The following is a 57,671-nucleotide window of genomic DNA, read 5'->3' as shown; positions in this document are numbered from 1 at the left end:
GGAGGAGGGTGTGAGTTTCAGGCACAACTGGGCCCAAATTATGCATCGCCATTGAGCGGCGGCCCTCACTACCATGAGCGACCTTTGACGCTCAGGCGTCAAGGCCGGGCATTCAACAAGCGCCATTTCCATTGGCCCCTTTAAAAACTTTGAGAGACACCTGATGCAAACGCAAACACACTTGCCATTGAAAATCGCCAAACTCGTGGCCGGGCTGGGCCTGGCCGCCATGGCCTCGCTGGCGATGGCGCAAGCCGCCAAGCCGAATGTCGTGATTCTGGCCACCGGCGGCACCATTGCGGGCGCGGGCGCGTCAGCACTGAACAGCGCCACCTATGCCGCTGCCAAAGTCGGTGTGGACAAGCTGATTGCCGGTCTGCCCGAGCTGGCCACCGTGGCCAATGTGCGCGGCGAGCAGGTGTTCCAGGTCGCCTCGGAAAGCCTGACCAACGACAACCTGCTGACGCTGGCCAAGCGTGTTTCGGCACTGGCCAAGCAGTCTGATGTGGACGGCATCGTCATCACCCACGGCACCGACACGGTCGAAGAAACCGCCTACTTCTTGACGCTGGTAGAGCGCACCAGCAAGCCCATCGTGATGGTCGCCTCGATGCGCCCCGGTACGGCGTTGTCAGCTGACGGTGCGCTCAACCTGTTCGACGCCGTGGCCGTGGCCGGCAGCAAGGACGCCGTGGGCAAGGGCGTGTTGCTGACCATGAACGACACCATCGAAAGCGGTCGTGATGTGAGCAAAAACATCAACATCAAGACCAACGCGTTCTCCAGCCAGTGGGGCCCGCTGGGCATGATTGTGGAAGGCAAGAACTATTGGTTCCGCGCCCCCGTCAAGCGCCACACCATGAACTCCGAGTTCGACATCGACACCATCACCTCGCTGCCCAACGTGGGCATCGCCATGGGGTACGAAGGCGTCGAGCCTACTGCCATCGAAGCACTGGGCAAAAGCGGCGTGAAAGCGCTGGTTCATGCCGGCACCGGCAACGGCTCCGTGGCCAACCGCATCGTGCCTTACCTGCAAAAAGTGCGCGCCGATGGTGCCATCGTGATCCGCAGTGCGCGCGTGCCGGACGGTTTCGTGCTGCGCAATGCCGAGCAGCCTGATGACAAGTACGACTGGGTCGTTGCGCACGATCTGCGCCCGCAAAAGGCCCGCATTCTGGCGATGGTCGCCCTGACCAAGACCAGCGACACCAAGGAACTGCAGCGCATTTTCTGGGAATATTGAAACGCGCCTGCCTGCGCGCCGTCCGCGCGCAGGCAGGGCTGGGGTCGTCAACCGGCCCACTGAAAGTGCAAAAACCCCCGGTACGCCTTGTGCCGGGGGTTTTCTTTATGGGGGTGACGATAATAGGCGGCTACACGTTTTTTGCCACGGCCCATTCTTATGCTCACTTTCCAGCAAATTATTCTGAAACTGCAGACCTACTGGGCCGACCAGGGCTGCGCACTTTTGCAGCCCTACGACATGGAAGTCGGCGCGGGGACTTCGCATACTGCTACTTTTTTAAGAGCGCTTGGCCCCGAGCCCTGGAAAGCGGCCTACGTGCAGCCCAGCCGCCGCCCGAAAGATGGCCGTTACGGCGAAAACCCGAACCGCCTGCAGCACTATTACCAATACCAGGTGGTGCTCAAACCCGCACCGGCCAACATTCTGGAGCTGTACCTCGGCAGCCTTGAAGCGCTGGGGTTCGATCTGAAGAAAAACGACATCCGTTTTGTCGAAGACGACTGGGAAAACCCGACGCTGGGCGCCTGGGGCCTGGGCTGGGAAGTCTGGCTCAACGGCATGGAAGTGACCCAGTTCACCTATTTCCAGCAGGTTGGCGGCATTGACTGCAAACCGGCCACTGGCGAAATCACCTACGGCCTGGAGCGTCTGGCGATGTACCTGCAAGGCGTGGACAACGTCTACAACCTGCAGTGGACCGAAGGCCTGACGTATGGCGACGTGTACAAGCAAAACGAGGTCGAGCAATCGACCTACAACTTCGAGCACAGCGACACCGATTTCCTGTTCACCGCCTTCACCGCGCATGAAAAGCAAGCCAAATACCTGATCGAGCAGCAACTCGCCTTGCCGGCCTACGAGCAAGTGCTCAAGGCCGCGCACAGCTTCAATTTGCTGGACGCGCGCGGCGCGATCAGCGTGACCGAACGCGCCGCCTACATGGGCCGCATCCGCAATGTGTCGCGCCTGGTCGCGCAAAGCTATTACGAAAGCCGTGAGCGCCTGGGTTTCCCGCTGGCGCCGCGCGAATGGGTTGAACAGATGAGAAAAACCAGCAAACCAGCCAAGAAGGGTGCCTGAGAAATGACGACGAAAAACCTTCTGGTTGAACTGTTTGTAGAAGAGCTGCCCCCCAAGGCGCTGAAAAAACTCGGTGACGCGTTTGCCGGCGTGCTGGCCGAGCAGCTCAGGGCGCAGGGGCTGGCCACCGCTGAATCCGTGGTCACGGCCTATGCTTCGCCGCGCCGCCTGGCTGCGCACATCAGCCAGGTTGGGCTCAAGGCTGACGACAAGGCGGTGCAGCAAAAGCTCATGCCGGTGTCGGTCGGGCTGGATGCCTCGGGCCAGGCCAGCCCTGCGCTGATCAAGAAACTGCAGGCGCTGGGGGCCGATGTGTCTGACCCGGTGGCTGCTGTCGCCGCTTTGATGCGCGCGCCCGACGGCAAGGCCGAAGCGCTGTTCTATGACAGCCTGGTGACGGGTGCGACGCTCGATGTTGGCCTGCAAAAAGCGCTGGAAGAGGCGATTGCCAAGCTGCCGATTCCGAAGGTCATGAGCTACCAGCTGGAAACCGACTGCGAACTGCCCGGCTGGACCAGCGTGAACTTTGTGCGCCCGGCGCACGGTCTGGTTGCACTGCATGGCAGCACGGTCGTGCCGGTTAATGTGCTGGGCTTGACGTCCGGCAACTTCACGCATGGCCACCGTTTTGAAGCCGCCGTAGACCCGGTGGTGTTTGCAGATGCCGACAGCTACGCCGCCACGCTGGAAATTGACGGCGCGGTGATTGCCAGCTTTGCTGCCCGCAAAACCGAAATCGCCCGCCAACTGGCCGAAGCCGCCACGGAAGTCGGCGGCGGCGTGATGCCGATTGACGACGACGCGTTGCTGGACGAAGTCACGGCGCTGGTCGAGCGGCCGAATGTGCTGGTCTGCACGTTTGAAAAAGAGTTCCTCGACGTGCCGCAGGAATGCCTGATTTTGACCATGAAGGCGAACCAGAAATACTTTCCGTTGCTCGATGCCGAGGGCAAGCTGACAAACCAGTTTTTGGTCGTCAGCAACATCTCGCCTGACGACGCCAGCGCCGTGATTGGCGGCAACGAGCGCGTCGTGCGCCCGCGCCTGGCCGATGCCAAGTTCTTCTTTGACCAGGACCGCAAGAAGACGCTGGCGTCGCGCGTGGCGGGGCTGGACAAGGTGGTTTATCACAACAAGCTGGGCTCGCAAGGCGAGCGTGTTGAGCGCGTAAGGGCGATTGCCAAGGCGATTGGCCAGCAACTCGGCGGAGATGCGCTGGCAGAACAAGCCAGCCAGGCCGCACTGTTGGCCAAGACCGATCTGGTCACCGACATGGTCGGCGAATTCCCGGAATTGCAGGGCACGATGGGCCGTTATTACGCGCTCAATGACGGCCTGAGCCTTGACGTGGCCGACGCGATTGAAGACCACTACAAGCCACGTTTTGCCGGCGACACGTTGCCGCGCAACATGACCGGCGTGGTGGTGGCGCTGGCGGACAAGCTCGAAACGCTGGTCGGCATGTTCGGCATCGGTAATCTGCCAACGGGCGACAAAGACCCGTTTGCGCTGCGCCGCCATGCGCTGGGCGTGATCCGGATGCTGGTCGATAAAGACCTGCCGCTGGACTTGGGTGCGTTGGTACGCGATGCCGGTCAGGTTTTTGGTGACAAGATCACCGACACCTCCGTGGCGCTGACCGATTTCATCTACGACCGCCTCGCCGGCTCCCTGCGCGAGCAAGGCTTCAGCGCGCAGGAAGTCGATTCAGTCGTGTCCCAAAAACCGCAGCGCCTCGGCGATGTCGCCAAGCGCCTGGCCGCCGTTCGCACCTTTGCCGCATTGCCCGAAGCGCCGGCGCTGGCCGCTGCCAACAAGCGCATCAGCAACATCCTGAAAAAAGCCCAGGAAGTGGACGCGCATGTCAGCGAACTGTTGCTCAAGGAACCGGCTGAAATCGCCCTGTACGCCGCGATGAAAGACGTGGTTCCCCAGGCCAATGCCCAGTTTGACGCGGGCGACTACACCGCGTCGCTGCAAACCCTGGCGACGCTGCGCGCGCCGGTCGATGCGTTCTTCGACGGGGTGATGGTGAATGCCGAAGAACTGGACTTGCGCTTGAACCGCCAGGGCCTGCTCAAAAGCCTGCATGACGCCATGAACCGCGTGGCTGACCTGTCGCGTCTGGTGGCTTGAACTGTCGGTGCCGACGCCTGACCCCATGAACCGCGAATCAACCCGCGTGATGCCTGCAACGCCTGACACTGCCGCAACGGGCGTGCCCGCTGGCTGGACTTCACAGCGCACGGCCTGGCTGATCTTTGGGCCGCCCGCGTTCATGGTGGCGGTGCGCTGGCTGGTGCAACTGGCCGACGACCGCCAGAGCACGATTCCCGCATTGGCACTGGTTCCGGTCTCGACCACGACCGGCTTGGCGGACTTGCTCTGGCCGGTGGCCGTGGTGCTGGCTTTGCTCGTCGTGGCGGCTGTCGTCATCTACCGGCTGGGCTGGCAGCGGGTCATGCCGGCGATTGGTGCTGTCTGGCTGCTGCTGTGGCTGGCGGGCAGCGGCGCGATGCTGGAGCGGCACTTCAACCAGCAAGGACTGTTTTTGCAAGACGCGCGCACATCGGCCAGTCCGTCCGCCGCCCCGGTTAAGGCCCGCGTGGTGACCAGCAAGTTCAAACCCCCCAGCCTGCGCAGCCTGGGCGGCACCGAGCTGGTGCTGCAAGTAGCCAGCCTGGAAATCCCGCAGCGCCTGTTGATTGACGATGTGCGTGCCGCGCCCTTGAAACCCGGCGATACGCTGGCGCTGCAGTTCTCGCCCGGGCGCTTCAGCGGCCGGTTCGTGACCGCCTGGCAGGCGATTCCAACGACCCGTTCACCTTGATGGCTTCCTCCATGAAACTTGTCATTCTCGACCGCGACGGCACCATCAACAGCGACAGCGACGACTTCGTCAAGACGCCCGAGGAGTGGTTGCCGCTGCCCGGCGCGCTCGAAGCGATTGCGCGGCTCAGCCATGCCGGCTGGCATGTGGTCATTGCGTCCAACCAGTCCGGACTGGGACGCGGCCTGTTTGACGTGGGCACGCTCAACGCCATGCATGCCAAGATGCTCAAGATGCTGGCGCTGCAGGGTGGGCGCATGGATGCGGTGTTTTACTGCCCGCATACGGCAGAAGACAATTGCCAGTGCCGCAAGCCCAAGCCGGGGCTGTTCGAGCAGATCGGCCTGCGCTTTGGCGTGCCGCTCAAAGGCGTTCCCACCGTGGGCGACTCGCTGCGTGACGTGCAGGCGGGCGCGGCAGCCGGCTGCGAGCCGCATCTGGTGCTGACCGGAAAATCCGAAAAATACCGGGGCTTGCCACCGCCGCAAGACTTGCCGCCCGGAACGCTGGTGCATCAGGATTTATCCGCCTTTGCCGATTTCATCCTGGTCCGCGAAGCTGAGCTGGCGCTGTGATTGCTATAAAAAAAGTAGCTGCTTGCGCCCGCCCCGTATGCGCAAGAGGCCTGAAACACTGTAAATTTCACTTTTCAGGCAGGTTTGCAGCGCAATAGATCTGCTTCGCCCGTTCCCCTTCATCCAACCGCCGAAAATTTGCCATGCTCCTGATTCGCTCTGTTTTGCACATGTTGTGGCTGATCCTGACCGTCATCCCGTGGGCGTTGTTTGTCGTCATTGCTTCGCTGTTTGTCAACAGCACCACGATGTACTGGATGTGCGCGCGCTGGCTCAAGCTGGCCGTTGGCAGCGGCACGGCCATTTTGGGCATCCAGAACCGCATCACCGGCATGGAAAATCTGCCGACCGGCGAGAAAAGCGCCGCTGTGTTGCTGGTCAAGCACCAGTCGACCTGGGAGACGCTGACGATGCCGGCGATCATGCCGCACCCGCTGGCCTATGTGTTCAAGAAAGAATTGCTCTACATTCCGTTTTTTGGCTGGGCGATGGCGCGCATGGACATGATTCACATTGACCGCAGCCAGCGCACGCAGGCTTTCAGCAAGGTCGTGGCGCAGGGCAAACGGCTGATGGCGCAAGGCACGTGGGTCATCATGTTTCCCGAGGGCACGCGCATCAAGCGCGGCCAAAAAGGCGTGTACAAGTCGGGCGGCACCCGGCTGGCGATTGAGACCGGCGCACCGGTGATTCCGATTGCCGTGACCTCGGCCAAATGCTGGCCGCGCAAGGCCTTCATCAAGACGCCCGGCATTGTCGATATCTCGATTGGCAAGCCGATTCCCAGCGCGGGCCGCAAGCCCGACGAGCTGATGCGCGAAGTCGAAGCCTGGATCGAAGCCGAAATGCACCGGCTCGACCCCGAAGCCTATGCAGGCCAGAGTGAAAAGCCCGCCAGAGTGCGCGGCTGAATCGCGTTGGGTGACCGCCAACCCGTTGAAAACCGCCATGGCGAAACGCGTTTTGCAGTTTGTGCCTGATTTTTCGGCGTCCGGTGCTTTAGCGCCTGACACCCAACACCCCAGCGCGGGTAAAACGCAAGATTCAGTGCCAAAAGTGCCGCTTGTGCAGTCTGCACGTGCGCAAATAGCTATAGAAAACATAGCGCCTGTTGCACCGCTGGCGTCCACCGCTTTTCGCCACCCGCGCGCCACGCGTGAAGTGTTGCTTAACGGCCAAGCCGTGGCGTTTGAGGTCAAGCGCCGAAAACGCAACACCATCGGTTTTTCTGTAGGCGCTGAAGGGCTGTCGGTCAGCGCACCGCAATGGGTGCCGTTGCTTGAGATTGATTTGTCCGTGCAGGGAAAGTCCGGCTGGATACTGAAAAAACTGCAGGAAACGCGTGAACGTCGCAGCCGGCTTGATGCTGCGCGGATTGTCTGGAAAGGCGGCGCTGTCTTTGCTTATCTGGGCGAGCCGGTGCGGGTAGTGCTTGACAGCCGTCAGCCACACGGTGCTTTGCATGCCGCGCTGGCCGGGGCTGACGCTGCGCAGTCCCTGCACCTCAGCCTTTCCGATGACGCTTCGGCCACGCAGATCGAGCGCGCCGTTCAGGCTTGGTTGATGCAGCAAGCCAGCCCGCTGTTTACCCGCCGGCTGAATCATTTTGCGGTGCAACTGAATGTTCAATGGCACAAACTCAGCCTGTCCAGCGCCGCCACCCGCTGGGGCAGCGCCAGTGCCAGCGGGGCGATACGGCTGAACTGGCGACTGCTGCATTTCAGGCTGGAGGTGATCGACTATGTGGTGGTCCACGAGCTGAGCCACCTTCGGGTAATGGATCACAGCGCGCGATTTTGGGCCACCGTGCACAGCGTCATACCCGACTATGCTGCGCTGCGCAATCAGCTTAAGGACGAAGTGGTTGGGTGTAAATAGAGCACAAAAATGTAAATTAATCACTGAATCTGAAAATAAAAGCAATTTTTGAAATTATTCAGCAATAGTGCGGGCTTTAAAAATCCCTACAATTTGACTCTCACTTTGGGAAGAGATACATGTTAGACAAGCTGATTCTTGTAGTTGAAGACAACCCAGACCATTTGGAGCTGACGGTGTTGACTTTGGAAGAGTCGGGGACTCGTGCCGAAATTGCCGTGGCCCGGGACGGTGTGGAGGCGTTGGATTACCTGTTCGGGCAAGGCCAGCATGCGGGCCGCGACACACAAAGGCAGCCCTCGTTTATTCTGCTCGACATGAAGCTGCCCAAGCTTTCCGGGCTGGACGTGCTGCGCAGCGTCCGAAAAAATCCACTGACGGCGTTAGTGCCGGTCATCATGCTGACCTCTTCGAGCGAGCACTCCGACATGGCGGCCTGCTACCAGAGTGGGGCCAACAGCTTTGTCCGCAAACCAGTGGACTTCATCGATTTCACCGAAAAGGTCAATCGTTTGCAGGCTTACTGGCTGGATGTGAATCAATCTCTGGCGGCTGTTTGACGCTACGGCTAGCTAGCCGTTCGGTTGGCTCAGCCCTTTATCTGTTGCTGCCCGCTGGCTGTTTTTCCGTTTGAAGGCTCGATCCGATGAAGTTTGACATCACGCTACGCACTCGCCTGGTCATGCTGGTGCTGGCGGCCATCGTTCCCCTGTTTGGGCTGGCCGTTGTAGGTGCTGTACTGACATCCGGCAAAGCCGTCAGCCAGGCTACACAAAATCTGGAATTTTCCGCATCGCTGGTTGCAGCCAATCAGGAGCGAGTCGCCGAATCTGCGCGGCAGATACTGACCGCCATTGTCAATACGCCGGTCGTGCAGAAGGGGACAGATGCAGATTGCCAGCAGTACTTGCAGGTTCTGAACTCGCAGGCGCTGGGGTATGTCAATCTCGGCATTGTGGGTCTTGACGGGTATATGCGCTGTCACGCCATCGGGGGGCGTCCGGGCGAATTCGCGGGGGACCGCTCCTATTTTCAAGAAGTCATTGCGCGCCAGGGTTTTGTGGCGAGTGGTTTTTTGAAGGGGCGTGTCACGGGAAAACCGGTTGTTGTCTTTGCGCAGCCCGTCGTCAACCCGCAGGGAAACATCAGCGCCGTGGCTTTCGCTGCGATCAGCCTGACAGAAATGACAAAGTCCGTGGCTGCTGCGCCCTTGCCCAAGGGCATGCACGTTGTCATCACGGATCGCCAGGGGATTGTGCTGGCCGCCAGCCTTCAAAATCCGTCAACCGTTGGTCAAAAACTGCTTGATCCAGACCTTCAGGCGGCGGTTAAAGCGGGCGTTGCCAAGGCATTCGAGGGCACTGATGCGACGGGCATAGCGCAGATTTATGCATTTCAGCCCACCAGCACATCCGCAGACTCGCCTTTTTTTGTGGCGGTCAGCGTGGGCAAGAACGAGGTGCTCGCGCCGGCCCGCCAGCGGCTGACGCTGGTTTACATGGCGCTGGCGCTGGTCGCCGCTTTTGGCGGCTGGATCGTCTGGATGCTGGGTGGCCGCGTCATTGTGAAACCCGTTGCTGAAATTCTGGTGGCCATGCGTCAGTTTCAGGCGGGGCGGCTCGGTGTACGCATTGCGCTGAAGTCCGAAGATGCGCAGAACGAATTTACGCAGACAGCGATGAGTTTCAACGGCATGGCCGAAGCCATGCAGGCGAATCAATTGGCGCTTGAAGCTGAGCTGGCGCGCAGCACGGCCACACAGGAAAAATTACAGGATGCGCAACGCCTGGCGTGCATCGGTTACTGGCAGATGGACTTCGCCACAGAACTGATCGGGTTCTCTGATGATATGTACAAGATGTTTGGCATCAACCGCCTGCGCTTTGATGGCAGCTACAGGAGCTTTTTAAACGGCGTTTATTTGCCTGACCGTGACATCTTTGAACAAGCCCGCAAGGCGGCGATTCAATCCGGCAAACCGATTGAAATCGTGTTTCGCATTTTTAACCGGTCGGACGATGTGCGCTGGGTTCACATGATTGGCCGGATTCATTTTGGCCCGGACGCAAAAACGCCGCTCAGCTGCACCGGCCTGGTTCGGGACATCACGGAGCAAAAAAATGCCGAGCTGACCATCGCCCGAAGCACCGAGTTGCTCAACCGAACCGGCGCACTGGCCAAAGTTGGCGGCTGGGAGCTGGAGGTCGCCAGCATGACGCGGTATTGGTCTGAAGAAACCTTCCGTATCCATGAGCTTGACCCTTCGTTGGGCATCACGTTTACGGATGAGGTGGATTTTTATGACCTTGAGGCGCAACCGCTAATCAGGGCTGCCGTGACGGCCGCCCTGCAGGAGGCAACGCCCTGGGATATGGAGTTGCCGCTGGTCACGGCAAAAGGCCGACGCATCTGGGTTCGCACGCAAGGTCGCGCACTACTTGAAGATGGCAAGGTGGTGCGGCTGGTGGGCGTGCTGCAAGACATTACCGGACAGCACGATGCGCAGGAACACTTGCGCCTGCTTGAAACCTGTATTTCCCGCCTGAACGATATTGTGATGATCACCGAAGCCGAGCCGATTGATGAACCAGGACCCCGTATCGTGTTCGTCAATGACGCTTTTGCGCGCCAGACCGGCTACACCTGCGATGAAGTACGGGGCCAGTCGCCGCGTTTTCTGCAGGGCCCCAAAACCGATCGCGCCGAGCTGGATCGAATCGGGGCCGCGCTGAGAAACTGGCAGCCCGTGCGGTCCGAGCTGGTCAATTACACCAAGGATGGAAGTGAGTTCTGGCTCGAACTCGACATCGTGCCCATTGCCAATGAACAAGGCTGGTTCACGCATTGGGTGGCGGTGGAGCGGGACATCACCCAGCGCAAACTGGCCGAACAGGCCCTGATCGAAAGCGAACACCGTTACGCGGCGCTGTTTGAATCGGCGCCAGTCCCGATGTGGGTGTACGACATCGCCACCACGCGTTATCTTGCCGTTAATCAAGCGGTCGTTCAGGCCTACGGCTATTCGGCTGAAGAGTTCATGACGATGACGATTTTTGACATTCGGCCGGACGCTGAGCATGAACACCTGCGCCAGTGGCTAGACAATCCATCGCGCAAAAAATCCCTGTGGCAGGATCGTCGCAAGGACGGCTCCCTTTTTTCGGTCGAGACCATGTCCCAACCCATTCAATATGCCGGCCGGGCTGCCCGCTTTGTTGTCGCCTTGGACAAAACCTCCCAGGACAAGGCCGAAAAGGACGTGCAGGATTACCTGTTTACCCTGCAGCGCGCTGCAGATGCAGCCCAGGCCATTACCTGGCACCAGACGCTGGAAGGCACGATGCAGGAAATTGCCGAGCAGGCGCGCGGCGTGATTGGTGCCCACCAGGCCGTGGTGAGCCTGAGCGGGGAAGGCAATCACTTGCAGACGATTCATGCGCTGTCGCTGTCTGAAAAATATGCCGCTTATCGCGGCTTGAGGGATCTGGCGGACGGCAGTGGCATCTATGCCATGGTCTGCGAAAACAACCGCCCGGTCCGCATGACACAGACTGAGCTGGAAGCGCATCCCCGCTGGCGCGGCTTTGGCCACTATGCCGGCAAGCATCCCGCCATGCGCGGCTGGCTTGCCGTACCTTTGAGAGGGCGAAATGGCAAAAATATCGGCTTGCTCCAGCTGTCCGACAAATATGACGGTGAATTCACCAAGCAGGATGAATACGTCGCGCTGGAACTGGGCAACCTGGCTTCTGCCGCCATAGAAAACTCCCGGCTGCTGGAAGAAGTGCGTGAACTCAATGCCGGGCTGGAGCAAAAAGTGGCTGAGCCTACCGTCGCGCTGGCGCGTCAGGAAGCCTTGTTCCGGGCATTGGCCGAGCAGGCGCCGCAGACGGTATGGACTGCCAGTCCGGACGGGGCCGCAACCTATTTCAACCGCGCCTGGTTCGACCTGATGGGCGGTGAACTCAAGGACTGGACCGGTTACCAATGGCTTGCTGCCGTTCATCCTGACGATGTGGCCGACATCAAGGCCAACTGGAAAATTGCCAGCGCGAACCAGTCCACCTATGCAGGCATTCGGCGTCTGCTAGCCAAAGATGGCAGCTACCACACCATGGCTCACCGGGCCTCGCCGGTGCTTGACAATCAGGGAAATGTAAATTTCTGGGTCGCTATTGATTCTGATATTACAGAAATCAAGGCCATCGAGGCTGCCTTGCGCCTGTCAAACCAGGAGCTTGAAGCCTTTTCCTATTCGGTTTCCCATGATTTGCGTTCACCGCTCAATACCGTTGACGGCTTCAGCCGCTTGCTGGCCAAGCAGCTGACGGGCCAACTCACGGACGATGTGGGAGAAAAAGTAGCGCATTATTTGTCACGCATCCAGGCGGGCGTGGCGCAGATGGGCCAGTTGATTGAAGATTTGCTGTCGCTGTCGCAGGTAGCACGCGCGCAGTTGCGCACAGAACCAGTCGATTTGTCGGCCATGGCGCGCAGTTTTCTGGATGAGTGGCAGGAGCGACAGCCTGAGCGCCAGGTAGCGGTGCATATTGAAAATGGCCTGCTGGCCGAGGCCGACGGGCGGCTCATCAGGGCGGTGATGCAAAACCTGCTGGCCAATGCCTGGAAGTTCACTTCGCAACTGGCACCGGCACAGGCCGAGATCCGCATTGGCCAAAAATTCGATGCTGCCGGTTTGCCAGTATTTTTTGTGCAGGACAACGGTGCCGGCTTTGACATGGCTTATGCCGACAAGCTTTTTGACCCGTTCCAGCGCTTGCATGCGGCTTCGGAGTTTTCCGGAACGGGCATTGGGCTGGCAACCGTCAGCCGCGTCATCAAGCGCCATGGTGGCCGCATATGGGCTGATTCGGCACCCGGCTGCGGCGCTACTTTCTTTTTTACCTTGCCGCGCTCAAGACGAAGCGTGTGATTCGTTGCTGGTTTGCCCGTTTGAATGTGTTAATTTTTCTTGCATATCGTTAAAATTCGTCAAATTGTTTAAGATTACATTTGTGACATATTTAATATTTTTGAGTACCGTGAATGTTGCGTGAACCCAAGTCATTTGAAGCGGCCATAACCGCAGCCGATTTTTCCAGCGAGGATTACTGCGGCACAAGCTATGCGGCCAAGGTGCTGGGCCTGTCCGTTGCTACGGTCCAGTCGCTGGTTGAAAAAGGTGAAATCGATGCGTGGAAAACGTTGGGAGGACACCGCCGGATTGCCCTGCATTCCCTCAATACCTACATGGCCAAAAACAGCCCGCAGCTCTCGCGTGCCGATGTTCATCCCAAGCACCGTCTGCGCGTGCTGGTGGTGGAGGATGACGAGGCTGCGCGCGATTTGTACCGGTGTCAGTTTGAAGAATGGGACTTGCCGGTCGATTGCACCTGGATGTCATCGGCGCTTGATGCCCTGATGGATATCGCGAGCATGCGCCCGGATCTGCTGATTGCCGATTTGTCCATGCCGGGGGTAGATGGCATTGAAATGCTCAGGACGATCAAACGCAACCAGCAGCTTGCACAAATGCAGATCATTGTGATCAGTGGCATGCATGTCGATGCGATTGCTGCTCGGGGCGGTCTTCCGTCGCAGGCGAGACTGGTGCAAAAGCCGGTCAACTTTGATTGGCTGCAAGGCTACATCACCGCCTTGGTCATGGCCAACGCTAAATGGCGTTAACGGTCTGCTGCAAGTGTTGAAAACATGATGCCGGTCTGTAACCCATGAGCCGCTTCCTGGACAAGTTCAGGATAAATCCGAAAGGCAGTTCGCCAGATGCCTGCCAACAGGACGCCAGCTCCGTCCTGCCATCAATTCAGCAGGGGTGGGGTTTTCTGGATATGACGCTGGACGGCATCGTGCTGCTGGACCAAAAAGGCTGCATCCTGGACGCCAACGACCGCGCGCTTGAGTTTTTGCACAGTGCTCTGACGGCGGTGTCGGGCTTTGACATCTGGGATGTTGTGTCTCAGGAAATAGCAGAACAGAATCAGGAATCGACCCAGCAGGCGCTGGATACTTCGGCGCAGTACAGTTTTATTGCCCAGCAGAATTTTGAAAACAACTGGCTCGAATACACCTTCAGAAAGCATCCTCAAGGCTATGTCCTCAACCTGCGCGAAGCCGGTTCGACGCAGCGGCTGCAGCGTTTGCTGGAGGACAGCAAACGCTACAACCAGCTGATTTTTGAGGCCAACCCCAATGCCATGTGGGTGTTTGATCTGACGACGCTGCGCATCTTTGCCGTCAATCAGGCGGCCGTGAAGTTTTACGGCATTCCGCGCAAGGTTTTCATGACGCTCGGCATGGACGCACTCTTTCCCGAAGGCGAGGGCGTGGAGCTGCTCAGTTCTTTGCGCCCCAGTACAGACGGCAAGGAAACCCAGTCTGAAATGCGGCTGTGCAGACAAAAAAAAATGGATGGCAAACAGGTGCTGGTTGAACTGGCCTGGAGCCATGTCAAATGGGACGGCCATCAAGCTGTGCTGGTCACTCTGGCCGATCTCAGCGACCGTCACTTTGCGGACAATACCCTGAAAAGCGCTAACACCGAGTTGACTCAGGCGCTGCTTGCGCAGCAAGATGAGCTCAAAAACGTCAGGAACGATTTGCTGGCGTTCACCCAGGCCGTGTCCAGTGACCTGCAGGATTCACTGCATGTGGCGCATGGTTTTGCCGCCCGGCTGGCTGAAAAATATTCGCTCGTGCTGGACGACCAGGGCCGGCACTATGTCCGGCGCATTCAGGCCAGCATCAGCCAGCTGGCCCGGCTGGTGGACGACTTGCGAACCTTGGCGCAGCTGCCCCTGCGCAACAGCGCCGTCGAGGCGGTTGACCTCGTCCCGATTTGCCAGTCGTTGATTGCCGGATTGCGCAAGCGCGATCCGACCCGCAATGTCACCATTGAAATGACCGAGAGCCTGGTGCTGGTGGGGCATAAAAATCTTTTGACAACGGCCCTGAGCTGTCTGCTGGAAAACGCCTGGAAATTCACCTCTAAAAAGCCTGAAGCGTGGATCAAGATCGGGGTGCAGCCCGGCAAAGCGGTCGGCGAGCTGGTTCTGGTGGTAGCTGACAACGGCGTGGGCTTTGATCCGGTTTACAGCGGCAATCTTTTCACGGCGTTTCAACGCCTGCACTCGTCTGCTGATTTTCCCGGCAACGGGCTGGGGCTGGCCATCATCAAGCGTGTGGCCCAGATACATGGCGGCACGGTGTGGGCGGAAAGCGCTGACAAGATCGGCGCGAGTTTTTTCATGGCGCTTCCGCAAGCGGCCGCAAACGCCGCCTAGCGCAAGAGTTTTTTGCGCGCAGCACTGGGCCAGTTGTTTGGGCAGGCACGGGACGCTTGCAGGTTTCACGTCCCGCGCCCTGTATTGCAATGCAGGCTGCCGGGTGCGTGCCGCCCAGAGCGACCTTCTTTTTTTCATTCGCGTTACATTTGACGTTTACGTAAGCGTAATTCCATTTTGCCCTTCAATCAGGGCTCAGATGCGACGCCGCAAGCCCGGTCTGCCAGACCGCAAGGCAGCTGCAGATTGTTGTTGCCCTGGATTGAAAATAGACGTCCCTCATTCCGAATACAGTCCGCCCCTGCTTTGCGTTGCCGCCGTTGGGGTTTATTACTTTCATCATGGCCACCACCTACACCATCAGCGATCTTGCCAAAGAGTTCGATCTGACCACCCGCGCCATGCGCTTTTACGAAGACATGGGTTTGTTGCAGCCCGAACGCGAAGGGCCGGGCGGGCGCAACCGGGTTTATTCGGCGCGTGACCGCACCCGCCTCAAGCTCACACTGCGCGCCAAGCGCCTGGGCCTGTCGCTGACCGAGGCCAAGGAAATCATTGACTCCTACGACAGCCCGCGCGACACGGCGCCGCAGCTGAAAAAATTCCTGGCTGTCCTGACCGATCACCGCAAAAAACTGGAAGCCCAACTGGTCGACTTGCAGGCCAACCTGGCTGAGCTTCGGACGCATGAAAAAGAAGCCCGCATGCTTCTTGTCAAGGCTGAAAAAGCAAAATAGGCCATAATTGACGTTTACGTAAACGTCAATTAAAAATGCGACAGCCGCTTGTTTTTAACTCATTTCACAGGGCTTTTTCATGGATGCACCGACCGCGCCGTCAGAACTGTTCAAACGTATCGAAGCGAGCTTCTTGCGCCAGGGGCTGATGCAGCATCTGGGCGCACGGCTGGTGCGGGTCGAGCCCGGTCTGTGCGAAGTGGCGCTGCCTTATTCAGAATGCGTCAATCAGCAGCAGGGCGGTTTTCATGGCGGCGCCATGGGGGCGCTGGCTGACATTGCCGGCGGCTACGCGGCGCTGACGCAGGTGGCTCCGGACATGGAAGTGACCACCGTTGAATACAAGATCAATTTCCTGGCCGGCTTCAAGGACGGTGAATTGCGCGCCGTGGGCCGCGTCACGCGCGCCGGCAAACGCATCATTGTCACCACGGCAGAAGTGCTGCACCTAAGCCCCGACGGCAAGCAAAGCGCCTGTGCGCTGATGCAGCAAACCATTGCGCCCATCCCCAAAACCTATTAATTTACGCGCGCCCTTCATCATTTTCAGAGAAAGATTTCAACCATGAACAACATGCCCGGACTCAATTTCATGCTCGGCGAAGACATCGACGCCCTGCGCGACGCGGTGCGTGAATTTGCACAGGCTGAAATAGCGCCACGCGCCGCCGAGATCGACAAGACCGACCAGTTCCCGATGGACTTGTGGGAAAAGATGGGTTCGCTCGGCGTGCTGGGCATTACCGTGGGTGAAGAATACGGCGGCGCTGGCATGGGTTACCTGGCCCACATGATCGCGATGGAAGAAATCAGCCGCGCCAGCGCTTCGGTCGGCCTGTCGTATGGCGCGCACAGCAACCTGTGCGTGAACCAGATCAAGCGCAACGGCACCGAGGCGCAACGCCAGAAATACCTGCCCAAGCTGATTTCCGGCGAACATGTCGGCGCACTCGCCATGAGCGAGCCGGGCGCGGGCAGCGATGTGATCTCGATGAAGCTCAAGGCTGAAGACAAGGGCGGCTATTACGTCCTGAACGGCAGCAAGATGTGGATCACCAACGGCCCCGACGCCGACACGCTGGTGGTCTATGCCAAGACCGAGCCCGAACTGGGCGCGCGCGGCGTCACGGCCTTTTTGATTGAAAAAGGCATGCCCGGCTTTTCTGTGGCGCAAAAGCTGGACAAGCTCGGCATGCGCGGCAGCCACACCGGCGAGCTGGTGTTCAACAACGTTGAAGTGCCGGCACAAAATATCCTGGGCAGCCTGAACAGCGGCGCGAAGGTTCTGATGAGCGGCCTCGACTACGAACGCGCCGTGTTGACCGGCGGGCCGCTCGGCATCATGCAGTCCGTCATGGACAGCGTGCTGCCCTACATCCACGACCGCAAGCAGTTCGGCCAGAGCATTGGCGAGTTCCAGCTGATCCAGGGCAAGGTCGCCGATATGTACACCGTGCTGCAGGCCGGCCGCTCGTTCGCCTACACCGTCGCCAAGAACCTCGACATGCTGGGCACCGACCATGTGCGCCAGGTGCGCAAGGACTGCGCTTCGGTGATTTTGTGGTGCGCCGAAAAAGCCACATGGATGGCCGGCGAGGGCATCCAGATCTACGGCGGCAACGGCTATATCAACGACTACCCGCTGGGCCGCCTGTGGCGCGATGCCAAGCTGTATGAAATTGGTGCCGGCACCAGTGAAATCCGCCGCATGCTGATTGGGCGCGAGCTGTTTGCCGAAACCATGTGATGGCCTCTGGCGACAAGACACTTTTATGACCAGTTCTCTTCAAGACCTCTTCACCGACAACCGCGCCTGGGCTGCGCAAATGGAGCGTGAGCGCCCCGGGTTTTTTACCAGCCTCAAAAGCCAGCAAAACCCCAAGTACATGTGGATAGGCTGCTCCGACAGCCGGGTGCCCGCCAACCAGATCACCGGGCTGGACCCGGGTGAAGTGTTCGTGCACCGCAACGTGGCCAACGTGGTGGTGCCGACCGACCTCAATTGCCTGTCCACCATCCAGTTTGCAGTCGACCAGCTCAAGGTCGAGCACGTGATGGTCGTCGGCCACTACGGTTGCGGCGGCGTGAAAGCGACCCTGACCAACGCGCGCCTGGGACTGGTGGATAACTGGCTGCACCACGTCAAGGATGTGCGCGACCGCCATGCCGCGATGCTTGAGGCGGCAGCGCCTGAAGCGCGGGTTGACATGCTGTGCGAACTCAATGTGATCGAGCAGGTCATGAACGTAGCGCAAACCACCGTCATGCAAGACGCCTGGTCGCGCGGCCAGCGCGTAACGCTGCACGGCTGGGTCTATGGCCTGAAGGACGGGTTGCTGCAAGACCTGCACATCACGCTGAGCAGCCTTGACGGCATGGCCAGCCTGTACCGCGCTGCCATTGCCGGCGTGTCCGAAACCCGGCGTTAACGCTGCCCGCGTCCAACACTTTCGCAGCCTGCACAACCTCAACACTGGCCCGCCATGTTTCCCCAGCGCCTTGACTCCACCGTCGCCTACGCCATTGCCAAGGCGATGATGGATGGCTTCAACCGGCACTACCAGCTGTTTCGCACCGAATCGAGTCGTGCCAGGCACCGCTTTGAAACCGCTGACTGGCACGGCCAGCAGCGCGCCCAGCGCGAGCGCATCGAGTTCTATGACCTGCGCGTCAAAGAGTGCGTGATGCGGCTTGAAAAAGAATTCAAGGCCGGCGAGCAGCCCATGGATGTCTGGCACCAGGTCAAGCTGCATTACATCGGCCTGCTGGTTGACCACCACCAGCCCGAGCTGGCCGAAACGTTTTTCAACTCGGTTACCACCAAAATCCTGCACCGCCACTACTTCCAGAACGAATTCATTTTTGTGCGGCCCGCCGTCAGCACCGAGTACATCGAAAACAACGAGCCGACCGCTCAGCCAACCTACCGCGCCTACTACCCGACGCTGGCCGGCATGCAGGACACCGTCGTCCAGCTGGTGCGTGACTTTGAGTTGCGCCGCGATTTTGAAGACCTGGCACGTGATGCAGGCTTCGTCACCGAGGCGCTGATGCACAAGCTCAATGCCGTCAAGCTGCGCGCCAATTTTCAGCTGCAGGTGCTTTCGGGCCTGTTTTATCGCAACAAGGGCGCGTACGTGGTCGGCAAGCTCATCAATGGCTTTACCGAGATTGCGTTTGCCCTGCCGATCTTGCACCGCCAGCCCGCGCCACAGCCCGAACGGGCGGATGAAGCCAACGACATTTCCAGCCAGTCAGACCACGGCAAACTGGTGCTCGATGCCGCGCTTTTCGGCGAAGACGACCTGCTGATGCTGTTCAGCTTTGCGCGCGCCTACTTTATGGTCGATATGGGCATTCCGTCGGCCTATGTGCAGTTTTTGCGCAGCCTGATGCCGCGCATGCCGCGCGCCGAAATCTACAACGCGCTGGGGCTGGCCAAGCAGGGCAAGACGCTGTTTTACCGCGACTTTTTGCACCATCTGCGGCACAGCACCGACAAGTTCCGCATCGCCCCCGGTATCAAAGGCATGGTCATGCTGGTGTTTGACCTGCCGTCTTTTCCGTATGTGTTCAAGGTCATCAAGGACTACTACCCGCCACAAAAAGACACCACGCGCGAGCAGATCAAGGGCAAGTATTTGCTGGTGAAACAGCACGACCGCGTGGGCCGCATGGCCGACACCCAGGAATACACGCTGGTGGCGTTCCCGCGCAACCGCTTCAGCGACGAGCTGATCGCCGAGATCGAGAAATTTGCGCCCAGCCAGCTGGAAATCAGCGACCGCGATGGCGACGGCCAGCTGGAAGTCATCTTGAAGCACGTCTACATCGAGCGGCGCATGATTCCGCTGAACATCTACCTGCAAGAAGCGTTCGACATGGGCGTGACCCAGCCGGCCGCCCAGGCGCAGATCGAGCGCGCCGTGGTCGAATACGGCAACGCCATCAAAGACATGGTGGCGGCCAATATCTTTCCGGGCGACATGCTCTGGAAAAACTTTGGCATCACGCGCCACGGCAAGGTCGTGTTCTACGACTACGACGAAATCGAATACATCACCGACTGCAAGTTCCGCAAGGTGCCCCTGCCGCGCAACGAAGAAGAAGAAATGAGCGGCGAAATCTGGTATTCAGTCGGTCCGAAAGACGTGTTTCCCGAGACTTTCGAGCCCTTTTTGCTCGGCAACGACGCGGTGCGCGAAGTGTTTATGAAGCATCACGCCGACCTGCTGGACGCCGCCTTCTGGCAAAGCCACCAGGCGCGCATCCGGGCCGGTCATGTGTTCGACGTGTTTCCGTATGAGCAGAACAAACGCTTCGCCGTCATGCCTGCCCCGGCGCAGGCCGACTGACGCGACGCTATCCACGCCATCCATTTCCACCGCTATTTTTCAAGGAGAAAAACATGTCTGAATCCATCGTCATCCTCGGCGCCGCCCGCACCCCCATGGGCGCTTTCCAGGGCGAGTTCGCCAGCCTGTCGGCCAATGATCTGGGCGGCGTCGCCATCAAGGCGGCCGTCCAGCAATCCGGCCTTGCGCCCGAAAGCATTGACGAAGTGCTGTTCGGCAACTGCCTGATGGCCGGCCAGGGCCAGGCGCCGGCGCGCCAGGCCGGCTTCAAGGGCGGTTTGCCCGCCTCCACAGGCGCGATCACGCTGTCCAAGATGTGTGGCTCCGCCATGGCCGCGACGCTGCTGGCCAATGACCAGTTGCTGGCCGGCAGCCGCGACGTGGTGGTGGCCGGTGGCATGGAAAGCATGACCAACGCGCCTTATCTGCTGCCCAAGGCGCGCGGCGGCATGCGCATCGGCCATGACCGCGTGATGGACCACATGATGCTCGACGGCCTCGAAGACGCTTACGAGCCGGGCCGCTCAATGGGCACCTTCGGCGAAGACTGCGCCGCCAAATACAGCTTTACCCGCGAGCAGCAAGACGCCTTTGCCACCGCCAGCGTGCAGCGCGCCAAGGCTGCCATCGAGTCCGGCGCGTTCAAGACCGAAATCGCCCCGGTCAGCGTCAAAACCCGCGCCGGCGAAAGCGTGATTTCCACCGACGAAGGGCCGGGCAAGGTCAAGCTCGACAAGATTGCTTCGCTCAAGCCCGCCTTCAAGAAAGACGGCACCATCACCGCCGCGTCCAGCTCGTCGATCAGCGACGGCGCTGCGGCGCTGGTGCTGGCCCGCGAATCCACCGCCAAGGAACTCGGTGCGACGCCGCTGGCCCGCATTGTTGGCCACGCCACCTTTGCCCAGGCCCCCGAGTGGTTCTCGACCGCCCCGGTCGGCGCGGTCAACAAGCTGCTCAAGAAAATCGGCTGGGCAGTCAAGGACGTGGACCTGTGGGAAATCAACGAAGCCTTTGCCGTGGTGCCGATGGCTGCGATGAAAGAGCTGGACCTGAGCCACGACATCGTCAACGTCAACGGCGGCGCTTGCGCACTGGGCCACCCGATTGGCTGCAGCGGCGCGCGCATCATCGTCACGCTGATTTATGCGCTGAAGGCACGCGGCCTGACAAAAGGCGTTGCCACGCTGTGCATCGGCGGCGGCGAAGCGACGGCCATTGCCATTGAAGTGCTCTGAGCGCCAGCCGCAACACGCCATGACGCAGACCGCTTCCGCCGAACGCAAGGTTTTTAGGTTTGCTCCTAAAATAATAGCTGGTAGCGCGCTCCCAACATGCGCTACAGGCCTTTTTGGCTTGTAATCATCATGGCTGTTGTGCTGATCATCGGTGCTTCGCGCGGGCTGGGTCTGGAATTCGTTCGCCAGTACACCGAAGCGGGCGACCGCGTCATTGCTACCGTGCGCGACGCCGCCGGGCGGTTGCGCGTGCAGGCGCTGGGGGCCGAAGTGCTGACCGTGGACGTGAGCCAGCCGGCCAGCGTCAGCGGCCTGGCCTGGCAACTTGACGGCGAAAAGATCGACACCGCGCTCTACGTCGCCGGCGTCTATGCCTCCGGCACGGCGCTGTCACCGCCCACGCGCGAACTGTTCGACGCCACGCTGCACACCAATGTGCTGGGCGCCATGCAGGTCATTCCGCAAGTGGCCCCGATGGTCGAGGCGGCGCAGGGCCGCTTTGGCTTCATCAGCAGCGGCCTGGGGCATATCGGCAGCGTGGAATCCAGCCAGGCGTGGACTTACCGCGTCAGCAAGGCGGCGCTCAACATGGCGGTGGCGGCAGCGCAGCACGACTATCCGGCGGCCATTCTGGTGGCGCTTTGTCCCGGCTGGGTGCGCACCGACTTGGGTGGACCCGGCGCGCCATTGAGCGCATCCCAAAGCGTGAGCGCCCTGCGCGGCACGCTCGCGGGCTTGACGCCTGCCCACAAGGGCCAGTTCTTAAACCATGACGGCAGTCCGTTTGCCGGGTGGTAATTTCCTTCATCACGATCCGGAGAACACAAGCATGCTGCTGACACAAGACCAGGAACAGGTACGCGACGCAGTTCGCGCTTTCGCCCAGGCAGAACTCTGGCCGCATGCCGCGCGTTGGGACAAGGAACATTACTTCCCCGTCGAGGCGCACAAAGGCCTGGCGGCGCTCGGTGCCTACGGCATTTGCGTGCCAGAGGAATTTGGCGGCGCCAACTTCGACTACCTCACGCTGGCGCTGGTGCTGGAAGAAATCGCCGCTGGCGACGGCGGCACCAGCACGGCGATCAGCGTCACCAACTGCCCGGTCAACGCGATCTTGATGCGCTACGGCAATGCCGCGCAGAAAAAGCAGTGGCTGATGCCGCTGGCGCAGGGCGACATGCTGGGCGCTTTTTGCCTGACCGAGCCGCACACCGGCAGCGACGCTTCGTCGCTGCGCACCACCGCCGTCCTGCAGGGCGACACCTATGTGCTGAACGGCGTCAAGCAGTTCATCACCAGCGGCAAAAATGGCCAGGTCGCCATCGTCATCGCCGTCACAGACAAGGGCGCGGGCAAAAAAGGCATGAGCGCCTTCATCGTGCCGACCGACGCGCCGGGTTATTCCGCCTCACGGCTCGAAGACAAGCTCGGCCAGCATTCCAGCGACACCGCCCAGGTCAACTTCGACGACTGCCGCATTCCGGCTGAAAACCTGATTGGCGCTGAAGGCGAGGGCTACAAGATTGCGCTGGGCGGCTTGGAAGGCGGGCGCATCGGCATTGCGGCGCAAAGCGTCGGCATGGCGCGCAGCGCGTTCGAGTTTGCGCTGAACTATGCCAAAGACCGCCAGAGTTTTGGCACCGCCATCTTCAACCACCAGGCAGTCGGTTTCCGGCTGGCCGAATGCGCGACCCAGCTGGAAGCGGCGCGCCAGCTGATTTGGCACGCCGCCAGCCTGCGCGATGCCGGCCTGCCGTGCCTGAAAGAAGCGGCGATGGCCAAACTGTTTGCCAGCGAAATGGCCGAAGAAGTCTGCAGCGTTGCCATCCAGACGCTGGGCGGCTACGGCTATGTGAGCGACTTCCCGGTCGAGCGCATCTACCGCGACGTGCGCGTCTGCCAGATTTACGAAGGCACGTCCGACGTGCAAAAAATCATCATCCAACGGTCACTGGCGTAAAGCCACCCCCCCCTCATTCAAGGAGACACCATGCCCATTACCAAAGGATTTCGCCAGCTCGTCGATGAGGCGATGGAGGAAATCAAAACCTATACGGTCGAAGACGTGAAGGCCCGCATGACCGACCCGGCCCTGCAAATCGTCGATATTCGCGACCCGCGCGAACTGGAGCGTGACGGCACGGTGGTCGACGCGCTGCTGGCGCCACGCGGCATGCTCGAGTTCTGGGTCGACCCGGCGTCGCCGTATTTCAAACCCGTGTTTGCCGACGAAAACCGTGAGTTCGTGCTGTTTTGCGGTGCCGGCTGGCGCAGCGCGCTGGCCACCAAGACGCTGCAGGACATGGGCATGCGCAACGTCGCCCACATTGACGGCGGCTATGCCGAGTGGAAAAAGCAGGGCGCACCGACCGAAACGCTCGAAGCACGCAAGGCCAAAAAGGGCTGAACACCCTGCGCGCGCTAGGTCGCAAACGTCGGCGGGCGCGCAGCCGCTTTATTCGGTCATCAAAAGGCTGTTTTTCAAGACAAACAGGCACCTGGCGCAATAGCAGCGGGCGCAAGCTGCTATGAATAACAGAGTGATTCCGGTATGCGGTGCAATCCGCCGAGGGAGTGGAAAATGGCCCGCAATGCCCCGTGCTAAGCTGCCAAACCGACTTGCCCCACCATCCCCTTGAAGGAATCTCATGCCCGGACTATTGCCCAACATCGACCCTGAAGGCCTGCTCGAATTTTCGGTGGTCTACACCGACCGCGCGCTCAACCATATGTCGCGCAGCTTTCAAGGCGTGATGAACGACATTTCGCGCATCCTCAAAGAGGTGTACCACGCCCATTCCGTGGCGCTCGTGCCCGGCAGCGGCACTTACGGCATGGAAGCCGTGGCGCGCCAGTTCGCCACCGGCAAGCCCGTGCTGGTGCTGCGCAACGGCTGGTTCAGCTACCGCTGGACGCAAATTTTTGACATGGGAAGCATTCCCGCGTCGTCCACCGTGCTCAAGGCTCGCCAGACGGGCGAGGGCGCACAAGCCCCGTGGACACCCGCGCCCATCGCCGACGTGCAGGCAACCATCGCCCGCGATAAGCCCGCCGTCGTGTTTGCCCCGCACGTCGAAACCGCATCCGGCATGATCCTGCCCGACGACTATCTGCGCGCCGTGTCCGATGCCGTGCATGCTGTGGGCGGACTGTTCGTGCTCGACTGCATTGCCTCGGGGGCCATGTGGGTCGACATGCAGACAACCGGCGTTGATGTGCTGATTTCCGCACCGCAAAAAGGCTGGAGCAGCTCGCCCTGCTGCGCCATGGTCATGCTCAGCGAACGCGCCCGCACGGCCATCGACGGCACCACCAGCACCAGCTTTGCCTGCGACCTGAAAAAGTGGCTGCAGATCATGGAAACCTACGAAAAAGGCGGCCACGCCTACCACGCCACGCTGCCCACCGACGCCCTCACGCGCCTGTGCGCCGCCATGCAGGAAACGCAGGCCTATGGTTTTGCCAAGGTGAAAGCCGAGCAGCAAGCGCTGGGGCAACAGGTGCGCGAATTGTTTGAAAGCCGTGGCCTGCCCAGCGTCGCCGCCGACGGCTTCAAAGCGCCCGGCGTGGTCGTCAGCTACACCACCGACCCCGGCATCCAGTCAGGCAAGAAATTTTTAGACCAGGGTTTGCAAACCGCCGCCGGCGTGCCGCTGCAATGCGACGAAGGCGCAGATTTCATGAGCTTTCGCGTGGGGCTGTTCGGGCTGGAGAAGTGGCACCACGTGGATCGCACCGTGGGGCAGTTGGCTGCGGCGCTGGAGCGGATTGGGGTGCGAGAACCAGTGACCGAGGCTTGTGCCCACTGAGGTTCGGTGATTTCTGTGACCGAACCTTGCCCGTGCGGCCGCGCCTCCACGCATCCAGGCGCTAAAGCTGCAAAAAGACAGCCTTTGCCTTTTTTAGACTGCTGTGGCCGCTATGTGTCCGAGCGCTCCGCCACGCCAGCCCCCGACGCGGAATCCCTGATGCGCTCGCGCTACAGCGCTTTTGTTCTGGGCGATCTGCCCTATCTGCTGGCCACTTGGCATGCCAGCACACGCCCCGCCGATCTCACGCTTGAGGCGGCGGCGAAATGGCTGGGCTTGGACGTGCGTTCGCATTGTGTGCTGGACGCCGACCATGCCGAAGTGGAGTTCGTCGCCCGCTGCCGCGAAGGCGGCCGTGCAGTGCGCCTGCACGAGCGTAGCCGTTTCGTGCGCGAACTGGGGTGTTGGTTTTATGTTGACGGCGATAATCTGCCCTGAAAATCCAGCATTGCCGCCGTCAAATGGACACATTTTGCTTTTAAAACAATAGCGATTCATCATCGCGCAGATAAGCATTGAATGGTCAACGACGCAGTTTCATCCTCACGTTTTCGAGCAGATATCAACGGTTTGCGTGCCTGGGCGGTTGTTGCTGTCATCTTCTATCACTTCGGACTGCCCGGTTTTGGAGGAGGATTTTCGGGGGTCGACGTGTTTTTTGTGATCTCCGGCTTCCTGATGACCGGCATTGTCGTAGCCGGTCTGGAGCGGGGTGATGGCGGATTCTCTTTGTGGGCTTTCTACTTGGCAAGAGCCCGCCGCATTCTCCCGGCCCTGATCGCGCTGTGTGCGGTGTTGCTGGCGCTGGGCTGGTTTTTTCTGCTGCCGCTTGAGTACAAGGCGCTCGGTACGCAGGTCGTGTTCAGCCTTGCCTTTTTGTCCAACGAAAAATTCTGGCGGGAAGCGGGCTACTTCGATACCGCCTCGCACGAAAAATGGCTGCTGCATACCTGGTCGCTGTCGGTGGAATGGCAGTTTTACCTGCTGTTGCCGCTGGTCTTGCTGGCGCTGTGGAAGTGGCGGCCGGGTCGCAAGCCGCTGACGATTCTTATGGTGGTAGGGCTGGCGGCATCACTGGCGTTGTCCATCGTCTTAACGCCCCTGAGACCCACGGCCGCGTTTTACCTGCTGCCAACGCGCGCGTGGGAAATGCTCGCAGGCGGACTGGTTTATCTCCTGGCACCCCTGCTCAGCCTGACACCACGTCAACGCGCATGGGTGGAAGCGATTGGTTTCGGCCTGATTTTGGCAACCCTGTTCGGGTTTGATGCTTCTGCACAGTGGCCAGGCTGGCGCGCACTGCTGCCCGTCACGGGCGCTGCGCTGGTGCTGCTGGCGGCGCGAAACGCTTCGCTATGGACGGCTCACCCTGTCGCGCAGTGGCTGGGAACGCGCTCTTATTCGCTTTACCTGTGGCACTGGCCGCTGGTGGTGGCGCTGGTGTATGCGGAACGGCAAACCGATCCGGTGGCGATTGCTGCCGGGCTGATAGCGACCTTGGTGCTGGGCCAGTTGTCTTATGCGCTGGTGGAAACGCCAGCGCGCCTTGGTTTGGGGCGCTTTCAGCTCAACACTGGCGGGGCGGTTCTTGCGGCTTTGATAGTGATGGTGGCGGTGCCGGGCGGCTTGGTTTGGATGAAAGACGGTGTGCTCGGGCGGTTTTCGTCAGAAATTGAGATGGTCAGCCAAGAGGCACTTAATAAAAATCCGCGTATGGAAGAATGCCATCCTTCTACAGGCGTCAAATCGCCCTTGTGTGTGTATGGTGGGTCCAATTTGCGTGCGATTGTGATGGGTGACAGTCATGCAAGCGGCGTAGTTTCTGCTGTGGTTGCCGCAACTCTACGTTCGGATGATGGCGTGATGGAGTGGACTTACAGCGGTTGCCCGACCCTTCAAGGGGCGCATCGAGTCTCAGATAAAGAACGGCAGTGTGCCGAATTCTTCGACTGGTCAGTAGAAAATTTAAAAAGTGTGCCGCCAGATATTCCATTGATAGTGCTAAACAACTTTACAACTTATGTCATTGGGTACGACGGACCCTGGGTGGAGAAAAATAATAAGCCGGCAGTTTATTTCAACGAGGTTTATGAAACTACATCACCGGCTTTCTTGACAGAATTCACAAAACATCTGACAGACACGGTGTGTCAATTAGCGAAAAATCGACCTGTATATCTAGTGCGGCCCACTCCAGGGATGGCCGTTGATGTGCCAACAACGATGTCACGCGCCATGATGTTCGGAGGCGTACGAGACATTTCCATTTCACTCGCCGACTACCACCAGCGCCATGCCTTCATCTGGGCTGCGCAGGACACAGCGCGCAACCAGTGCGGCGTGAAAATTCTTGACCCCCTGCCTTATCTGTGTCCCGATGGCCGATGCCATGGTGCCAAAAATGGCCGGCCGCTCTATTTCGATTCCCATCACCTAAGCGAATACGGTAATAAGTTGCTAGTACCCATGTTTGCTGAGGTCTTCAGACCAGAAATTCCTAAAATTAGTACGAAAAGTGCTTTAAGTCCAGTACCAGCGGGCGCAAGCAGCTATTAATAAGTGAGTAAAAATGAAGTTTGAAGACATCTTGTGCGACTACGACTACGACTACGACTACGACTGCGACTGCGTGCTGGTCGACAGCGAACCCATCACCCACACCGAGTTGCAGGCGCGACTGGTGGTCATCGCGGGCGCATGACGCAATGTAAAGCCGCGCACGCCAGCCAGCGCATTGCCTGCGTGTCCGGCGCTGACCGTTTTAAGGTTGAAATGCAACTGGTACAGGTCGGGCTGATGCCCTGGTTTGAAAACCGTATTTTCATCGACCAGGAAATGCCGCGCTCCAAACCGGCGCCCGATGTGTGCTTGGCGGGCGCAAGCCATTTGGCACCCGGCGCCAAATAGTTGGAGTTGGAAGTGTGCTCCCACCGCGTGCTCGACTAAGACCACGCCGAAGTCGAATTCATCGCCCGCTGCCGGGAGTCTGGCCGTGCGGTGCGCTTGCACGAGCGCAGCTGCTTCGTGCGCGAGTCGGGACGCTGGTTTTATGTTGACGGCGATAATCTGCCCTGAAAATCCAGCATTGCCGCCGTCAAATGGACGCACTTTGCTTCAAAAAATAGCGATTCATCATCGCGCAAATAAGCAGTAAATGGCCAACGACGCAGTTTCATCCTCACGTTTTCGAGCAGATATCAACGGTTTGCGTGCCTGGGCCGTTGTTGCTGTCATCTTCTATCACTTCGGACTGCCCGGTTTTGGAGGGGGATTTTCGGGAGTCGACGTGTTTTTCGTGATCTCCGGCTTCCTGATGACCGGCATTGTCGTAGCCGGTCTGGAGCGGGGTGATGGCGGATTCTCTTTGTGGGCTTTCTACTTGGCAAGAGCCCGCCGCATTCTCCCGGCCCTGATTGCGCTGTGCGCGGTGTTGCTGGCGCTGGGCTGGTTTTTTCTGCTGCCGCTTGAGTACAAGGCGCTCGGCACGCATGCCATGTTCAGCCTGGCCTTTTTGTCCAACGGAAAATTCTGGCGGGAAGCGGGCTACTTCGATAGCGCCTCGCACGAAAAATGGCTGTTGCACACCTGGTCGCTGTCGGTGGAATGGCAGTTTTACCTGCTGTTGCCGCTGGTCTTGCTGGCGCTGTGGAAGTGGCGGCCGGGTCGTAAGCCGCTGACGATTCTTATGGTGGCAGGGCTGGCGGCTTCACTGGCGTTGTCTATCGTCTTAACGCCCTTGAGACCCACGGCCGCGTTTTACCTGCTGCCAACGCGCGCATGGGAAATGCTCGCAGGCGGACTGGTTTTTCTCTTCGCCCCCATGCTCAGTCTGACACCACGTCAACGCGCCTGGGCCGAAGCTGTGGGTTTCGGCATGATTTTGGCAACCCTGTTCGGGGTTGATGCCTCTGCACAGTGGCCAGGCTGGCGCGCACTGATGCCCGTCACGGGCGCTGCGCTGGTGCTGCTGGCGGCGCGAAACGCTTCGCTATGGACGGCTCACCCTGTCGCGCAGTGGCTGGGGACGCGGTCTTATTCGCTTTACCTGTGGCACTGGCCGCTGGTGGTGGCGCTGGTGTATGCGGAACGGCAAACCGATCCGGTGGCGATTGCTGCCGGGCTGATATTGACCTTGCTGCTGGGCCAGTTGTCGTATGCGCTGGTGGAAACGCCAGCGCGCCTTGGCTTGGGGCGCTTTCAGCCCAACACTGGCGGGTCGGTTCTGATCGCTTTGACACTAATGGTGGTGGTGCCGGGCGGTTTGGTTTGGATGAAAGAGGGTGTGCTCGGGCGGTTTTCGCCAGAAATTGAAATCGTTAGCCAAGAGGCACTCAACAGAAATCCGCGTATGGAGACCTGTCATATAGGAACGGGCGCTGGATCGCCGTCCTGCATGTTCGGCGGAACCCGCCTGCGAGCTATTGTTATGGGAGACAGTCACGCCAATGCACTCGTTTCGGCAGCCGCAGCTACGACTGAACATCCTGGTGACGGTGTTATGGAGTGGACGTCAAGCGGATGTCCAATTTTGCAAGGGGTAAAAAGCACAAAAAACATGGACTGGCAATGTGGCGCTTTCGTTGAATGGGTACTCCGGGAGCTGAAACATGTGCCTTCAGATATTCCAGTGGTGATCATCAATCGTCATGGCCAATACACTGTCGGCCAGAGTGAGCATCCACTTCAAAAAAATATTCCTACAGTTTATTTTTCTAAGCCATACGCCACCGCCGAGCCTGCATTTCTCCAAGAGTACGCACAGCATCTGACAGAGACCGCCTGCGAAATAGCAAAAGATCGCCCTGTTTATTTGACGCGACCCATCCCCGTAATGGGCGTGGATGTCCCGAATACGATGTCACGTGTCATGGTTTTTGGCGGCACGCGCGATATTTCTATTTCACTCGCCGACTATCATCAACGCCACGCTTCTACCTGGGCAGCCCAAGACGCCGCACGTGACCGTTGTGGCGTGAAAATCCTCGACCCATTGCCTTATTTGTGCCGCGATGGCCGCTGCTATGGCGCCAAGGACGGGCGGCCACTTTATTACGATAACAACCACCTTAGCGAATTTGGCAATCGTCTGCTAGTACCCATGCTTGCTGAGATATTCAGACCAGAAATTCCGAAAATTAGTACGGAAAGTGATTTAAGTCCAGTACCAGTGGGCGCAAGCAGCTATTAATAAGTGAGTAAAAAATGAAGTTTGAAGCCATCCTGTTTGACTGTGACGGCGTGCTGGTTGACAGTGAACCCATCACCAACGGCGTGCTGCGCGAGCTGCTGGCCGAAAGCGGCTGGTCGCTTTCGCCTGAGGAATGCATGCGCGTGTTTGTCGGCAAGGCGGTGCGTGACGAGCGCGTGCTGATCGAAACCAACACCGGCCGGCCGCTGACCGAAGACTGGATGGCCGAGTTCTATGCGCGGCGCAACACCGAGTTGCAGGCGCGGCTGGTGGCGATTGCGGGCGCGCATGACGCCGTCGAAGCCGCCCACGCGCACACCGCCCAGCGCATTGCCTGCGCGTCCGGCGCTGACCGCTTCAAGGTCGAAATGCAGCTGGCGCAGGTCGGGCTGATGCCCTGGTTTGACGGCCGCATCTTCAGCGGCCAGGAAATGCCGCGCTCCAAACCTGCGCCCGATGTGTACCTGGCGGCCGCCAGCCATTTGGGCGTGGCGGGCGCGCGCTGTCTGGTGATTGAGGACACGACAACCGGCGTGACCGCAGGCGTGTCGGCTGGCGCTACCGTTTGGGCCTATTGCCCGTTGCCCGAACAAGGCCCGGCCTTGATGCAGGCGGGCGCCCGCCATTTGTTTGCGCACATGGCCGATCTGCCGGGGCTGTTGTCAGCCGTTTGACGGTGCCTTCAACGCGTCCCGAAAGCGCAAGTTACCCACCGTGCCCGTTTTTCGGGCATCCTGTTGAAGCCCGCACCGGCTAAGGGTTTCAAGGGTTATCCCTGTAGTCATCCACAAACTTATCCACAGAAGTTGTGAATGAATGGCGCAGTTATCCACAATGGCTGAAAACGCCAGCCCTGGCAGGGGCCGGGCGGCCAATGGGCCGATAATTTCGCCCCGAAGCGGCTGATTCAGCCGCCCCGACTCCCAGAGAAAGAATTTTTCATGCCGCATCAACTTCGGCGCATCGTTGCCATCAACATCCGAAATCCCAAGGACGGGCTGCCTTCGGGGCGCGTGGCCGAGCTGGATCCGCGCGGCGGCGTGCTGGCCGTGGGCGACAACGGTGTGGGCAAGACGACCTTTTTGCGCCTGCTGCCGCTGTTCTATGGCGCGACGCCGCAGCAGATCTTGCGCGGCACCGGGCTGACTTCCATGATTGCCCACACGCTGCCTGACGCCAGCAGCGCCGTGGCCTTCGAGTACGAGCGCGAGACGCCCGGCGACCTGCGCTGCGTGGTCATGCACTGCCGCGCGGGCGAGGATGCGGCGCAGTTCCACTTCATCCACGGCGGCTACCGGGAGGAATTTTTCTACGACGAGCACAACCAGTTCGTGCCGCGCGAGGAGTTCAAGGCGCGCGTCGAGGCGCAGGGCTTTCAGGTCAGCCGCAAACTGTTTTTGAACCAGTACCGCAGCGTCATCCTGAACGAGCGCCAGCTCACCAAAGAGGGCATTGAGCTGCGCCGGCTGGCCGCTGTGTATTCGCTGGGGCCCGCGCCGCTCTACAACCTTGACCAGATCGCCGCCGCCATGGCGAACGAGAAAATCTCGTTTCGCGACCTGCAAAACATCGTCATCGAGCGCGTCTCGGATGCGCAGGGCGACGCGCATGCGGCCGCTGGCAGCCGCGAACTCAAGCGCAACCGCGACGATGTGTCGCGCTGGCTGGAAGACCGCAACCATCTGGCGCGGATCATGGCCGAAAAGCCCCGCGTCGAGAAGACGCTGGTGCGCATCGCCCGCGTCAACGGCCTGCACCTGGAACTGTGTACGCTGAACGTGGCGGTGACTGCGGCGCTGGGGCAGACTGACAAGGAGCTGCTGGGCCTTAGCGAGCGCCAGCGCCGGCTCAAAACGGAATTCGAGGCGTGCCAGAGCGCCCTGGCCGGGTCGATAGCGGCGGCGGCCAGCGACAAGCAGCAGGCCACGCAAGCCTGGACTGCGCTGCGCGAAGAAGTGCAGGCCAGCCAGGCGCGGCTGGCGCATTTCAACGCCATCAACGCCCCGGCGCTGGCGGCCGAACAGCAGTTTGAGGAATCGCTGAAGGCCGAGAAAATCGCCAAGGAAGTCGAGGCCGACACGTTGGCGGCGGCCAGCGGCGGCATCGCCAGCAGCGCGCAGGCGCGCAAGTCGGCGATGCAGGCGGCAGCGCAAAGCGAGCTGGGCCGCATTGATGCGCGGCTGCTGGACGCGGCGCGCCAGAACGCGGCGCGCACCGACGCGCTGCACGAAGCGCAGGCGCAGGCGGTGCAGGCGCTGGCCCTGCCCGAGCGGCTGCCCGAGATCGCTGCCGAGCGCAACCCGTTGCTGTCGCGGCTGGGCGAGCTGAAAGTGATGGCGGCGCATCCGCTGCCGGGTGCCGAACTGATTGAAAAAAGGCGTCTGGCGGCCCACCACCTGGCCCGGCTCGACGAGGAAAGCCACAACGCGGCCAAGGCGGTGACGCGGGCCAGCGAAGAATTGGACAAGGCCAGGCGCACTGCCGACGGTTCGCTGGAACACGTCAAGGCCGCCGAACTCCGGCAGCGCCAGCACGCGCAGCGCATGGGCGCGGTGCAGGCGCAATTGTCGCCGCCCGTGGGCACACTGCTGGCCTTTTTGCGTGCCCGCGACACGGCGCTGTGGAGCGACAGCGCCAAACTGATGGACCCGGCGCTGCTGGCGCGCACCCAGCTCAAGCCCGAGTTGCTGGACGTGCTGGAGGGCGACGCGCCGCCGCCGACCGGGCGGCTATGCATCGGCGCGCTGGCGCTGGACACGGGCGCAATCGAAGTGCCGTCGTGGGTCGAGATGAAAGACGTGCGCGAACATGTCGCCAAGCTGAAAGTTGAAGCCGCCGCCCTGATGGCGACGGTGAAGGACACGCAGGCGCGCGCGCTGGCCTTGCGCCACGACATGAACCATGCGCAGGTCCGGCTGAGCAAAGCGATTGCCACCGAGTCGCTGGCCGAGGCCGCGCTGAACCATGCGCAATTGGCGCTGACCCGGCTGGACAAGGCGGTCGATCAGGAAAAGGACGAAGCGCGCAGTCAGGCGCTGGCCGAGAGCGCCGACAAACAGGCGCGCGTGCAGGCGCTGCAAACCGAAGAGCAGGCGATACAGCACGGGCTGGGCAGCGCCAAAGACCGCATCCAGGAAGACTTTCGCCAGCAGCGCAAGGCGCTGGCCGAAGAAACCCAGGCCGCAGAAAACCATCTGGAATGGGAAAAAACCGCCGTGCGCACGCGCCTGGCCGGCGAGCTGCAGCAGGTCGATGACGACATGGCGCGCGAACTGGCCGGGCAGGGCGTAGACCCGGCGCGGCTGCCCGGCTTGATGCAGGACATCACCAGGCTGGCGCTGCGGCTGGAGGGCATCGCGCGCCAGCGCCATGAAGTGGCCGACTGGCGCCGTTTCCGGCAAGACGTGCTGCCCTCGCTGGACTCGCGCCGCCAGGAGTGCGACCGGCGCGCACAGCGCTGCGCAGAAATTGCCGCCCGACTGGCTGGCCTGCACACCGAGCAGGACGCGCTGGCGCAGCGCGCCCGGCAGGAAGCCAGCACGCTGGAGGGCCAGCGCCACCTGCGCCAACAAGAAAAAATCGCTCTGCAAGACCTGCTCCAAGGCAGCCTGAAGGCGTTTGACGGCCATGCGCCCGCGCCGCTGGAGATCGACTGGAACGCCGCCGAGCTGAGAAAACGCGTCGAGCGCGCCAGGATTGAACTGGCGCAGCAGTCCGACGAGCTGCAAAAAGACAGCCGCCTGCTGCGCGGCAGCATGACCCAGCGCAGCGGCCCGGTTGAACACTGGCTGCAGCTCAAGGAAGCGGCCCTGCCCAACGCACAGACGCTGCCCGAACACCTGTGGCGCTGCGCGCAGGCGCAGGCGCTGTGCGACTGGTTTGAACCGTTGGAGCACGGGCCTTACGTCGATCAGTTGCACAAGGAAATGGCCGGCTTTCTGGCTGTGGCCAGCAACTTCGTGCGCGATCTGGAGCTGTTCGAGCGCCGCGTCGAGGGCTTTAACCGCGAGCTGCAAAAGGCGCTGTCGGCCACCGAACGCTTCGAGCGCTTTCGCGACTTGTCGGTGATGGTGCGCTCGGGCGTGGGTCAGTTCGGCCCGATGAAGCTGCTGCGCCAGATGCAGGAGCGCCACCACGGGCAAGCCGGCGCGCTCGGGGCATTGTCCGGCCAGGCGCACAGCCTGCCCACCGACGACGAAGCGGCGCTGATCCGCGACTTTCGCGACATCTTGCCCGCCGACGGCGTGCTGCGCGTCAACCTGAACGAGCAGGTGCGGCTCGAATGCTCGCTGATTGAAAACGGCAAGCGCCGCAACATCAGCAACGAGGCCGATTTCCGCTCGGTTTCGTCCAATGGCAACACGGCGCTGATCACGGCCATGTTTTTGATGGGCTTTGTGCAGATGATTCGCGGCGCGGATTCGCCGGTGCGCCTGACCTGGGTGACCGACGAGATTGGCCGCTTTGACCCGAACAACCTGGGCGCTTTTTTGCACACGCTGGACATGCACCGTATCGACGTGATCAGCGCCTCGCCGAGCGTCGATCCGGCGCTGGCGCGGTTTTTCCCGAGGCTGTGCATTTTTGAGGAAACCGGGGCCATCGCCACCTGCGAAACCCCTGTGCAAGGAGACAGCCATGTCAACGCTTGAAACTGCGCTCAAGCGCCTGGCCGAAGGCCGCTTTGTCTGCGAGATGCGCTACCCCGAGGAATTTGCCGTGCTGCAGGAGGCCGACAGCCGACGCCGCGCCGACGAGTGGCTGGCGGCCATCGGCTACCGGCTGGCGCGCCTGAGCGAAGACGGCGCTTTTTTCATGGCCCACGCGGTGGTCACGCCGGGCTTGCGGCTGCGGCTGCGCGACGAGTTGCGGGCAGTGCGCGGCAAGCTCGAGCCGGTGGTCGGTTTCATGGAGACGCTGCGCCAGTCGCAGGGCCGCAGCCCGCACATCCACGCCGGCGACATGCTCTGGGAGTCCGAGATCAGCGAAGCGGTGCGCGCCTCGCCGCTGCTGGAGCGGCGTTTGCTTGACATGCGCGAGATCGGCGGCGCGCGCGTCAGCGACTCAGCCATCGACCGGGTACGACGCATGCTGGCGCATCTGCAAAATGAAGGCTACATCGTCGAGACCAACCCGACCAGCAAGGGCTACCAGGTGACGGGCAAGATCGACTACCTGTACCAGCTGATCGGCTTTATCGCCGACAACACGGCGCAGCTGTCCGACGACGACGTGGTGGACCGCATCGACACGCAGGCCCGGCTGGACGGCGACGCGCCTGGCCAGGAAGCGCCAGCGCCAGCGGAGCAATCCACATCGAAAGAAGGCAGCGCGCCATGACCTCGCCCATCAAGGAGGTGCTGCAAACGCTCAGCCGGCATGCGCAGACGGTTGAAAGCAGCCTGCTGGGCGTGGTTTCTGGCGACACCGGAACGCCGCCAGCGGCGATTGCCGCGCTGCGCCAGGCCAGCGCGCTGCGCCCGGCCGGCGAAGACGGCTACCGGCTGCATCCCCGGCTGCGCGAGTATTTGCAGGATTACCTGAACCTGTTCTCGGCCTTCCAGAGCCTGAGCGAAATCGGCCCGCGCATCACGCAGCTCAATATGCTGTGGACTGAAATCGAACTGGTGCGCCTGGCCGCCGACACCGAAACCCTGGCCAGTCTGAGCACGACGCTGCAGATGACGGTGTTCGACATCGCCGACAGCATGGATGGCAATTTGCTGCTGCTGCACCTGTTGATGAGTACGCGCTTTGGCAACGTCAAAACCCTTGAAGCCAAAAAAAGCCAGAACCGCTACTACCAGCAGCAAACCACGCTGCTGGCGGGCGACCTGGCGCGGCTGGCGCTGGCCGCTGACCGGCTGGAGCGCGAAGCCAGCGAGCGCGCGATGGAGGAGCTGGCGCGCTTTTTGCGCCGCAACCTGCTGGCGCGCCTGAGCGCCTGGCAGCAGGGCGTGTCGGAAATGCAGACGCTGATCCGCAAAGAGATTTTCAGCATCCGCGAGGTGGAAAAGCAGCACAAGCTGCTGGCGCGCACCGACATGCTGCTGCGCCAGCAGCCGACCTGGCGCGGCATCGAGCCGGATCTGAGCGGCGAGATTCCCGACTTTTTGCTGGCCGCCGCGCTGGCGCCGCTGCTGGCGCATGTCGAGCCGCTGGACAGCGACCGGGCGGTGCGCAGCGAGTTGCAGGCGCTGGTGCGCGCCCTGCCGCCCAAGCCGTCCGCGCCGCCCGAGGCGCAGCCGCCCCGGCGCTATGTGCGCATCGTCGACGCGCCGCGCGTGCCGGTTGCCACGCCGGCCGCGCAGGCGTTGCAGCGGCTGGCCCGCCAGGTGCAGGCCGCGCCCGGTGGCGTGCCGCTGGCCGCGTGGCGTGAAGGCGACGCTGATGCGCTGTCGATGACGCCTGCGGTGTGGCTGGTGTTTGCCGTCATGGCGCTGCGCGGGCAGCGCATGCGGGTGGAGCTGGTCAGGAACGCACCGGCTGAAGGCGGGCATTTTGCACACACGTTTGGCGACGCGGTGGCGTATCCCAAGGCGGTCGCGCCGAAACCTGTATCGGCGCGGGCGGCGCAAACCGCGTGAATCCGCGCGAAGTCGATTTTTTGCGCCGGCTGGTGGCTGGGCGGTTTGCCGAGCGGCGTGGTGAAGGCCTGGCCGCCCGCATGGCCGAGCAGCAGGGGCTGGGCGTGGTGCGCGGCGCGAAGGTGCTGTACACCGACGCCGACTTCACTCACGCGGCGGACTTGCTGTGCAATCGCAGTTTTGCGCTGAGCGCGCCGCCCGCGCCTTTCCCGCGCAGCCAGGCCCCCGATGGCGGGTCGGAAAAAACCGGCGCGCTGCCGGTCACGCATGGGCGGGTGGCCGTCGTGGCGGTGGGCCTGGCACCCGCGCTGGTCACGCCGCCAGGCAGCTTTCTGGCCATGCACTGGCAGGACGCGCTGGCCCTGCCTTATGAGGTGCTGCTGGTGTGTGAAAACCTGGAGCCGCTGCTGCTGTTGCATGAATACCGCTGGCTGGCCGACTTTTACCAGGGCCGCCCGACGCTGGCGCTGTTTCGCGGTGCGCCTGGCTTGTTTGGCACCGATGCGGCTACAAAATTGATAGCTGCAGACGCACGCCCGACGCTCGCATTCTTTGATTTTGACCCCAAAGGTCTGTCCATGGCCGCGTCGTTGCCGCGCCGCGAGGCGCTGTGCCTGCCGGCGTGGCCAGAACTCGAAGCGGCCACGCGCCGGGCGCAGCGCCAGAGGCTTTTTACGCAGTCGGCGCAAGTCAGCCGCGTACACCTTGACCGCATGCAGGACAGCGAGATTGCGCTGGCCTGGCAGCGGCTCAGGCTGCTGACGCTGGGGCTGAACCAGGAAGGCTTTCCGCGCTGAAGCTCAAGCCTGCGGTTCAGGCGGCACGCCGCAGCGGCTCTGGCGGAATTGGCCGGGCGACTGGCCGGTCCAGCCGCTAAAGGCGCGGATAAAGCTTTTCTCGTTCTGAAAGCCTGCGGCCTCGGCCACTTTCTTGATGGGCCGGTGCGTGCGCAGCAGCAGCTCCAGCGCCCGCGCGCGCCGCATCTCGTCTTAGAAAATATGGACGGAATTTCGGCCCGTCGTGTCGTTCAGGACTCGCTGTCCTGGCTCCTGACGCCCCAGAACCGCTCCATCGCAATATAGGTGTAGGACGCCGACCAGCCTATCAGCAGCAATCCATTCAGCGCTTCTGTGCCGGCCAGCAGCCGGATGGGGCCGTTCGGGATCAGGTCACCGAAGCCAAGCGAGGAAAAGGTTTCGGCTGAAAAATACAGGCAGTTTTCCAGCGACGAGCTGCCAGCGCCGCTCAGGCTGCCCGTGCCGGTGAAATGGATCAGGCCAAAAAGCACAAAGCCATACAGTGCGATTTCCAGTGCGTGGGCCGTGAAAGCCGCAAAAATCACTACCAGTAATTTGCTGCGGCTTGGAACCTTTAGCGCGGGCAGCCGGGTGTTCAGCCCGCTCAGAATTTCAAAATGAATCAGTGTCGTCAGCGCAATCGCCATGACGCAGGAAAAAATGACGATGAGCATGCGGCGTACCGGGCAGGATTAATCGCTGGAGTCTAGCGCCTGTCCGCCACGCCTGAATTGCGCGGGCGACTGGCCAGTCCAGCCGCTAAAGGCGCGGATAAAACTTTTCTCGTTCTGAAAACCCGCCGCCTGGGCCACCTGCTTGATGGGCCGGTGCGTGCGCAGCAGCAGCTCCAGCGCCCGCGCGCGCCGTACCTCGTCTTTCAGCGCCTGCAATGACGCGCCTTCTTCCTTCAATTGCCGGTGCAGGGTGCGCGGCGACACGTTCAGCAGCGCGGCCAGCGTGTCGGCGTTGTGCGCCTGCGCCAGGTGCTGGTGCAGCGCCTGGCGCACGCGCTGCACCAGCAGCCGGTCGCGCCGGTAGGGCAACACCGTGAGCGGCAAGGCCCGCTGCAGCATGTGCTGTAGCGCGCGTTCGTCGCGTCGCAACGCCAGCGTCAGGTAACGCGCATCAAAGCGGATCGCGGCTGGCCCGGTGTCAAACGCTGTGGGGCCGGAAAAAAGCACGCTGTAGGCCTCGCGGTGTGCGGGGGGTGAAAACGGAAACTGCGCGCCCAGCAGCGGAATGCGCGAATCAATCAGCCAGCAGGCCACGCCAAGCACATTGCGCAGCACCGAAACCAGACAAAACTCGCGCAAGTCGCCCAGCCCGTGCAGTTCGGTGATGGCCAGTTGCGCCGTGTCGCCGGTCACCGAAAGCCTCAAGGCGATGTCATCGGCAATCAGGCTGTGGTGCCGGCACCAGCGCTTGAGCGCCACACCCAGCGTCGGCGCGGTTAGCGACGCCCGCGCCAGCATGCCGTAGCTGCCCCACGGCAGGCGACGGCTGAACCAGCCCAGCGCCTCGTCGTCCAGTTCCTGCATCGCCAGGCCCGAGATGCGCTCCATTTGCCAGGCCGTGATGCGCGATGCCGAATCCAGCAATGCCGCCGGCGCAATTTGTGCCTGCGCCAGCGCGTTGTCGGGGCTGATGCCACGGCGGTCGTAAGCATGGACTATCGCCTGCACGAAGGCAATCGGCGTTGCCGCCAGCGTGTGGGCGGGGATGGGTTGAGATGAAAGAAGGGGCGACGAAGGCATGGGCATGGCCAAGAGTCTGCCCTTGCGTGGCAAGATTTGCAACCTGAATGACGCCCATCGTCGGCCGCACCCCGGCGGCATGCGCCATACTGATGAATCCGCCGCTTGCTGGCGGCCGCAAGGAGACGACCATGAGCCAAGACCTTTCCTCACCGCATGCCGCCGCAGCGCCCCTTACGCCACCCTTCACGCTCAGTTACGCCCGTGGCGCCACTGATGTGCCGCTGATCGAGCAGCCCATTGGCGCATTTTTCGATGCCATCGCAGTCAGCCAGCCCGACCACGAAGCGCTGGTCAGTGTTCACCAGCACCGCCGCTACAGCTACCGAGAATTGCAGCGTGAAAGCGACCGCCTGGCCAGCGCGCTGCTCGGCCTGGGCCTGCAGCCCGGCGAACGCGTTGGCATCTGGTCGCACAACAATGCCGAATGGCTGCTGCTGCAACTGGCCACCGCCAAGGTTGGCCTGATTCTGGTCAACATCAACCCGGCTTACCGCACGGCGGAAGTCGAATACGCGCTGAACAAGGTGGGTTGCAAGGCACTCGTCACCATGGCGAGGTTCAAGACCAGCGACTACCTCGGCATGCTGCGTGAGCTGACCCCCGAGTGGGCACACGCGCAGCCCGGCCAGCTTGAATCCGTCACGCTGCCGCATCTAAAAACCGTGGTCTGGATTGACGAAGCCGGACAGGGCGACGACCAGCCCGGCTTGATGCGGTTTTCTGATTTGCTCGCCAGCGGCAATCCCGATGACGTGCGCTTGGCTGCAATCGCCGCCACGCTCAAGGCTACCGACCCGATCAACATCCAGTTCACCAGCGGCACCACCGGGTTCCCCAAGGGCGCGACGCTGACGCACCGCAACATCCTGAACAACGGCTTTTTCATCGGTGAAGCGATGCGCCTCACGCTAGATGACCGGCTGTGCATTCCGGTGCCGCTGTACCACTGCTTTGGCATGGTGCTGGGAAATCTGGCGTGCCTGACGCACGGCGCGACCATTGTTTATCCGAACGACGGCTTCGAGCCGCTGAGCGTGCTGCAGACGGTGCAAGACGAGCAATGCACCGGCCTGCACGGCGTGCCGACGATGTTCATCGCCGAGCTGGACCACCCGCGCTTTGCCGAGTTCGATTTGTCCACACTACGCACCGGCATCATGGCCGGATCGCCGTGCCCGACCGAGGTGATGAAGCGCGTGGTCAGCGACATGAACCTGTGCCAGATCACGATTGCCTACGGCATGACCGAAACCAGCCCGGTGAGCTGCCAGAGTTCGGTTGACACGCCGCTGGAAAAACGCGTGTCCACCGTCGGCCTGGTGCAGCCGCACCTGGAGGTCAAGATCATCGACCCCGAAAGCGCAGAGATCGTCGCCCCCGGCGTGTCGGGCGAACTTTGCACGCGCGGCTATTCGGTCATGCACGGCTACTGGGACGACGCACCCCGCACCGCAGAGGCGATTGACGCTGAGTGCTGGATGCACACCGGCGACCTGGCCACCATGGACTTTGAGGGCTACGTCAACATCGTCGGTCGTATCAAAGATATGGTGATTCGCGGCGGCGAGAACATCTACCCGCGCGAGATCGAGGAATTCCTTTATCGCCACCCGAAAGTGCAGGACGTGCAGGTCGTCGGCCTGCCCGACAAGCGCTACGGCGAAGAACTCTGCGCCTGGGTCGTTACGCGGCCCGGCGAAACCCTGAGCGAAGACGAGGTGCGCGACTTCTGCAAAGGCAAGATTGCGCACTACAAGGTGCCGCGCTACATTCGTTTCGTGCAGGGTTTCCCGATGACGGTGACCGGCAAGATCCAGAAATTCAAGATACGTGACGAAATGAAAAACCAGCTTGGGCTGGAAGAAGACAAGACTGCTTGATACGCCTGATACGCCTGAAAGAACACGCCAACATGACCACGCTCGAATCCAAACTCAACGCCCGTTCTGCCGACTTCCAGGCCAACGCCGCCGCCATGCGCGCGCTGGTCGATGACCTGCATGTGCAGCTCGCCAAGTCCGCCGCCGGTGGAGGCGAAGTGTCCCGCGCCCGGCACACGGCACGCGGCAAATTGCTGCCACGCGACCGCGTGCAGATGCTGCTCGACCCCGGCACGCCGTTTCTCGAAGTCGCACCGCTGGCCGCACTCGGCATGTACAACGGCGACGCGCCCTGCGCCGGACTGATCGTCGGCATTGGACGCGTCAGCGGCGTCGATTGCATGATTGTCTGCAACGACGCCACGGTGAAAGGCGGCACCTACTACCCGCTGACCGTCAAGAAGCACTTGCGCGCACAGGAAATCGCCCAGCAAAACAACCTGACCTGCATCTACCTGGTCGATTCGGGCGGCGCCAATCTGCCCAACCAGGACGAGGTGTTTCCCGACCGTGACCATTTCGGCCGCATCTTTTTCAACCAGGCCAACATGAGCGCGCTCGGCATCTCGCAGATTGCCGTGGTCATGGGCAGTTGCACCGCCGGCGGCGCGTATGTGCCGGCCATGAGCGACGAAAGCATCATCGTCAAGAACCAGGGAACGATTTTCCTGGGCGGCCCGCCGCTGGTCAAAGCCGCGACCGGGGAAGTGGTGACGGCGGAAGATTTGGGTGGCGGCGATGTCCACACCCGGCTGTCGGGCGTGGCCGACCATCTGGCGCAAAACGACCTGCATGCGCTGGCGCTGGCGCGGGCTTCGGTCAAGAATTTGAATAAAAACAAGGCTGTTGCGCAGGCTGGACGGGCGCCGGTAGCTCCTGAATTCGTAGTAGAAGAGCTCTATGGCGTGATTCCGGTCGATGTGCGCAAACCGTTTGACGTGCGCGAAATCATCGCCCGCATCGTCGATGGCAGCGACTTTGACGAGTTCAAGGCGCGCTACGGCACGACCATCGTGTGCGGTTTTGCGCACATCGAAGGCATGCCGGTCGGCATCATCGCCAACAACGGCATTTTGTTCAGCGAATCCGCCCTGAAGGCCACGCACTTCATCGAGCTGTGCTGCCAGCGCAAGATTCCGCTGGTGTTTTTGCAGAACATCACCGGCTTTATGGTGGGCCGCAAGTACGAGAACGAAGGCATCGCGCGCAACGGGGCCAAGATGGTGACCGCCGTGGCAACGGCTGCCGTGCCGAAGTTCACCGTCATCATCGGCGGCAGTTTTGGCGCCGGCAACTACGGCATGTGTGGCCGCGCGTTTTCGCCGCGTTTCCTGTGGATGTGGCCGAACGCGCGCATCAGCGTCATGGGCGGCGACCAGGCCGCCGGCGTGCTCGCCACCGTCAAGCGTGACGGTATCGAGGGCAAGGGCGGCGCCTGGACGGCCGAGGAAGAAGAAGCCTTCAAGGCGCCGATCCGCAGCCAGTACGAGCACCAGGGCCATCCGTATTACGCCACCGCGCGGCTGTGGGACGACGGCGTGATCGACCCTGCCGACACCCGCCGCGTGCTGGCGCTGGGCCTGAGCGCGTCGCAGAATGCGCCGATTCCAGAGACGAAGTTCGGTTTGTTCCGGATGTAAATCATGAGCGCATTACAAACTACCCAAACCGGCGCCGTACTGACGCTGACCCTCAGCCGGCCCGACATTCGCAACGCTTTCAACGACGAGGTGATTGCTGAAATCACCGCAGCCTTTCAGGACGCCGCCAGCCGCGCCGAGGCGCGCGTCGTGGTGCTGGCGGCCGTTGGTCCGGCCTTTTGCGCCGGCGCGGACCTGAACTGGATGCGCCGCATGGCCGATTACACGCGCGACGAAAACCTGCTGGATGCCGCCGCGCTGGCCGAAATGCTGCGCGTGATGTACGAATGCCCCAAGCCGACCATCGCCCGCATTCAGGGCGATGTGTACGCCGGCGGCATGGGGCTGGTGGCGGCCTGCGACATGGCGGTGAGCGTCGATACGGCGAACTTTTGCCTGAGCGAAGTCAAGCTGGGTTTGATTCCGGCCACCATCAGCCCGTATGTGATCCGCGCCATGGGCGCACGGGCGGCGCACCGCTACTTTTTGACCGCCGAACGCTTCGATGCGAACGAAGCGCACCGCATCGGCTTCGTGCATGAAGTGGTCAGCCGCGATCAGCTGGACGCCAAGGTGGCGGAGCTGACGCAGGCGCTGGTCAACGCCAGCCCGAACGCCGTGCGCAGCTGCAAGATGCTGGTGCAAGAGGTGGCGGGCCGCGACATTGAAGCCCCGCTGATCGGCCAGACGGTCGAGGGCATTGCCGACATTCGCACCAGCAGCGAAGGCCGCGAAGGCGTGCAGTCTTTCCTGCAAAAGCGCAAGCCGTCCTGGCTGGCTTGATTTTTTAAAGGAGCTTCACCATGCAAGCACTCGACACCGCGCAACTCGTCGCTTTGGCTGGCGCCGTCGGCTGGGCCAGCGGCATCCGCCTGTATCTGGTGTTGTTGCTGACCGGACTGGCGGGCTACCTCGGCTGGATGGAGCTGCCGCAGGGGCTGCACCTGCTGGCCAATCCGGTGGTGCTGGGCGCCAGTGGCTTTATGGTGTTTATCGAGTTTTTTGCCGACAAGATTCCGGGGCTGGACTCGCTCTGGGACGTGGTGCATGCCGTGATCCGCATTCCGGCCGGTGCGGCGCTGGCGGCGGGTGTGTTCAGCGCTGACAGCGCTGCTATGAGTTTGGTAGCTGCTCTCGTAGGCGGCACGCTCGCTGGGACCAGTTTTGCCGCAAAAGCCACGTCGCGGGCGGCGATTAACACCTCACCCGAGCCGTTCAGCAACATCGGCACCTCGCTGGTCGAAGACAGTCTGGTGCCAGCGGGGCTGTGGCTGGCGGTGGCGCATCCGTTTGTCTTTCTGCCGGTGCTGGTCGTGGTGCTGGTGCTCAGCGTCTGGCTGATTCGCCTGTGCTGGCGCTTTTTGAAACAGTTGTTTACCCGCGTGGCGCGCATTTTCAGTGGCAAGCCTGACCCGGGCTTGTCGCCCGCTTTCACCCTGAAGTCCCCTTTTTCAAAGAATGACCCTCATGTTTAAAAAAATCCTCATTGCCAATCGCGGTGAAATCGCTTGCCGCGTTGCTGCCACCGCCCGCCGCATGGCCATCAAAACCGTCGCCGTGTATTCAGACGCTGACGCCAGCGCCAAGCATGTGAGCTTTTGCGACGAAGCCATCCACATCGGCGGCAGCGCACCGAAAGACAGCTACCTGCGCTGGGAAAAAATCATCGAAGCGGCCAAGGCGACGGGTGCCGAAGCGATTCACCCCGGCTACGGATTTTTGAGCGAAAACGAGGAATTTGCTAAGGCCTGCGCCAGCGCAGGGCTGGTGTTCATTGGCCCACCGGCGTCGGCGATCAAGGCGATGGGCCTGAAAGCCGAGTCCAAGCAGTTGATGGAAAAAGCCGGCGTGCCGCTGGTGCCGGGCTACCACGGCGCGGACCAGGATCCGGCCATGCTGCAGCGCGAGGCCGACCGCATCGGCTACCCGGTGCTCATCAAGGCCAGCGCGGGCGGCGGCGGCAAAGGCATGCGCATGGTTGAAAAGTCTGAAGACTTTGCTGCCGCGCTGGCCTCTTGCCAACGCGAAGCCATCAACAGCTTTGGCAACGACACGGTGCTGGTCGAGAAGTACGCCCAGCGTCCGCGCCATATCGAAATCCAGGTGTTCGGCGACACGCACGGCAACTATGTCTACCTGTTCGAACGCGATTGCTCGGTGCAGCGCCGGCACCAGAAGGTGCTGGAAGAAGCGCCGGCCCCCGGCATGACACCGGAAATGCGCGCCCGGATGGGCGAAGCCGCCGTGGCCGCAGCCCGCGCGGTCAACTATGTGGGCGCTGGCACGGTGGAATTCATCGTCGAGCAGCGCGCAGACGGCAGCATGAACTTTTTCTTCATGGAAATGAACACCCGGTTGCAGGTCGAGCATCCGGTGACCGAAGCCATCACCGGGCTGGACCTGGTCGAATGGCAATTGCGCGTGGCGTCGGGCGAGCCGTTGCCGCTGGCGCAAGACCAATTGAAGATCAACGGCCATGCCATCGAGGCGCGCATTTGTGCCGAGAACCCGGACAACAATTTTCTGCCGACCACCGGCACGCTGCATGTGTACGACAAGCCGGTGTGCACGGCGTTTGAGCGCAGCACAGTGCGGATTGACGACGGCGTGCGTCAGGGCGACACGATTTCGCCGTTCTACGACTCGATGGTCGCCAAGCTGATCGTGCATGGACAAACGCGTGAAGAAGCGCTGGCCCGCATGGACGAAGCGCTGGCGCAGACCCGCATCGTCGGCTTGAGCACCAACGTGCAGTTCTTGCGCTATGTGGTGCGCAGCCCTTCGTTTGCCGAGGCGAATCTTGATACGGCCTTGATCCCGCGTGAAGAAGCCGTGCTGTTCAAGCAGGAGCCGGTCGGGCTGCCGATGGCCGCCGCCAGCGCCATTGCCCAGACGCTGCTGGACGAAAAAGCCGGCGAGGGTACAGACCCGTTCAGCCGCCGCGACGGCTGGCAAACGCATGGCGTGACGCAGCGGCCCTTTGAATTTGACTTCCATGGCGAGCCGGCCAAAGCCACCTTGACCTACGGCCATGACGGCGCTTTGCAACTGGCGGTGAGGGACGTGTCGGGGCCGCTCGTGTTTGCCAAAAATGCAAAAGGCATCGACATTCAGTTTGCCGGCCAGCGCTTGAGCGCAACGGTGTACACCCAGGGCGAGGTTGACCATGTTTTCACCGCACGTGGCGCAACCCAGATCACGGCGATTGACCTGCTGGCGCATGCCGGCGAAAGCCAGGCCGAAGGCGGACGCTTGACCGCCCCCATGCCGGGCAAGATTTTGTCGTTTTCCGTCAAGGCCGGCGACACGGTTAAAAAGGGCCAGCCGCTGGCGGTGATGGAAGCGATGAAAATGGAGCACACGATTGCCGCGCCCGCCGATGGCGTGGTCGAGGAGCTGCTGTATGCCCCGGGCGATCAGGTGACTGAAGGGTCGGAACTGCTCAAAATAACGGTCTGAAATTAAAGGAAAGTCTGAATGCGCATCAGTTTTTGCTGTACCGGCACCAAAGCCCAGCCCTGGCTGGAAGGACTGCGTGCCGCCTTTCCCCATGCCGAGGTCAACGTCTGGTCAGCGGGTGCGCCGGCTGCTGACTACGCCGTGGTCTGGACGCCGCCGCAACAATTCATCGACGAGCAGACACAGCTCAAGAGCATCTTCAACATCGGCGCTGGCGTCGATGCGCTGATGGCGCTGCGCCTGCGGCCCGGTGTTCCGGTCGTGCGTCTGGACGACGCCGGCATGTCGGTGCAAATGGCCGAATACGTCTGCCATGCGGTGATCCGGCATTTCCGGGAGTTCGGCGGTTACGAGGCCGATACGGCACAAGGCAAATGGTCGTACCGCAAGCCGCACCAGCGTGCTGATTTTCCCGTGGGTGTGATGGGCCTGGGCATTCTGGGCGAGCGCGTGAGCCGGGCGCTGGCGCAGTTTGATTTTCCGGTGAGGGGCTGGAGCCGTTCCGCCAAATCCATTCCCGGCGTGCAATGCTTTTCAGGGCAAGCGGGCTTCAACGATTTTCTGGCCGCCAGCCGCATTCTGGTGTGCCTGCTGCCGCTGACGCCGGACACTGAAAATATCATGCGTCACGACACACTGGCTCGCCTGCAGCCGGGCGGCTATGTCATCAACGTGGCGCGTGGCAGCCATCTGGTCGACGATGACCTGATGGCGCTGATTGACAGCGGCCACTTGGCCGGTGCCACGCTCGATGTATTTCGCACCGAACCCCTGCCGGCGGCGCATCCGTTCTGGACGCACCCGAAAATCACCGTCACGCCGCACACCTCGGCCCGCACGTTGCGCGAAGAAAGCATTGCGCAGATCGTCGGCAAGATTCGGGCACTGGAGCGGGGCGAGGCGGTTGCCAGCCTTGAAGGCGTGGTTGATTTGAACAAAGGATACTGAAGCCATGAATCTCCCTTCCAAAGTCAAGCTCGTTGACGTCGGCCCGCGTGACGGCCTGCAAAACGAAAAGTCACCCGTCCCCGCCGCTGTCAAGATCGAACTGGTGCAGCGCCTGCAGGACGCTGGCCTGACGGAAATCGAAGTCACCAGTTTTGTGTCGCCCAAATGGGTGCCGCAGATGGCTGACAACGCCGAAGTCATGGCGGGCATTGCGCGCAAGCCGGGCGTGCGCTATTCGGTGCTGACGCCCAACCTGCAAGGGCTGCAGGCCGCTATGGCCGCGCCGCGCGAACTGTGGCCCGACGAGATCGTGGTGTTCGGCGCGGCCAGTGAAGCTTTCAGCCAGCGCAACATCAACTGCTCGATTGCCGAAAGCATTGAGCGCTTTGCGCCCGTGGTGGCGGCGGCGCGGGCGGCGGGCATTTATGTGCGCGGCGCCATGTCGTGCACCGTCGGTTGCCCGTATGAGGGTGAAATTGCGCCCGAGCGCGTAGCCTATCTGGCCGGGCTGATGAAGGGCATTGGTGTGCAGCATATCGGCGTGGCCGACACGATTGGCGTGGGCACGCCGCGCAAGGTGCAGCGCGCCATGGAAGCGGCATTGCAGCATTACGACCTGAACGACGTGTCGGGCCATTTCCATGACACCTACGGCCAGGCGCTGGCGAACACGCTGATCTGCCTGCAGATGGGCGTGTGGCAGTTCGACACTTCCGTGGCCGGCCTGGGCGGCTGCCCGTATGCCAAAGGCGCAACCGGCAACGTGGCCACCGAAGACGTGGTGTATTTGCTGCACGGCATGGGCATTGAAACCGGCATTGACCTGGACAAGCTGATCGACGCAGGCCAGTTCATCAGCGAATTTCTGGGCCGCAAGCCCAACTCCCGCGCCGCAACGGCCTTGCTGAACAAGAGGGCAAATTGATGTGCGGTGCTGAATTGAAAGTGCTGCCCGAAGGCGTGCAGCGGGTGGCCGAGGTGCTGCAGGCCCAAGGCCATCCGCATATGCCCGTCATGCTTGATGACGCCGCCCGCACCGCGCAGCAGGCAGCTGACGCCCTGGGCGTGGCGGTCGGCCAGATTGCCAAGAGCATCATTTTTCGCCGCAAGTCGGACGATGTGGCGGTGCTGGTCGTCACTTCGGGCGACCGGCGCGTCGATGAAAAGAAGGTCGAAGCGCTGGTTTGCCCGGACGGTCGGCGGCTGGGCCGCGCGGATGCGGCGTTCGTCAAGTCGCGCACCGGGTTTTCTATCGGTGGCGTGTCGCCGCTGGCGCATGCAACGGCGTCGGTCACGCTGATTGACGCGTCGCTGTTCCGCTTTGACGAGATTTGGGCCGCAGCCGGCCATCCGCATGCGGTGTTCCAGCTTTCGCCGTGGCAATTGCAAGACCTGACGGGCGCGCCGGTGGCCGACGTGGCGGTCGATGACGATGAAAAAAAGCGCGATCTCCAGCGCGCCATCACCCTGGTCAGGTTGCGCGCCCAGGCGCTCGACACGCAGGCGGATGTGCCGTCACCGTGCATTTCCATTTGCCGCATGAGCGCCAGTTCCGGGCTGTGCGAAGGCTGCTTTCGCACGGGCGACGAGATTGCAGTCTGGAGCCGCGCTGACGATGACGAAAAACGGGCGCTCTGGAAACTGATTACGCAACGCATGGATGCCTTGCAAGGCGTGATGGTGATGTGATGGACATGACTTCGTCTATCAACACCCCGGCCAGCGACATGAAACACATCACCTGCTACCTCGACTTCGTTTCACCCTATGCCTGTCTGGCCTTCGAGCTGTTGCCCGAAGCCTTGAGCGGATTGAGCTACAGCCTGGACTACCAGCCCGTGCTGCTTGGTGCGATGTTCAAGCACCACGGCCAGCTGGGCCCGGCAGAAATTGCGCCCAAACGCGACTGGACTTACCGCCAGGTGCTGTGGCTGGCGCACAGCCGGAGCATTCCCTTGCAGATGCCGGCCAGCCATCCGTTCAGCCCTTTGCCGCTGTTGCGGCTGGCGCTGGCTTGCAGCCCTGCGGCGCAAGCTGCGTCGCCGAACCGCTTTGTCTGTGAAACCATTTTTCGCCATGTCTGGCGTGGCGGTGCTGAGGCGCTGGAGCCGGCCCGCTTGCAGGCGCTGGCCGACACGCTGACGCCATCGCGCGAAGTCAATGGCGACGCGGTCAAGGCGCAACTCAAGCGCAACACCGACGAGGCGATTGCTTTGGGCGTCTTTGGGGTTCCGGCTTTTGTCGTCGATGGCAAGCTGTTCTGGGGTCTGGATTCGCTGCCCATGCTGCGTGCGTATTTGCAGGGTGATGCCTGGTTTGACGGCCCCGACTGGGACGCCGGAACGAATGTCCGGGTAGGGCTGCGGCGTCAGTAAACTGGCGGCCTGCGGGTGAGAAAATTGGCCCCATCAAGCCACAGGAGCCAGTTCACCATGCCCAGCGGATTCAATTTTTCAGCGTCTCCTTTTGACTGCCTGACGCCCGACGAGCAGCGGCTGGTGCAGGACAACGTCGATATTGCCTATTTCCCCCAGGGCGACACCGTTCTGGCGCCGGGCGCGCAGCCCACCCACCTGTTTGTCATCATCAAGGGCTTCGTGCAGCAGTTCGATGGCAACGAAGTCGTCACCACCTATGGCCCCGAAGACTGTTTTGATGGCCGGGGGCTGATGGCCGGCAAGTCCAGCAGCCGCTTTGTGGCCGCAGAAGAAGTGGTGGCCTACCAGCTGGCCAAACAAGCGGTCAGCGAACTGATTGCCGACAATGTCACTTTTGGTGCGCTGCTGTTTTCTGACTTGTCGAACAAGCTCAGTGCGCTGTCTGCGCGGCAAAGCCGGCATGAATTGCAGTCGCTGACGATGGCGCGTGTCGATGAGGCTTTTGTGCGCACGCCGCATTTTGTCGATGCCGACACCTCGATCCTGGACGTGGTCAAGGAGTTTCATGCGCTTCGCACCGCCACCGTGCTGGTGCGTGACCGGCAGCTGTCGCCGCCCGCACTGGGTATTTTTACCCTCACCGGCCTGCAGCGGGCTATTTTGGACGGCACGCCACTGGACCAGCTGAAGGTGCGGGAGCTGGCCAATTTTTCTTTGATCAAGGTGCGCCCCAAAGACCAGTTGGGCGATGCGCTGGCGCTCATGATCCGGCACAAAGTCCACCGGGTGGTGGTGGCCGACGGCGACAACATCACCGGCGTACTCGAAGCGCTGGATTTGTTCAGTTTTTTGTCCAACCATTCCTACCTCATCAACATCCAGATTCAGGATGCGCAGGATGTACCCAGCCTCAAGCTGGCGGCCGGCCAGATCACCCGGCTGATTGCGCTGCTCTACCGCAGCGGCACGCACATCAACATGATTGCCCGGCTGGTGCAGGAACTCAACGCCAAGTTGTTCGAGCGCGCCTGGCAAGTGGTGGCGCCGGCCGAGCTGGTGGCCAACAGTTGCCTGTTCGTGATGGGCAGCGAAGGCCGGGGCGAGCAACTGCTCAAGACCGACCAGGACAATGGGCTGGTGCTGCGCGACGGCTATGTGCCCACGGTCGATGTGGCGCAGGTTTGCCAGCAGTTTTCTGCCGCGCTGGCTGATTTTGGCTATCCGCCGTGTCCGGGCAACATCATGGTCAGCAACCCGGCGTGGTGCCAGAGCGCGGACGACTTCAGCCAGGCCGTGCGGTTTTGGCTGATGGCCGCCAGCCAGGACGGCCTTATGTCGCTGGCGATTTTTCTGGATGCCCGTGCGGTGTGCGGTGACCGCGCCTTGCTGGAGCAAGTGCGTACGGCCGTCTATGACATGACCACCGACAACGACGCCATGCTGGCCCGTTTTGCCGCTGCCATCAACGCGTTTGGCAGCAGCAGCGCCTGGTGGGCGCACCTTCCTTTCCTGGGCGACCCGGGCAAGGACGCGCTGGACATCAAGAAAAACGGCACCTTTCCGCTGGTGCATGGCGTTCGCAGTCTGGCACTCGCCCATCGCATCCGCGCCACCTCGACGGTCGAGCGTGTCAACGCCTTGGTGGAGGCGGGCCGGCTGCCGCAAAAGCTGGCGCACGACCTGATCGACAGCCTGCATTTTTTCATGGGCCTGAAGCTGAAAACCGGGTTGCAGCGGCTCGAAACCGGCCAGGCTGCCTCAGACGAAATTCATCTGGACAAGCTCAGCAGCCTGGACCGTGATTTGCTGAAAGACACGCTGGGTGTCGTCAAGCAGTTCAAGGCCCTGCTGAACCAGCGCTTTCATCTGGAGGCCGTGTGAATGCGCCTGGCCTGTCGCCCGGCCAGTGGCTGGCCGCGCTCAAGCGCAAGTGGATGCTGTACCACCTGGGCGACCCGCGCTTCAGCTTCATGTGGGACGCGCCGCCCGAGAACGAATGGGTGGCGCTGGACTGTGAAACCACGGGGCTCAATGTGCGGACTGACGACATCATCGCCATCGGCGCGGTGCGCATTCGGGGCAACCGCATCATGACCAGCGAGCGCCTGGAATTGCTGGTGCGGCCTGAAAAACGGCGCCTTTCCGCCGACAGCGTGCGGGTGCACCGGCTGCGCGAGCAGGATGTGGCCCAGGGCCTGAACGCCGACGACGCCATGATGCAGCTGATGCGTTTCATCGGCAGCCGGCCGCTGGTGGGTTATTACCTGGAGTTCGACCTGGCCATGATCAACCGGGTGCTGTTTCCGATGCTCGGCATGGGCCTGCCGCAGCCCAGGATTGAAGTGTCGGCGCTGTACTACGACCATAAGTTCCGGCAACTGCCCCAGCATGCGCAACACAGCGGCGCGGTAGACCTGCGCTTTGATGTTCTGATGAAAGACCTTGGGTTGCCGCTCTGGCCGGCCCACGACGCGCTGAACGATGCGGTGATGGCGGCGCTGGCTTTTCTGAAACTGCGCGCGTTGAAATAAGCCTTTGACAGGCGTTTGGACTTGCCGGCAGAACAGCGGCAGGGATTTTCCTGAAAAATAAATGAAATAGGCCGCTTGCGCATACTGCACGTGCGCTGTCAGCTATTGATTTAATAGCAAACGAAAAAAGCCGGGCAGTTGCCCGGCTTTTTTCAGGGGTTAAAAGCGCTCTGGCTTAGTGGCCTGAAGACTTCGATGCGCCCAGACCGGTTTCAGACCGGACTTGCTGCGATTTGTAGGCAGCCCGCTCCAGCGCCGCGCGTGGGCTGCGGTCCAGTATCGAGAACAGCCAGACGCCGACAAAGCCGATGGTGACCGAGAACAAAGCCGGTGAAGAGTACGGGAACCAGGCCGAGCCTTTGGGGTTGCCCATGGTGGCTTCCCACACTGAAGGCGACACCACAGTCAGGCCCACGGCAGCGATCAAGCCCAGGAAGCCGCCAATCACGGCGCCCCGCGTGGTGCAGTCTTTCCACAGCACGGACATGAACAGCACCGGGAAGTTGGCCGAAGCGGCAATCGCAAAAGCCAGCGACACCATGAAGGCGATGTTCTGCTTCTCGAAAGCAATGCCCAGCACCACAGCTACCACACCGAGCGCCAGCGTCGTGATGCGCGAGATACGCAGTTCAGCGGCGCTGTCAGCCTTGCCGCCTTTGATCACGGTGGCATACAGGTCGTGTGACACGGCAGAAGCGCCCGACAGCGTCAAACCTGCCACCACAGCCAGGATGGTGGCAAAAGCCACTGCCGAGATAAAGCCGAAGAACACGTTGCCGCCGACTGCCTTGGCCACCAGAACAGCCGCCATGTTGGCCGAACCGCCGCCGCCCTTGATGATGCCTGTGGCGGTATCTGCAAACTCGGGGTTGGTCAACACCAGCGTGATGGCGCCGAAACCGACGATGAAAATCAGCACATAGAAGTAGCCAATCCAGGTCGTGGCCCAAAATACGGACTTGCGGGCTTCCTTGGCATCAGGCACGGTGAAAAAGCGCATCAGGATGTGGGGCAGGCCAGCCGTACCGAACATCAGCGCCATACCGAAGGAGATGGCAGAGATCGGGTCTTTGATGAATCCCCCAGGCCCCATCACGGCCAGTCCAATCTTGGCCGCCTCGTCGGGCAGCTTGCCGCCGTTGAGGGCCAGTTGGGTCTTCACGGCAACACCGGCGGCAAACAGGGCTTCAAAGCTGAAACCGAACTGCGACATGACCATGAAGGCCATGAAGGTCACGCCCGACAGCAGCAGGACGGCCTTGATGATCTGCACCCAGGTGGTGGCGGTCATGCCGCCGAACAGCACGTAAATCATCATCAGCGCACCGACGATCACCACGGCGAGCCAGTAGTCCAGGCCAAACAGCAGTTTGATCAGCGAGCCTGCCCCCACCATCTGGGCGATCAGGTAGAACGCCACCACCACCAGCGTGCCGGAGGCTGCAAAAATGCGGATCGGTGCCTGCTGGAAGCGGTAACCGGCGACGTCGGCAAAGGTAAATTTGCCCAGGTTGCGCAGCCGCTCGGCCATCAGGAAGGTGATGATCGGCCAGCCGACCAGAAAGCCGATCGAGTAGATCAGGCCGTCATAGCCCGATGCCATGACCGCCGCCGTGATACCCAGGAACGAAGCGGCTGACATGTAGTCGCCGGCAATGGCCAGGCCATTTTGAAAGCCGGTGATGCCGCCGCCGCCGGTGTAGAAGTCGGCGGCGGACTTGGTTTTGGAGGCCGCCCATTTGGTGATGAACAGCGTGCCCACCACAAAAACCGCAAACATGCTGATGGCCACCCAGTTGGTGGGCTGCTTGGCAACCTGTCCCAGGTCACCGCCAGCGGCTTGAGCGGCTGCTGCTGCGAGCAGTGCCGTCAATGCGGCCAAAAATTGGAGTCCAGCCTTCATTTGGAAGCCTCTTTCAGAATTTCGGTGGTCAATCGATCGTATTCGCCATTGGCGCGGCGCACGTAAATGCCAGTGATGACAATGGTGAAAACAATCACGCCCAGGCCAATGGGAATACCCAGCGACGTGACGCCTGCGCCAATCGGTTGTGCCAAAAATGGCTTGTTGAAAGCAATCAGTGCGATGTAGCCGTAATAGACAATCATCATCAGCGCCGTCATGGTCCAGCCGAAGGTGTTGCGCTTTCTGCGTAGCTCGTGGTACTTGGGGTTGGCCTCAATCTTGGCCACCATGGGATCAACCCGGACAGGATCGCTCATATATTTCCTCCGACTTTGATAGTCAGTAATGGCAACAGCCCCGAATGGGCATTGCAGGAGGTGGATTTTGGGAGGGGGTGCTGACCAACTCCTTACGTCGGGTAAGCGAATCTGGTAGGGATTTTCCCTTGGTACGAACAGCCGTCCAGGCACGCTGAATGCGTATTTTGGCCCCATTTATTGCAATGAAAAATCAGGCCCAAGGGTTAATGCTGTAGTTGTAAGCCGGCATTCAGGTTCGGGTCAGTTTGTGGTTGGTTGACGTCAGAATCCGGTCAGCCAAGGTCAAGATAGTCAGGCTGTCACCGGGATGGGTGATTGACATCAGCCAAAGAAAGAGACGCCTGAAAATGGTCACAGCTGTGAAAGACGCGCCGATGACCGCAGAGCAAAGAAAAGTCATTTTTGCGTCATCGCTCGGCACGGTGTTCGAGTGGTATGACTTTTATCTGTACGGCTCGCTCGCTGCAATTATTGCCAAGCAGTTTTTCAGTGGACTGGACTCGGGGTCGGCGTTTATTTTTGCGCTGCTGGCGTTTGCCGCCGGCTTCATCGTGCGGCCATTCGGTGCGCTGGTGTTTGGCCGTCTGGGCGACATGATCGGTCGCAAATACACTTTTCTGGTCACCATCGTGATCATGGGGCTGTCTACTTTTATCGTGGGGCTGCTGCCCAGCTATGCGTCGATTGGGGTGGCCGCCCCGATCATCCTGATCGGACTGCGCATGCTGCAAGGCCTTGCGCTGGGGGGTGAATACGGCGGCGCGGCGACGTATGTGGCGGAGCACGCACCGCAAAACAAGCGTGGCGCTTACACCGCGTGGATTCAAACCACGGCCACGCTGGGCCTGTTGTTGAGCCTGGTGGTCATTTTGGGCGTGCGAACCGTGATTGGCGAAGCCGCGTTTGCGGACTGGGGCTGGCGTATTCCGTTTCTTGTCTCCATCGTGCTGCTGGTTGTGTCGGTCTACATGCGCCTGTCCATGAACGAGTCGCCGGCGTTCCAGAAAATGAAGGCGGAAGGCAAGACTTCCAAAGCGCCTTTGGCGGAGTCGTTCGGTCAATGGAAAAACCTGAAAATCGTGATTCTGGCCCTGATCGGCTTGACCGCCGGCCAGGCAGTGATCTGGTATTCAGGCCAGTTCTACGCGCTGTTCTTCCTGACGCAAGCCCTGAAGGTGGACGGCACGACGGCCAATATTCTGGTAGCTTATTCGCTGATTCTGGGCACGCCTTTCTTTGTCATATTTGGCACGCTGTCCGACAAGATGGGCCGCAAGCCGATCATCATGGCGGGTTGCCTGCTGGCGGTGGTGACGTATTTCCCCGTGTTCAGCGCCTTGACCCAAGCCGCCAATCCTGATCTGGCCGCCGCACAAGCCAAAAATCAGGTGGTGGTGACGGCAGATCCGAACGAATGCTCATTCCAGTTCAACCCCACCGGCACCGCCAAATTCACCAGTTCTTGCGACATTGCCAAGCAGGTGTTGGCCGGCGCCTCGGTAAGTTATGAAAATGTTGCCGCACCGGCCGGCACCGTGGCCACTATCAAAATGGGTGAGATGACGATTCCAAGCTACAGCGCCAAAGACTTGGGTGTCGAAGCGGCCCGGAGAAAAGAGGTCGAGTTCAAGAAGCTGATTGCCGAAGACCTGAAATTGGCCGGCTACCCCAGCAAGGCAGACCCCGCCAAGATTGACAAATTCACGGTGACGTTGATCCTGTTCTATCTGGTGCTGCTGGTGACGATGGTATACGGCCCGATTGCCGCCATGCTGGTTGAAATGTTTCCAACCCGCATCCGCTACACGTCAATGAGTCTGCCCTATCACATTGGCAATGGCTGGTTTGGCGGCTTGCTGCCAACCACCGCGTTTGCCATCGTCGCGCAAACCGGCAACATGTACAACGGCCTGTGGTATCCCGTCATCATTGCCGGAATGACGTTGGTTGTGGGCATGCTGTTTATCAAGGAAACCAGGCAGGTTGATATTTACGCCAACGATTGAAATGCAGCTCAGCGCTTGAACTTGCCGTCGCTGCCAATGATGGACAAATCGGCAAAATCAAGCCCGGTATGGTCGGCGGGGCTGAAACTCACCTCCAGCCCGCCCATATCAAATTTGCGCATGTTCTCCAGTGCAGACTGAAGGGTCTCGCGGGTCGGTTTGGGGCCGGCCCGGCGCAGACCTTCAACCAGCACTTTTGCTGCAGCAAATCCTTCCAGCATGGCCGGGCTCAGTTCTGTCTGTGGTTTGGCCTGGGCCAATTTCAGGGCTTCCTTGATCATGGGATAGGCGATAGAGCGCTCGGACGGAAAAACCTGCGTGACAATCACGTTGCGGCCACTGTCACCCAGACTCTTGGCAAAACCGCTGGAGGCATTGTTCGAAAGCGTCACGATCTGGGCTGCAGAGCCGGCCGCACGCAAGGCTTTTACGCCTTCAAGCACCACCTGGCCGGATCCAATCATGATTACAGCCTGCGCATTGGATTTGTAAATCACGGGCACTATCGCAGACAGGTCCGGCTTGGAACGGTCGAATTTTTCAACGGCGACAGGCGTGATTTTTGCGGTTGTCATGCCTTTTTGTGCGCCCGCCAGTCCGTCGCTGCCGAAGCTGTCATCCGGATACAGAACAGCAATTTTGGTAATGCCGATTGAAGTCAGGTGGGTGACTGCTTTTTCAGCCTCGCGCTGGTAAGTTGCGCGCACATTGAAGATGTGTTTTTGCACGGGCTGGTGCAGCACCATGGCACCCGTGGAAGGTCCAACAAGCGGCACACCATATTGGTTTAGCAGCGGAATCACCGCTTGGGTGTGGGGTGTGCCGCGCGTCAGGAACATGGCCACCACTTTTTTCTCTTCGATCAACTGGCGTGCATTCTCTGCAGCAATTTTGGTTTCGAACTTGTCGTCCATCGAAATCAGTTCGATCTTTTGCCCGCCAACCCCACCGTTTGCATTGACGGAGTCGATATAAAGCTTGGCGCCATCGGTCGTTTCCTTGACGCCCGCACCCACGGCACCGGTAAATCCGGCGGTCTGGCCGATCAGGATTTGTGCCTGGCTGGCCGGGCTCATGGCTGCCGCCAGAAGGGCTGCGCACCAAAAAATTCTTTGTTTCATGTCTTTTCTTTGACCTTGCCCCTGGATTCCGTATCCCATAACCGAGATCATGAACGGGCTTGATGGGCCTGAGCCGCAAGCCAGTTTTCCTCAAACTGCATCGG

General features: G+C 61.0%; 48 protein-coding genes and 2 pseudogenes. 44 read left to right on the top strand and 6 right to left on the bottom strand.

What is annotated here, in order from left to right; translation table 11 throughout:
- The first annotated feature begins 229 nt into the window (after positions 1 to 229).
- From RCH06_RS13770 to RCH06_RS13615, 32 genes and pseudogenes are all read left to right on the top strand, one after another.
- Positions 230 to 1,246, top strand: coding sequence for an asparaginase (locus RCH06_RS13770; protein ID WP_327082049.1), 1,017 nt, complete (start codon positions 230 to 232; stop codon positions 1,244 to 1,246).
- A gap of 159 nt (positions 1,247 to 1,405) precedes the next feature.
- Entirely contained in the window at positions 1,406 to 2,329 is a 924-nt protein-coding gene (glyQ, locus tag RCH06_RS13765; protein WP_327082035.1) for a glycine--tRNA ligase subunit alpha, read from the top strand.
- 3 nt (positions 2,330 to 2,332) lie between these two features.
- Positions 2,333 to 4,465, top strand: a complete 2,133-nt coding sequence (glyS, locus tag RCH06_RS13760) for a glycine--tRNA ligase subunit beta (protein WP_327082034.1) — start codon at positions 2,333 to 2,335, stop codon at positions 4,463 to 4,465.
- Between the two features lie 25 nt (positions 4,466 to 4,490).
- Positions 4,491 to 5,159, top strand: coding sequence for a hypothetical protein (locus RCH06_RS13755; protein ID WP_327082033.1), 669 nt, complete (start codon positions 4,491 to 4,493; stop codon positions 5,157 to 5,159).
- Positions 5,160 to 5,170: 11 nt separating this feature from the next.
- Entirely contained in the window at positions 5,171 to 5,734 is a 564-nt protein-coding gene (gene gmhB, locus RCH06_RS13750; protein WP_327082032.1) for a D-glycero-beta-D-manno-heptose 1,7-bisphosphate 7-phosphatase, read from the top strand.
- Between the two features lie 143 nt (positions 5,735 to 5,877).
- Positions 5,878 to 6,645, top strand: coding sequence for a lysophospholipid acyltransferase family protein (locus tag RCH06_RS13745; RefSeq protein ID WP_327082031.1), 768 nt, complete (start codon positions 5,878 to 5,880; stop codon positions 6,643 to 6,645).
- 37 nt (positions 6,646 to 6,682) lie between these two features.
- Positions 6,683 to 7,612, top strand: a complete 930-nt coding sequence (locus tag RCH06_RS13740) for a M48 family metallopeptidase (protein WP_327082030.1) — start codon at positions 6,683 to 6,685, stop codon at positions 7,610 to 7,612.
- A gap of 119 nt (positions 7,613 to 7,731) precedes the next feature.
- The gene (locus RCH06_RS13735; protein ID WP_327082029.1) at positions 7,732 to 8,172 is read left to right on the top strand and encodes a response regulator; all 441 of its coding nucleotides are present in this window, start codon (positions 7,732 to 7,734) and stop codon (positions 8,170 to 8,172) included.
- An 86-nt stretch (positions 8,173 to 8,258) separates the two neighbouring features.
- The gene (locus RCH06_RS13730) at positions 8,259 to 12,545 is read left to right on the top strand and encodes a PAS domain S-box protein (RefSeq protein WP_327082028.1); all 4,287 of its coding nucleotides are present in this window, start codon (positions 8,259 to 8,261) and stop codon (positions 12,543 to 12,545) included.
- A gap of 113 nt (positions 12,546 to 12,658) precedes the next feature.
- Complete coding sequence (locus tag RCH06_RS13725; RefSeq protein WP_327082027.1) at positions 12,659 to 13,300, top strand: response regulator; 642 nt, start codon at positions 12,659 to 12,661, stop codon at positions 13,298 to 13,300.
- 44 nt (positions 13,301 to 13,344) lie between these two features.
- Entirely contained in the window at positions 13,345 to 14,913 is a 1,569-nt protein-coding gene (locus RCH06_RS13720; protein ID WP_327082026.1) for a sensor histidine kinase, read from the top strand.
- A 341-nt stretch (positions 14,914 to 15,254) separates the two neighbouring features.
- Positions 15,255 to 15,650 (top strand): MerR family transcriptional regulator, encoded by a 396-nt coding sequence (locus tag RCH06_RS13715; RefSeq protein ID WP_327082025.1) that lies wholly within the window; start codon positions 15,255 to 15,257, stop codon positions 15,648 to 15,650.
- Positions 15,651 to 15,729: 79 nt separating this feature from the next.
- Positions 15,730 to 16,173, top strand: a complete 444-nt coding sequence (locus RCH06_RS13710; RefSeq protein ID WP_327082024.1) for a PaaI family thioesterase — start codon at positions 15,730 to 15,732, stop codon at positions 16,171 to 16,173.
- A 42-nt stretch (positions 16,174 to 16,215) separates the two neighbouring features.
- Positions 16,216 to 17,397: an isovaleryl-CoA dehydrogenase gene (locus RCH06_RS13705; protein ID WP_327082023.1), complete on the top strand. Its 1,182-nt coding sequence runs from the start codon at positions 16,216 to 16,218 to the stop codon at positions 17,395 to 17,397.
- Positions 17,398 to 17,422: 25 nt separating this feature from the next.
- Positions 17,423 to 18,079 carry a carbonate dehydratase gene (gene can, locus RCH06_RS13700; RefSeq protein ID WP_327082022.1) on the top strand — a complete coding sequence of 219 codons (657 nt, stop codon included), beginning with the start codon at positions 17,423 to 17,425 and terminating at the stop codon, positions 18,077 to 18,079.
- A 54-nt stretch (positions 18,080 to 18,133) separates the two neighbouring features.
- Positions 18,134 to 20,005 carry a bifunctional isocitrate dehydrogenase kinase/phosphatase gene (gene aceK, locus RCH06_RS13695; RefSeq protein ID WP_327082021.1) on the top strand — a complete coding sequence of 624 codons (1,872 nt, stop codon included), beginning with the start codon at positions 18,134 to 18,136 and terminating at the stop codon, positions 20,003 to 20,005.
- 53 nt (positions 20,006 to 20,058) lie between these two features.
- A complete protein-coding gene (locus tag RCH06_RS13690; protein WP_327082020.1) occupies positions 20,059 to 21,240 on the top strand; it encodes an acetyl-CoA C-acyltransferase in 1,182 nt (393 codons plus the stop codon).
- 129 nt (positions 21,241 to 21,369) lie between these two features.
- A complete protein-coding gene (locus RCH06_RS13685) occupies positions 21,370 to 22,038 on the top strand; it encodes an SDR family oxidoreductase (RefSeq protein WP_327082019.1) in 669 nt (222 codons plus the stop codon).
- 31 nt (positions 22,039 to 22,069) lie between these two features.
- Positions 22,070 to 23,200 carry an acyl-CoA dehydrogenase family protein gene (locus RCH06_RS13680; RefSeq protein ID WP_327082018.1) on the top strand — a complete coding sequence of 377 codons (1,131 nt, stop codon included), beginning with the start codon at positions 22,070 to 22,072 and terminating at the stop codon, positions 23,198 to 23,200.
- Between the two features lie 30 nt (positions 23,201 to 23,230).
- Positions 23,231 to 23,647, top strand: a complete 417-nt coding sequence (locus RCH06_RS13675) for a rhodanese-like domain-containing protein (protein ID WP_327082017.1) — start codon at positions 23,231 to 23,233, stop codon at positions 23,645 to 23,647.
- A gap of 241 nt (positions 23,648 to 23,888) precedes the next feature.
- A complete protein-coding gene (locus RCH06_RS13670) occupies positions 23,889 to 25,049 on the top strand; it encodes an aminotransferase class V-fold PLP-dependent enzyme (protein ID WP_327082016.1) in 1,161 nt (386 codons plus the stop codon).
- Positions 25,050 to 25,064: 15 nt separating this feature from the next.
- Positions 25,065 to 25,487 (top strand): YchJ family protein, encoded by a 423-nt coding sequence (locus RCH06_RS13665; protein WP_327082015.1) that lies wholly within the window; start codon positions 25,065 to 25,067, stop codon positions 25,485 to 25,487.
- A gap of 81 nt (positions 25,488 to 25,568) precedes the next feature.
- Positions 25,569 to 27,605, top strand: coding sequence for an acyltransferase family protein (locus RCH06_RS13660; RefSeq protein ID WP_327082014.1), 2,037 nt, complete (start codon positions 25,569 to 25,571; stop codon positions 27,603 to 27,605).
- A gap of 13 nt (positions 27,606 to 27,618) precedes the next feature.
- A complete protein-coding gene (locus RCH06_RS13655) occupies positions 27,619 to 27,750 on the top strand; it encodes a hypothetical protein (protein WP_327082013.1) in 132 nt (43 codons plus the stop codon).
- A complete protein-coding gene (locus tag RCH06_RS13650; RefSeq protein ID WP_442799658.1) occupies positions 27,747 to 27,956 on the top strand; it encodes a hypothetical protein in 210 nt (69 codons plus the stop codon). Before RCH06_RS13655 ends, RCH06_RS13650 begins: the two co-directional genes overlap by 4 nt.
- A 39-nt stretch (positions 27,957 to 27,995) precedes the next feature.
- A pseudogene (locus RCH06_RS13645) lies at positions 27,996 to 28,124 on the top strand (YchJ family metal-binding protein); the annotation flags it as partial.
- 79 nt (positions 28,125 to 28,203) lie between these two features.
- Positions 28,204 to 30,237 (top strand): acyltransferase family protein, encoded by a 2,034-nt coding sequence (locus tag RCH06_RS13640; RefSeq protein WP_327082012.1) that lies wholly within the window; start codon positions 28,204 to 28,206, stop codon positions 30,235 to 30,237.
- Between the two features lie 14 nt (positions 30,238 to 30,251).
- Positions 30,252 to 30,911, top strand: a complete 660-nt coding sequence (locus tag RCH06_RS13635; protein ID WP_327082011.1) for an HAD family hydrolase — start codon at positions 30,252 to 30,254, stop codon at positions 30,909 to 30,911.
- Between the two features lie 267 nt (positions 30,912 to 31,178).
- Entirely contained in the window at positions 31,179 to 34,889 is a 3,711-nt protein-coding gene (locus tag RCH06_RS13630) for an ATP-binding protein (RefSeq protein WP_327082010.1), read from the top strand.
- Positions 34,876 to 35,577 (top strand): hypothetical protein, encoded by a 702-nt coding sequence (locus RCH06_RS13625; protein ID WP_327082009.1) that lies wholly within the window; start codon positions 34,876 to 34,878, stop codon positions 35,575 to 35,577. The genes RCH06_RS13630 and RCH06_RS13625 overlap by 14 nt, the downstream gene beginning before the upstream one ends.
- Entirely contained in the window at positions 35,574 to 36,824 is a 1,251-nt protein-coding gene (locus tag RCH06_RS13620; RefSeq protein ID WP_327082008.1) for a hypothetical protein, read from the top strand. The genes RCH06_RS13625 and RCH06_RS13620 overlap by 4 nt, the downstream gene beginning before the upstream one ends.
- On the top strand, positions 36,821 to 37,621 hold the full coding sequence (locus RCH06_RS13615; protein WP_327082007.1) for a DUF7281 domain-containing protein: 801 nt from the start codon (positions 36,821 to 36,823) through the stop codon (positions 37,619 to 37,621). Before RCH06_RS13620 ends, RCH06_RS13615 begins: the two co-directional genes overlap by 4 nt.
- Before the next feature lie 3 nt (positions 37,622 to 37,624).
- Here RCH06_RS13615 and RCH06_RS13610 read toward each other — a convergent pair.
- The 3 genes and pseudogenes from RCH06_RS13610 to RCH06_RS13600 form a co-directional block, all read right to left on the bottom strand.
- Positions 37,625 to 37,813, bottom strand: a pseudogene (locus RCH06_RS13610) (helix-turn-helix domain-containing protein); the annotation flags it as partial.
- Positions 37,814 to 37,851: 38 nt separating this feature from the next.
- Entirely contained in the window at positions 37,852 to 38,295 is a 444-nt protein-coding gene (locus RCH06_RS13605; protein WP_327082006.1) for an ion channel, read from the bottom strand.
- A gap of 18 nt (positions 38,296 to 38,313) precedes the next feature.
- Complete coding sequence (locus tag RCH06_RS13600; protein WP_442799657.1) at positions 38,314 to 39,381, bottom strand: AraC family transcriptional regulator ligand-binding domain-containing protein; 1,068 nt, start codon at positions 39,379 to 39,381, stop codon at positions 38,314 to 38,316.
- A gap of 125 nt (positions 39,382 to 39,506) precedes the next feature.
- Between RCH06_RS13600 and RCH06_RS13595 the strand changes: the two genes are divergently transcribed.
- From RCH06_RS13595 to RCH06_RS13545, 11 genes are read left to right on the top strand one after another with little or no spacing between them, the layout of a single operon-like run.
- On the top strand, positions 39,507 to 41,258 hold the full coding sequence (locus tag RCH06_RS13595; RefSeq protein WP_327082005.1) for an AMP-binding protein: 1,752 nt from the start codon (positions 39,507 to 39,509) through the stop codon (positions 41,256 to 41,258).
- Positions 41,259 to 41,290: 32 nt separating this feature from the next.
- On the top strand, positions 41,291 to 42,898 hold the full coding sequence (locus RCH06_RS13590; protein WP_327082004.1) for a carboxyl transferase domain-containing protein: 1,608 nt from the start codon (positions 41,291 to 41,293) through the stop codon (positions 42,896 to 42,898).
- Positions 42,899 to 42,901: 3 nt separating this feature from the next.
- Positions 42,902 to 43,681: an enoyl-CoA hydratase/isomerase family protein gene (locus tag RCH06_RS13585; protein WP_327082003.1), complete on the top strand. Its 780-nt coding sequence runs from the start codon at positions 42,902 to 42,904 to the stop codon at positions 43,679 to 43,681.
- Between the two features lie 20 nt (positions 43,682 to 43,701).
- Complete coding sequence (locus RCH06_RS13580) at positions 43,702 to 44,373, top strand: DUF4126 domain-containing protein (protein WP_327082002.1); 672 nt, start codon at positions 43,702 to 43,704, stop codon at positions 44,371 to 44,373.
- On the top strand, positions 44,366 to 46,357 hold the full coding sequence (locus RCH06_RS13575) for an acetyl/propionyl/methylcrotonyl-CoA carboxylase subunit alpha (RefSeq protein WP_327082001.1): 1,992 nt from the start codon (positions 44,366 to 44,368) through the stop codon (positions 46,355 to 46,357). The genes RCH06_RS13580 and RCH06_RS13575 overlap by 8 nt, the downstream gene beginning before the upstream one ends.
- Positions 46,358 to 46,375: 18 nt before the next feature.
- Positions 46,376 to 47,305, top strand: a complete 930-nt coding sequence (locus tag RCH06_RS13570; protein WP_327082000.1) for a 2-hydroxyacid dehydrogenase — start codon at positions 46,376 to 46,378, stop codon at positions 47,303 to 47,305.
- 4 nt (positions 47,306 to 47,309) lie between these two features.
- On the top strand, positions 47,310 to 48,230 hold the full coding sequence (locus RCH06_RS13565; RefSeq protein WP_327081999.1) for a hydroxymethylglutaryl-CoA lyase: 921 nt from the start codon (positions 47,310 to 47,312) through the stop codon (positions 48,228 to 48,230).
- The gene (locus RCH06_RS13560; protein WP_327081998.1) at positions 48,230 to 48,994 is read left to right on the top strand and encodes a YbaK/EbsC family protein; all 765 of its coding nucleotides are present in this window, start codon (positions 48,230 to 48,232) and stop codon (positions 48,992 to 48,994) included. The genes RCH06_RS13565 and RCH06_RS13560 overlap by 1 nt, the downstream gene beginning before the upstream one ends.
- Positions 48,995 to 49,032: 38 nt before the next feature.
- A complete protein-coding gene (locus RCH06_RS13555) occupies positions 49,033 to 49,680 on the top strand; it encodes a 2-hydroxychromene-2-carboxylate isomerase (RefSeq protein WP_327082047.1) in 648 nt (215 codons plus the stop codon).
- A gap of 57 nt (positions 49,681 to 49,737) precedes the next feature.
- Positions 49,738 to 51,564: a putative nucleotidyltransferase substrate binding domain-containing protein gene (locus RCH06_RS13550; protein WP_327081997.1), complete on the top strand. Its 1,827-nt coding sequence runs from the start codon at positions 49,738 to 49,740 to the stop codon at positions 51,562 to 51,564.
- Positions 51,561 to 52,214, top strand: coding sequence for a 3'-5' exonuclease (locus tag RCH06_RS13545; protein WP_327081996.1), 654 nt, complete (start codon positions 51,561 to 51,563; stop codon positions 52,212 to 52,214). Before RCH06_RS13550 ends, RCH06_RS13545 begins: the two co-directional genes overlap by 4 nt.
- Positions 52,215 to 52,389: 175 nt before the next feature.
- Here the strand turns inward: RCH06_RS13545 and RCH06_RS13540 are convergent, their stop codons facing one another.
- Both RCH06_RS13540 and RCH06_RS13535 read right to left on the bottom strand, forming a co-directional pair.
- Entirely contained in the window at positions 52,390 to 54,117 is a 1,728-nt protein-coding gene (locus RCH06_RS13540; protein ID WP_327081995.1) for a cation acetate symporter, read from the bottom strand.
- Complete coding sequence (locus tag RCH06_RS13535; RefSeq protein WP_327081994.1) at positions 54,114 to 54,437, bottom strand: DUF485 domain-containing protein; 324 nt, start codon at positions 54,435 to 54,437, stop codon at positions 54,114 to 54,116. Before RCH06_RS13535 ends, RCH06_RS13540 begins: the two co-directional genes overlap by 4 nt.
- 350 nt (positions 54,438 to 54,787) lie before the next feature.
- Between RCH06_RS13535 and RCH06_RS13530 the strand changes: the two genes are divergently transcribed.
- Positions 54,788 to 56,446 (top strand): MFS transporter, encoded by a 1,659-nt coding sequence (locus RCH06_RS13530; RefSeq protein WP_327081993.1) that lies wholly within the window; start codon positions 54,788 to 54,790, stop codon positions 56,444 to 56,446.
- Positions 56,447 to 56,454: 8 nt separating this feature from the next.
- Here the strand turns inward: RCH06_RS13530 and RCH06_RS13525 are convergent, their stop codons facing one another.
- Entirely contained in the window at positions 56,455 to 57,567 is a 1,113-nt protein-coding gene (locus tag RCH06_RS13525) for an ABC transporter substrate-binding protein (RefSeq protein ID WP_327081992.1), read from the bottom strand.
- Between the last annotated feature and the right edge of the window lie 104 nt (positions 57,568 to 57,671).

The sequence above is a fragment of the Polaromonas sp. CG_9.5 genome, from assembly GCF_035984465.1.
Classification (GTDB): Bacteria; Pseudomonadota; Gammaproteobacteria; order Burkholderiales; family Burkholderiaceae_C; genus Polaromonas.
The sequence above is the reverse complement of the archived record's forward strand: the minus strand, read 5'-3'. Positions and strand labels throughout refer to the sequence as shown.

Excerpts from the sequence above, each read along its gene's own strand:
- gmhB (WP_327082032.1), top strand. The coding sequence starts at position 5,171 with ATGAAACTTGTCATTCTCGACCGCGACGGCACCATCAACAGCGACAGC.
- RCH06_RS13690 (WP_327082020.1), top strand. The coding sequence starts at position 20,059 with ATGTCTGAATCCATCGTCATCCTCGGCGCCGCCCGCACCCCCATGGGC.
- RCH06_RS13685 (WP_327082019.1), top strand. The coding sequence starts at position 21,370 with ATGGCTGTTGTGCTGATCATCGGTGCTTCGCGCGGGCTGGGTCTGGAA.
- RCH06_RS13575 (WP_327082001.1), top strand. The coding sequence starts at position 44,366 with ATGTTTAAAAAAATCCTCATTGCCAATCGCGGTGAAATCGCTTGCCGC.
- RCH06_RS13710 (WP_327082024.1), top strand. The coding sequence starts at position 15,730 with ATGGATGCACCGACCGCGCCGTCAGAACTGTTCAAACGTATCGAAGCG.
- RCH06_RS13675 (WP_327082017.1), top strand. The coding sequence starts at position 23,231 with ATGCCCATTACCAAAGGATTTCGCCAGCTCGTCGATGAGGCGATGGAG.
- glyQ (WP_327082035.1), top strand. The coding sequence starts at position 1,406 with ATGCTCACTTTCCAGCAAATTATTCTGAAACTGCAGACCTACTGGGCC.
- RCH06_RS13565 (WP_327081999.1), top strand. The coding sequence starts at position 47,310 with ATGAATCTCCCTTCCAAAGTCAAGCTCGTTGACGTCGGCCCGCGTGAC.
- RCH06_RS13605 (WP_327082006.1), bottom strand. The coding sequence starts at position 38,295 with ATGCTCATCGTCATTTTTTCCTGCGTCATGGCGATTGCGCTGACGACA.
- RCH06_RS13590 (WP_327082004.1), top strand. The coding sequence starts at position 41,291 with ATGACCACGCTCGAATCCAAACTCAACGCCCGTTCTGCCGACTTCCAG.
- RCH06_RS13715 (WP_327082025.1), top strand. The coding sequence starts at position 15,255 with ATGGCCACCACCTACACCATCAGCGATCTTGCCAAAGAGTTCGATCTG.
- RCH06_RS13525 (WP_327081992.1), bottom strand. The coding sequence starts at position 57,567 with ATGAAACAAAGAATTTTTTGGTGCGCAGCCCTTCTGGCGGCAGCCATG.
- RCH06_RS13535 (WP_327081994.1), bottom strand. The coding sequence starts at position 54,437 with ATGAGCGATCCTGTCCGGGTTGATCCCATGGTGGCCAAGATTGAGGCC.
- RCH06_RS13620 (WP_327082008.1), top strand. The coding sequence starts at position 35,574 with ATGACCTCGCCCATCAAGGAGGTGCTGCAAACGCTCAGCCGGCATGCG.
- RCH06_RS13635 (WP_327082011.1), top strand. The coding sequence starts at position 30,252 with ATGAAGTTTGAAGCCATCCTGTTTGACTGTGACGGCGTGCTGGTTGAC.
- RCH06_RS13560 (WP_327081998.1), top strand. The coding sequence starts at position 48,230 with ATGTGCGGTGCTGAATTGAAAGTGCTGCCCGAAGGCGTGCAGCGGGTG.
- RCH06_RS13770 (WP_327082049.1), top strand. The coding sequence starts at position 230 with ATGGCCTCGCTGGCGATGGCGCAAGCCGCCAAGCCGAATGTCGTGATT.
- RCH06_RS13725 (WP_327082027.1), top strand. The coding sequence starts at position 12,659 with ATGTTGCGTGAACCCAAGTCATTTGAAGCGGCCATAACCGCAGCCGAT.
- RCH06_RS13755 (WP_327082033.1), top strand. The coding sequence starts at position 4,491 with ATGAACCGCGAATCAACCCGCGTGATGCCTGCAACGCCTGACACTGCC.
- RCH06_RS13580 (WP_327082002.1), top strand. The coding sequence starts at position 43,702 with ATGCAAGCACTCGACACCGCGCAACTCGTCGCTTTGGCTGGCGCCGTC.
- RCH06_RS13740 (WP_327082030.1), top strand. The coding sequence starts at position 6,683 with ATGGCGAAACGCGTTTTGCAGTTTGTGCCTGATTTTTCGGCGTCCGGT.
- RCH06_RS13530 (WP_327081993.1), top strand. The coding sequence starts at position 54,788 with ATGGTCACAGCTGTGAAAGACGCGCCGATGACCGCAGAGCAAAGAAAA.
- RCH06_RS13650 (WP_442799658.1), top strand. The coding sequence starts at position 27,747 with ATGACGCAATGTAAAGCCGCGCACGCCAGCCAGCGCATTGCCTGCGTG.
- glyS (WP_327082034.1), top strand. The coding sequence starts at position 2,333 with ATGACGACGAAAAACCTTCTGGTTGAACTGTTTGTAGAAGAGCTGCCC.
- RCH06_RS13540 (WP_327081995.1), bottom strand. The coding sequence starts at position 54,117 with ATGAAGGCTGGACTCCAATTTTTGGCCGCATTGACGGCACTGCTCGCA.
- RCH06_RS13600 (WP_442799657.1), bottom strand. The coding sequence starts at position 39,381 with ATGCCCATGCCTTCGTCGCCCCTTCTTTCATCTCAACCCATCCCCGCC.
- RCH06_RS13625 (WP_327082009.1), top strand. The coding sequence starts at position 34,876 with ATGTCAACGCTTGAAACTGCGCTCAAGCGCCTGGCCGAAGGCCGCTTT.
- RCH06_RS13570 (WP_327082000.1), top strand. The coding sequence starts at position 46,376 with ATGCGCATCAGTTTTTGCTGTACCGGCACCAAAGCCCAGCCCTGGCTG.
- RCH06_RS13550 (WP_327081997.1), top strand. The coding sequence starts at position 49,738 with ATGCCCAGCGGATTCAATTTTTCAGCGTCTCCTTTTGACTGCCTGACG.
- RCH06_RS13730 (WP_327082028.1), top strand. The coding sequence starts at position 8,259 with ATGAAGTTTGACATCACGCTACGCACTCGCCTGGTCATGCTGGTGCTG.
- RCH06_RS13585 (WP_327082003.1), top strand. The coding sequence starts at position 42,902 with ATGAGCGCATTACAAACTACCCAAACCGGCGCCGTACTGACGCTGACC.
- RCH06_RS13670 (WP_327082016.1), top strand. The coding sequence starts at position 23,889 with ATGCCCGGACTATTGCCCAACATCGACCCTGAAGGCCTGCTCGAATTT.
- RCH06_RS13745 (WP_327082031.1), top strand. The coding sequence starts at position 5,878 with ATGCTCCTGATTCGCTCTGTTTTGCACATGTTGTGGCTGATCCTGACC.
- RCH06_RS13720 (WP_327082026.1), top strand. The coding sequence starts at position 13,345 with ATGAGCCGCTTCCTGGACAAGTTCAGGATAAATCCGAAAGGCAGTTCG.
- RCH06_RS13630 (WP_327082010.1), top strand. The coding sequence starts at position 31,179 with ATGCCGCATCAACTTCGGCGCATCGTTGCCATCAACATCCGAAATCCC.
- RCH06_RS13680 (WP_327082018.1), top strand. The coding sequence starts at position 22,070 with ATGCTGCTGACACAAGACCAGGAACAGGTACGCGACGCAGTTCGCGCT.
- RCH06_RS13705 (WP_327082023.1), top strand. The coding sequence starts at position 16,216 with ATGAACAACATGCCCGGACTCAATTTCATGCTCGGCGAAGACATCGAC.
- RCH06_RS13595 (WP_327082005.1), top strand. The coding sequence starts at position 39,507 with ATGAGCCAAGACCTTTCCTCACCGCATGCCGCCGCAGCGCCCCTTACG.
- RCH06_RS13640 (WP_327082012.1), top strand. The coding sequence starts at position 28,204 with ATGGCCAACGACGCAGTTTCATCCTCACGTTTTCGAGCAGATATCAAC.
- RCH06_RS13735 (WP_327082029.1), top strand. The coding sequence starts at position 7,732 with ATGTTAGACAAGCTGATTCTTGTAGTTGAAGACAACCCAGACCATTTG.
- RCH06_RS13655 (WP_327082013.1), top strand. The coding sequence starts at position 27,619 with ATGAAGTTTGAAGACATCTTGTGCGACTACGACTACGACTACGACTAC.
- aceK (WP_327082021.1), top strand. The coding sequence starts at position 18,134 with ATGTTTCCCCAGCGCCTTGACTCCACCGTCGCCTACGCCATTGCCAAG.
- can (WP_327082022.1), top strand. The coding sequence starts at position 17,423 with ATGACCAGTTCTCTTCAAGACCTCTTCACCGACAACCGCGCCTGGGCT.
- RCH06_RS13555 (WP_327082047.1), top strand. The coding sequence starts at position 49,033 with ATGAAACACATCACCTGCTACCTCGACTTCGTTTCACCCTATGCCTGT.
- RCH06_RS13660 (WP_327082014.1), top strand. The coding sequence starts at position 25,569 with ATGGTCAACGACGCAGTTTCATCCTCACGTTTTCGAGCAGATATCAAC.